Source organism: Streptomyces sp. bgisy159, assembly GCF_965341775.1.
Lineage (GTDB): Bacteria > Actinomycetota > Actinomycetes > Streptomycetales > Streptomycetaceae > Streptomyces.
Map to the genome: position 1 here is coordinate 1 of NZ_CBDQZH010000051.1, position 46,413 is coordinate 46,413.

Sequence of the window (46,413 nt, forward strand, 5' to 3'; positions counted from 1 at the left end):
GGCAGCCGTCACCCTCGCCTCGCTCCTGATGTGGGCGTGACATTTGAAGACAACTCCTAGACGCCGCCGAGGCTCCGCAGCCGACGGGAGCGGGTGGCGTCTGTGACAGGCCTGTGACCGGAACTGTGGCTTCCGTCACGGCTGTCCGGCCGGACCCCTGATGGGCTGGCCGGATGCGCAGAGCCACCCCCCTCGTCCCCGTCGTCGCCGCCCTGCTCGTGCTGACGGCCTGCGGTTCCGAACAGTCCGGCACCCGGCAGGGTGGCGCGGGCGAGGCCGCGGGTCCGGCCTCCGGCGCCCCGGTGACCGACCCGCCCGTGGACGGGGTCCGGATCACCTCCGTGACCATCCCGTCCCCCAGCCCCTCCCCGAAGCGCTCGTACAGCGTGCAGGCCGAGCGACTGCCCGGCGACTCCGGCATCTCCGCCGCCTACGAGGTCACCAACGACGGCACCGAGGCACTGACGTACGAGATCCTGTTCCACTTCACCACCGACTCCGGCGCGTCCATGGCCAACCGCGAGGTGACCGTGCGCGACGTCCGGCCCGGCGCCACGGCGCGCGGCACCGTGGAGCTGGGTGTCCTTCAGCGGGGCGCGTCCGCGGTGACCCGGGTGAAGGTCGGCCGGGTCACCAAGGTCCCCGCCGCCGAGGCCCCGCCCGCACCCGGCGACTGCCCCGAGGGCGGCGTCCGGGTCACCGTCGACGACGGCGACGCGGCGATGGGCCTGCGCGTGGTCGGCCTGCACCTGGAGAACTGCGGCACCTCCCCCTACAGCCTGGACGGCTACCCGGAGCTGACCCTCCTCGACGACGGTCTGAAGCCGGTCGACGGCGTCACCGTGGTGCACGGCAGCGGCGGCATCAGCACCGGCACCCGCTTCGACGAACCGCCCCGGCCGCTGACCCTGAAGCCGGGCGAGAAGGCCGTCTCCGGACTGATGTGGCGCAACACGACCCAGTTCGGCGAGCCCGTGAACGTGCCGTACGTCCGGGTCCGCGCCAAGGCCGGTGCCGCCCCCGTGACCGTGACCCCGCACCTCGACCTCGGCACCACCGGCAAGCTGGCCGTACGCGCCTGGGCCCCCGCCCCCGAGGAGACGGACCGGAAAATGCCGCGTACCTGACCGGCGACCTTCCGTAGGCTGGGCCCTCGGCGCGGACAACCAGCGCGTTCCCTGCTCACACGCCATACGAGGCAATCACCGTGTTCCTGACGATCAGCACCACCGGCACCCCGGAGCGACCCGCGACCGACCTCGGGTTCCTGCTGCACAAGCATCCCGACAAGGCGCAGGCGTTCTCCACCTCCTACGGCAGGGCGCACGTCCTGTACCCGGAGGCGGGCGAGCTGCGGTGCACGGCGGCTCTGCTGCTGGAGGTGGACGCGGTGACACTGGTCCGGCGGGGCAAGGGCAAGGGCCGCGGTGGAGCGCCCGACGCGGCGCTCGCGCAGTACGTCAACGACCGCCCGTACGCCGCCTCCTCCCTGCTCGCGGTGGCGCTGAGCAGCGTCTTCTCCAGCGCCATGCGGGGCGTGTGCACGGCCCGCCCCGAACGCGCCGCCGAGCCGCTGCCGCTGCGCGTGGAGGTCCCCGCGCTGCCCGCCCGGGGCGGACCCGAACTCGTACGCCGCCTCTTCGAGCCGCTCGGCTGGCAGGCCGGCGTCGAACCGGTCGCCCTGGACGCCGAGTTCCCGGAGTGGGGCGACTCGCGCTACGTCCGGCTGGTGCTGGAGTCCGAGACGCTGACCCTGGCCGAGGCGCTGCGCCACCTCTACGTCCTGCTGCCGGTCCTCGACGACGCCAAGCACTACTGGGTCGCCGCCGACGAGGTCGACAAGCTGCTGCGGGCCGGCGAGGGCTGGCTGCCCGGCCACCCCGAGCAGAAGCTCATCACCAGCCGCTACCTGTCGCGCCGCTGGTCGCTGACCCGGCAGGCGATGGAGCGCCTGGAGCTGGTGCGGTTGGCCGAGAGCGACGACAGCGAGGTCGAGGAGCTGGACAACGCGGTCGAGGCGGATGCCGAGACCGAGGAGAAGCCGACCCCGCTCGCCGTCCACCGCCGGCAGGCGATCCTCACCGAACTGCACGCCGCCGGCGCCGCCCGGGTCCTCGACCTGGGCTGCGGTCAGGGGCAGTTGGTGCAGGAACTGCTCAAGGACACCCGGTTCACGGAGATCGTGGGCCTGGACGTCTCCGTGCGCGCCCTCACCATCGCGTCCCGCCGGCTGAAGCTGGACCGGCTCGGCGAGCGGCAGGCGTCGCGGGTGAAGCTCTGGCAGGGCTCGCTGGCGTACACCGACCGCCGGCTCAAGGGCTACGACGCGGCCGTGCTCAGCGAGGTGATCGAGCACCTCGACCTGCCCCGGCTGCCGGCCCTGGAGTACGCGGTGTTCGGGTCCGCCCGGCCCCGCACGGTCCTCGTGACCACCCCGAACGTGGAGTACAACGTCCGCTGGGAGTCGCTGCCGGCCGGACACGTCCGGCACGGCGACCACCGCTTCGAGTGGACCCGCGAGGAGTTCCGCACCTGGGCGGCGGCCGTGGCCGAACGGCACGGCTACCAGGTCGGGTTCCGGCCGGTCGGGCCGGACGACCCCGAGGTGGGACCGCCCACCCAGATGGCCGTGTTCAGCAGGACCGTGACCGAGAAGGAGGCGAAGGCGGCATGACCGGAACGACCACCACCCAGGGGCGGGTGCTGCCCGTCACCGACCTCTCGCTCGTCGTCCTCGTCGGCGCGTCCGGCTCGGGCAAGTCCACGTTCGCCCGACGGCACTTCAAGCCGACCGAGGTGATCTCCTCCGACTTCTGCCGGGGCCTGGTCTCCGACGACGAGAACGACCAGAGCGCCACCGGGGACGCCTTCGACGTCCTGCACTACATCGCGGGCAAGCGGCTCGCGGCCGGCCGCCGCACCGTCGTCGACGCGACCAGCGTGCAGAAGGAGGCCCGGCGGCAGCTGGTCGACCTGGCGCGCCGGCACGACGTGCTGCCCATCGCCATCGTGCTGGACGTGCCGGAGGAGGTGTGCGCCGAGCGCAACGCGGCGCGCACCGACCGCGCCGACATGCCCCGCCGGGTCATCCGCCGCCATACCCGCGACCTGCGCTCCTCCCTGCGTCACCTGGAGCGCGAGGGCTTCCGCAAGGTGCACGTCCTGCGCGGCGTGGACGAGATCGAGCACGCCACCGTCCGCACCGAGAAGCGCTTCAACGACCTGACCCACCTCGCCGGCCCCTTCGACATCATCGGCGACGTCCACGGCTGCGCCTTTGAACTGGAGTCCCTGCTCGGCAAGCTCGGCTACGTCGACGGGGTGCACCCCGAGGGCCGTACGGCCGTCTTCGTCGGCGACCTGGTCGACCGAGGGCCGGACAGCCCGGGCGTGCTGCGCCGCGTGATGGGCATGGTCGAGTCGGGCCACGCGCTGTGCGTGCCCGGCAACCACGAGAACAAGTACGGGCGGTACCTGCACGGCCGCAACGTGCGGCACACCCACGGCCTCGCCGAGACCATCGCGCAGATGGAGGGCGAGAGCGAGGAGTTCCGGCAGCAGGTCAGGGCGTTCCTGGACGGGTTGGTCAGCCACTACGTCCTCGACGGCGGCCGGCTGGTGGTCTGCCACGCCGGCCTGCCGGAGAAGTACCACGGCCGCACCTCCGGCCGGGTCCGCTCGCACGCGCTGTACGGCGAGACCACCGGCGAGACCGACGAGTTCGGGCTGCCGGTGCGCTACCCGTGGGCGGAGGACTACCGGGGGCGGGCGGCCGTGGTCTACGGGCACACCCCGGTGCCGGAGGCCACCTGGCTGAACAACACCATCTGCCTGGACACCGGGGCCGTCTTCGGCGGCAGGCTCACCGCGCTGCGCTGGCCGGAGCGGGAACTGGTCGACGTGCCGGCGGAGCGGACGTGGTACGAGCCGACCAGGCCGCTGGCCACCGAGGCGCCCGGCGGGCACGAGGGCCGGCCGCTGGACCTGGCGGACGTGCACGGCAAGCGGATCATCGAGACCCGGTACCAGCCCAGGATCACGATCCGCGAGGAGAACGCGGCGGCGGCCCTGGAGGTCGTCAGCCGGTTCGCGGTCGACCCGCGCCTGCTGCCGTACCTCCCGCCGACCATGGCCCCGACCGCCACGTCCCGGGTGGACGGCTACCTGGAGCACCCGGTGGAGGCGTTCGCGCAGTACGCGGCGGACGGCGTGGAGCGTGTCGTGTGCGAGGAGAAGCACATGGGGTCCCGGGCGGTGGCCCTGGTCTGCCGGGACGCGGACGCGGCGCGCAAGAGGTTCGGCGTCGACGGCCCGACCGGGTCCCTGTACACCCGTACCGGCCGGCCCTTCTTCGACGACCGGGCGATGACGGAGGCGGTCCTCGGGCGCCTGCGCACGGCCGTCGACGAGGCAGGGCTGTGGACGGAACTCGCCGCGTCCGGCAGCGCCTCCGGCACGGTGGACTGGCTGCTGCTGGACGCCGAGCTGATGCCGTGGTCGCTGAAGGCGTCCGGACTGCTGCGCTCGCAGTACGCGGCGGTCGGCGCGGCCTCCGGTGCGGTGTTCCCGGGCGTGCTCGCCGCGCTGGAGGGCGCGGCGGCGCGCGGCGTGGACGTGGCGGAGCTGCTGGGCCGCCAGCGCGAGCGGGCCTCGGACGCGGCCGCCTTCACGGCGGCGTACCGGCGCTACTGCTGGCCGACTGACGGCCTGGACGGCGTGCGGCTGGCCCCGTTCCAGATCCTCGCCGTCCAGGGCCGCAGCCTCGCGGCCCTGCCGCACGACGCACAACTGGCGTTGCTGGACCGGCTGGTGGAGCACGACCCCACCGGCCTGCTGCAGACCACCCGACGGCTCCACGTCGACACCGGCGACCCGGAGTCGGTGCGGGCGGGCGTCGACTGGTGGCTGGAGATGACCGGCCGGGGCGGCGAGGGCATGGTGGTCAAGCCGGTCGGCGCGCTGGTCCGCGACGGCGAGGGCCGACTGGTCCAGCCCGGTATCAAGTGCCGGGGCCGCGAGTACCTGCGGATCATCTACGGCCCGGAGTACACCCGCCCCGACCACCTGGCCCGGTTGCGGAACCGCTTCCTCAACCACAAGCGGTCCCTCGCGCTCCGCGAGTACGCCCTCGGCCTGGAGGCCCTGGACCGGCTGGCCGAGGGGGAGCCGCTGTGGCGGGTGCACGAGGCGGTGTTCGGGGTGCTGGCCCTGGAGTCGGAGCCGGTGGACCCACGGCTGTGACACCGGCTGTGACACCGGCGGTGAAAGCGGCCGTGGCACCGGCCGTGCGACGAGAACGGACGGAAACGGGGTGAACACGCGTCCGCCCGGTCAGGATGGAGACATGGCATTCCATGTCGACTCCGAGGCCGGGCGGCTGCGCCGCGTCATCCTGCACCGGCCGGATCTGGAGCTCAAAAGGCTCACCCCCAGCAACAAGGACGCCCTGCTCTTCGACGACGTGCTGTGGGTGCGCCGGGCGCGCGCCGAGCACGACGGGTTCGCGGACGTGCTGCGCGACCGGGGCGTCGAGGTGCACCTCTTCGGCGACCTGCTCACCGAGGCCCTGGAGATCCCGGCGGCCCGAGCGCTCGTCCTGGATCGGGTCTTCGACGAGAAGGCGTACGGCGTCCTCGCCACCGATCACCTCAGGGCCGCCTTCGAGACCCTGCCCGCGCCCAAGCTGGCCGAGGCCCTCGTCGGCGGCATGACCAAGCGGGAGTTCCTGGAGGCGTACCCCGAGCCGGTCTCGGTGCGCTTCCACGTCATGGAGCTGGACGACTTCCTGCTCGACCCGCTGCCCAACCACCTGTTCACCCGGGACACCTCCGCCTGGATCTACGACGGTGTGTCGATCAACGCGATGCGCTGGCCGGCCAGGCAGCGCGAGACCGTCCACTTCGAGGCGATCTACCGGCACCACCCGCTCTTCCGGGACGAGGCGTTCCACCTGTGGTCCGAGGGGCAGGCCGACTACCCGTCGACCATCGAGGGCGGGGACGTCCTGGTGATCGGCAACGGTGCCGTCCTGATCGGCATGAGCGAGCGCACGACGCCGCAGGCGGTCGAGATGCTCGCCCACAAGCTGTTCGCGGCCGGCTCGGCGCGGACCATCGTGGCCCTGGACATGCCGAAGCGGCGGGCCCTCATGCATCTCGACACCGTGATGACGATGGTCGACGGGGACACCTTCACCCAGTACGCGGGACTCGGCATGCTGCGCTCGTACACCGTCGAGCCGGGGGCCGGCGACAAGGAGCTCAAGGTCACCGACCATCCGCCGGAGCACATGCACCGCGCCGTCGCCGCCGCCCTCGGCCTGAGCGAGATCCGGGTGCTCACCGCCACGCAGGACGTGCACGCCGCCGAGCGCGAGCAGTGGGACGACGGCTGCAACGTGCTGTGCGTCGAGCCGGGCGTGGTGGTCGCCTACGAGCGCAACTCCACCACCAACACCCATCTGCGCAAGCAGGGCATCGAGGTGATCGAGATCCCGGGCAGCGAGCTGGGGCGGGGCCGGGGCGGCCCGCGGTGCATGAGCTGTCCCGTGGAGCGAGACGCCGTATAGAAATTCTGCCTTTCGTATAGACTTCCACGGTCCCTGTCCCTGGTACCACCGCACCACTGGAGCGTCCCCATGGCGACTGCCCCGACCGCCCTCGCCGGCCGCCACTTCCTCAAGGAGCTCGACCTCACCGCGCAGGAGTTCCGCGGCCTGGTGGAGCTGGCCGCCGAGCTGAAGGCGGCCAAACGGGCCGGGACCGAGGAGCGCCGCCTGACCGGGAAGAACATCGCGCTGATCTTCGAGAAGACCTCGACGCGCACCCGCTGCGCGTTCGAGGTCGCGGCCGCCGACCAGGGCGCCTGCACCACGTACCTCGACCCGGCGGGCTCCCAGATCGGCCACAAGGAGTCCGTGAAGGACACCGCGCGCGTCCTGGGCCGGATGTTCGACGGGATCGAGTACCGCGGCGACAGCCAGCGGAAGGTCGAGGAACTGGCCGCGCACGCCGGCGTTCCCGTCTACAACGGTCTCACCGACGACTGGCACCCCACCCAGATGCTCGCCGACGTGCTCACGATGACCGAGCACTGCGCCCGGCCCCTGCCGGAGATCTCCTACGCCTACCTCGGCGACGCCCGCTTCAACATGGGCAACTCCTACCTGGTCACCGGCGCCCTGCTGGGCATGGACGTGCGGATCGTCGCCCCGAAGTCCTACTGGCCCGCGCAGGAGGTCGTCGACCGCGCCCGGGAGCTGGCCGCGGACAGCGGGGCCAGGATCACCCTCACCGAGTCCGTCGAGGAGGGTGCCGCGGGCGCCGACTTCGTCGCCACCGACGTCTGGGTCTCCATGGGGGAGCCGAAGCAGGTCTGGGACGAGCGGATCGCGGCCCTCGGCCCGTACGCCGTGACCATGGACGTCCTGCGCGCCACCGGCAACCCGGACGTGAAGTTCCTGCACTGCCTGCCGGCCTTCCACGACCTCGGCACACAGGTCGGCCGCGAGATCCACGAGAGCCACGGCCTGGACTCGCTGGAGGTGACCGACGAGGTGTTCGAGTCGGCGCACTCCGTCGTCTTCGACGAGGCCGAGAACCGCATGCACACCATCAAGGCCGTCCTGGTCGCCACTCTCGCCTGACGGCGGCCCGTACGGGGTGTACGGGTGCCGTCGGCGTCACAGCGGGCGCCGGCCGCGCTGCGGGGGTACCGCCGCGAGCCGGAACCACACCGCCTTGCCGTTCTCGGTGGGGCGGTGCCCGCACGACGAGCTGAGCGCGCGGATCAGCAGCAGACCCCGCCCGTGTTCCTGCCAGGGGTCGACCTCGCCGCCCGCCCCCCGGGTCAGATCGCCGGGCGGCGCCGGGTCCGGGTCGTGCACCTCCACCCGGCAGCCGCCCGGCAGCAGCTCCACCACCAGCTCTATCGGACCGCGGCCCGCCGTGTGCTCCACCGCGTTCGCCACCAGCTCGGCGGTGAGCAGCTCCGCGGTGTCGCTGTCCGCGCCGTGCTCCAGCTCCGCCAGTGCCGTGCGGACCAGGGCGCGCGCCACCGGCACCGCCGCGGTGGTGTGCGGCAGCGCGATGTGCCAGGAGGCTGAGGCGGGAGGGCGTTCGGGCAAGGCGAGTCCGTTCATGGCGCAGGTCCCCGCGATGGACGTCGTCATATCGGGTCGTCCTGCTTTCAACGTGAGATGGTACGGCGGCCTCCGGCGGAGGCGCACGGCGGGCGCCGCGCGGGACCTCTCGTCCCGCTACCGGCGCCTTACCCCGGTCAACGGCCCGGCCCTCCGGTCCGGTCCCGCTGTTGCCGCCTTGTGGACGACCGGTGACACGGCCCGGGACATGTCCGCGGCACCCTTGCGCCACCCGGCTTATATCGCCCTCATGACGACAGTCACATTGCGGTGATAACTTCGGGGGGTGAGTCCCTTCACCGGATCAGCCGCCCGCACCGACGACTGGGAACACCTGCGCGTCGAGCGCGCCGACGGCGTCGCCACCGTCACCCTCGCCCGCCCCGATCGGCTCAACGCCCTCACCTTCGGCGCCTACGCCGACCTGCGCGACCTGCTCGCCGAACTGTCCCGCGAGCGCTCCGTGAGCGCCCTCGTCCTGGCCGGCGAGGGACGCGGCTTCTGCTCCGGCGGCGACGTCGACGAGATCATCGGTGCCACCCTGTCCATGGACACCGCCCGGCTCCTCGACTTCAACCGGATGACCGGCCAGGTGGTACGGGCGATCCGCGAGTGCCCATTCCCCGTGATCGCCGCCGTGCACGGAGTCGCGGCGGGCGCGGGCGCCGTCCTCGCCCTGGCCGCCGACTTCCGCGTGGCCGACCCCACCGCCCGGTTCGCCTTCCTCTTCACGAAGGTCGGCCTCTCCGGCGGCGACATGGGCGCCGCCTACCTGCTCCCGAGGGTCGTCGGCCTCGGCCACGCCACCCGCCTGCTGATGCTCGGCGACCCGGTCCCCGCCCCCGAGGCCGAGCGCATCGGCCTGATCAGCGAACTCGTCCCCGAGGGCGACACCGACCGCGCCGCCCTGACCCTGGCCCGGCGTCTGGCCGAGGGCCCCGCTCTGGCGTACGCCCAGACCAAGGCCCTCCTGACCGCGGAACTGGACATGCCGCTGGGAGCGGCGGTGGAGATGGACGCGGCGACGCAGGCGCTGCTGATGAACGGCGAGGACTACGCCGAGTTCCACCGGGCGTTCACGGAGAAGCGGCCCCCCAAGTGGAAGGGGCGGTGACCGTGCCCACGGACGAGGCGCGGGACGCCGCGCCGCACCCGCACCCGCAACCGCACCCGCGACGCATCGCGGTCATCGGCGGCGGCCCGGGCGGCCTCTACGCCGCGGCCCTGCTCAAACGCCTCGACCCGGCCCGGGAGATCACCGTCTGGGAACGCAACGCCCCCGACGACACCTTCGGCTTCGGGGTGGTCCTCTCCGACGAGACGCTCGGCGGCATCGAACACGCCGACCCCCAGGTCTACGCGGAACTGCAGAGGCGTTTCACCCGCTGGGACGAGATAGACATCGTCCGCGGAGACACCCGCCACACCTCGGGAGGACACGGCTTCGCCGCCCTGGGCAGGAAACACCTCCTGCAGATCCTGCACGAGCGCTGCCGCGCCCTCGGCGTGGAGCTCCGCTTCCGCACCGAGGCCCCCCACCCGTCCCGGCTCGCCGAGGAGTACGACCTGGTCGTCGCCGCCGACGGCGTGCACAGCTCCACCCGGGAGACCTACGCCGACGCGTTCCGCCCCAGCGTCACGACGCACCGCTGCCGCTACATCTGGCTCGCCGCCGACTTCGCCCTCGGCGCCTTCCGCTTCGAGATCGCGCGGACCGAGCACGGCGTCATGCAGCTGCACGGCTACCCGTTCTCCGCCGACGCCTCCACCGTGATCGTCGAGATGCGCGAGGAGGTGTGGCGCGCGGCCGGCTTCGACGCGATGGACGAGCACGAGTCCGTCGAGCGGTGCGCGAAGATCTTCTCCGACGCGCTCGGCGGCCGGCCCCTGCGGTCCAACAAGTCGGCCTGGACGACGTTCCGCACGGTCGTCAACGAGCGCTGGTCGCACGGCAACGTGGTCCTCCTCGGCGACGCCGCCCACACCGCCCACTTCTCCATCGGCTCCGGCACCAAGCTCGCCGTCGAGGACGCCCTCGCCCTCGCCGCCTGCCTGACCGAACAGCCCACCCTGGAAAGGGCGTTGGTTGCCTACGAGGAGGAGCGCAAGCCGGTCGTCGCCTCGACCCAGCGAGCCGCGCGGGCCAGCCTGGAGTGGTTCGAGCACCTGGCCTCCTACCTCGGCCAGCCCGCCCGGCAGTTCGCCTTCAACCTGCTCACCCGCAGCCGCCGGGTCACCCACGACAACCTGCGGCTGCGCGACGCGCGCTTCACCTCGGCCGTGGAGCGGGAGTTCGGCTGCCCGCCCGGCACACCCCCGATGTTCACCCCGTTCCGGCTGCGCGGACTCACCCTGCGCAACCGCGTCGTCGTCTCCCCGATGGACATGTACTCCGCGGTCGACGGCGTCCCCGGCGACTTCCACCTGGTGCACCTGGGGGCCCGAGCGCTGGGCGGGGCCGGGCTGGTGATGACCGAGATGGTCTGCGTCAGCGCGGAGGGCCGGATCACCCCCGGCTGCGCCGGCCTGTACACCGGCCGCCAGGCCGAGGCGTGGCGGCGGATCGCCGACTTCGTGCACGCCCGGGCGCCCGGTACCGCCCTCGGCGTGCAGCTCGGGCACAGCGGCCGCAAGGGTTCCACGCGGGTGATGTGGGAGGGCATGGACGAGCCGCTGCCCGACGGCAACTGGCCGCTGGTCGCCGCCTCGCCGCTGCCCTACAAGCCGGGCGGCCAGGTCCCTCGCGAGCTGTCCCGGGCGCAGCTCACCGACATCCGCGAACAGTTCGCGACCGCCGCCGCGCGGGCCGCGCGCGCCGGGTTCGACCTGCTGGAACTGCACTGCGCCCACGGCTATCTGCTGTCCGGTTTCCTGTCCCCGCTGACCAACCGCCGCACCGACGCCTACGGCGGCTCGGCCGAACGGCGGCTGCGCTTCCCCCTGGAGGTCTTCGACGCGGTGCGGGCGGTGTGGCCGCCGGAACGGCCGATGACCGTACGGATCTCCGCCACCGACTGGGCCGAGGGCGGCACCACCGCCGAGGGCGCGGTGGAGATCGCGCGGGCCTTCGCGGCGCACGGGGCCGACGCCATCGACGTGTCCACGGGGCAGGTGGTGGCCGAGGAGCGGCCGGAGTTCGGGCGGTCGTACCAGACGCCGTTCGCGGACCGGATCCGGCACGAGGTGGGGGTGCCGGTGATCGCGGTCGGGGCGATCTCCTCCTGGGACGACGTCAACTCACTGATCCTGGCGGGCCGCACCGACCTGTGCGCGCTGGCCCGGCCCCATCTGTACGACCCGCACTGGACCCTGCACGCCGCGGCCGAGCAGGGCTACGAGGGGCCGGGGGCCGGCTGGCCGGCGCCCTACCGGGCGGGCAGCCGGCCGCCCCGGACGGGGCGCACGGACGCGCCGAAGCCCCGGCTCCGGCTGTGATCCGGGCACCGGCCCGTCACGCGTACCCCCACGCCTCGCACATCGGCAGCAGCCGTCCGTGGATCTCGTCCCGCTCCGGCAGGGCCCGCCCGGGCTGCACGGTGCCGGTGCGGATCGTGGGCCGCCAGTCGCCGAGCCCGCGCGGCACCTCCGTACCGCCGGCACGCCCGTAGTCGACCATGCCGGGTTCGTACTCCACGTCGAGGAACGCGCACAGCCGGTGCAGCTGCCGCTCCGGGTCCTCGGTGATGTCCTCGTAGCGCACGGTGCACCCGCCGGGGAGGGCCTTGCGGGCGTCGTCGACGGCCGCCACGTACCGCAGGGCGTCCGCGACCGCCTTCTCGTAGGGCCGTTTCTCCGGGTCGCTCTCGTGCCAGGAGCGGGCGACGGACTCCGGGTGGCGCAGCAGGAACACGAACCGGGCGTCCGGCCAGCAGTCCCGGACGCGGCGGATGTCGAAGACGTTGCCGGGCGTCTTCTCCACCAGGTGATCCTTGCCCGAGCGCACCAGTTCCCAGTGCATGAGCCGGTCCCACAGCAGGTGCTCCAGGTCGCCGCGCTCCAGCCCGAGGCGGGTCATGGAGTACTGGGAGACGGAGCTGCCGAAGCCGACCTCCAGGCGGGTGATGTGCAGTTCGTGGGGGGAGTGCAGCCGGGAGTGGGCGTTCAGCATCAGGCGCAGCAGCGTCGAGCCGGAGCGGATCGAGGAGACGATGAACGCGGGCCGGCGCAGCAGTCTGTCCGTCGCCGGCTCCTCGGCCGACGGGCGACGGTAGGCGGGGGCGGGCCGCTGCGGGGCGGCCGCGGGCCGCGGGGTGCCGGGCCGGGGCGCCCGGCGCACCTGGAGGCCGGTGGTGGCGGTCAGTGCCCGGTTCAGGCTGCGCTTCAGAGTCATGGACCGGAAGCTAGGCGGCGATGCTGGGAAGAGGCTCGGAACGACCTGAGCGTTCCCCCAGGGGCCTGGTGCGGCACTCCTCAGCCGGGAAGGGGGATCCCCGCGAACGCCGCACCCGCGTCGCGCAGCCGCTCGTGCAGGCCCCGGAAGACGGCCGCCGAACGGGCCCCCGGCCAGTCGGCGGGCAGCAGCCGGACGGGCAGCCCGGGGTCGGTGTAGGGCAGGTGGCGCCAGGAGTCCAGGGCGAGGAGGTAGTCCCGGTAGGCCTCCTGCGGCGGGGTGTCCGCGCGCCGCTCCCAGGCGTGCAGCACGGGCGCGTGCCGGTCGAGGAACGCCTCGTGCTCCTTGGCGATGGCCGCCAGGTCCCACCAGCGGGCCACCGCCTGCGCGGTCGGCGTGAACCCGAGGTGGTCTCCGCGGAAGAAGTCCACGTAGGGGGCGAGGCCGAGGCGCCGCAGCGTGTGCCGGGTCTCCTCGAACAGCCGGGCCGGCGCGATCCACACGCCGGGCGCCGCGGTGCCGAAGCCCAGGCCCGCCAGGCGGGAGCGCAGCACGTGCCGCTTCTGCCGCTCCGACTCCGGCACCGAGAACACCGCCAGGACCCAGCTCTCGTCCTCCGGCGGCGCGTCGGCGTAGATCCGCCGGTCGCCGTCGTCGAGCAGCTGCCGTGCTTCGGCAGACAGTTCGTAGCCCGCCGCGCCCCCGGCGGTGCGCGCCGGCAGCAGCAGGCCGCGCCGTTTGAGCCGGGACACCGAGGAACGCACGGAGGGCGCGTCGACGCCGACCGCGGCGAGCAGGCGGATCAGCTCGGCCACGGGCACGGGGCCCGGCGCGAACCGGCCGTAGGCGCCGTAGAGCGTGACGATCAGAGACCGGGGAGCATGCTGGTCTGACACGTTGATCATCTTAGGTCGTCGGCATCACTGCTGGTCACCCTCGGTGCGCAGACGGAACCGCTGAAGTTTGCCGGTCGCGGTGCGCGGCAGCGCGTCAAGGAACACGATCTCGCGTGGGCACTTGTACGGTGCCAGCTCCCGCTTGACGAAGGCGCGCAGCGCCGCCGCGTCCCGCCGGGCGCCCCCGCGCAGGACCACGAAACCGGCCACGACCTGCCCGCGCTCCTCGTCGGGCCGCCCCACCACGGCCGCCTCCACCACGTCCGGGTGGCGCAGCAGCGCCTCCTCCACCTCCGGCCCGGCGATGTTGTACCCGGCCGAGATGATCATGTCGTCGGCGCGCGCCACGTACCGGAAGTAGCCGTCGGCATCGCGGACGTAGGTGTCCCCGGTGACGTTCCAGCCGTCGCGCACGTAGTCGCGCTGGCGCGGGTCGTCGAGATAGCGGCAGCCCACCGGGCCGCGCACGGCGAGCAGCCCGGGTTCCCCGTCGGGCACGGGCACGCCGTTCGCGTCCTGCACACGCGCGTGCCAGCCCGGGACCGGCAGCCCGGTCGTACCCGGCCGGATGTCTTCGTCGGCGGCCGAGATGAAGATGTGCAGCAGCTCGGTGGCGCCGATGCCGTTGATGACGCGCACCCCGGTGCGCTCGTGCCAGGCCCGCCAGGTGGCCTCGGGCAGGTTCTCGCCGGCCGACACGCAGCGCCGCAGACAGGACACGTCGTGCCCGTCCAGCTCGGCCAGCATCGCCCGGTAGGCGGTCGGCGCGGTGAACAGCACCGACACCCGGTGCTCGGCGACCGCGGGCAACAGCTGCCGGGGGCCGGCCTGTTCGAGCAGCAGGGCGCTCGCACCGACCCGCAGCGGGAAGACGACCAGCCCGCCCAGCCCGAAGGTGAACCCGAGCGGGGGACTGCCGGCGAAGACGTCGTCGGCGCACGGCCGCAGCACGTGCCGGGCGAAGGTGTCCGCGACGGCGAGGACGTCCCGGTGGAAGTGCGCGCAGCCCTTCGGGCGGCCCGTGGTGCCGGAGGTGAAGGCGATCAGCGCCACGTCGTCGGAGGCGGTGTCCACGGCGCGGTACGGCGTGTCCGGCGCGGGCCGCCGCAGCAGGTCGTCGGGGCCGCCCCCGCCGTACGTCACGACGCGCAGGCCGGGCACGTCCGCCTTGACGAGGTCGTCGACGCAGCGCGCGTCGCACAGCGCGTGCTCCACCCGGGCGATCTCGCAGACCGTGCGCAGCTCGTGCGACCGCTGCTGGGCCAGGACGGTGACGGCGACCGCGCCCGCCTTGAGCACCGCGAGCCAGCAGGCGGCCAGCCAGGGCGCGGTCGGGCCGCGCAGCAGCACCCGCTGCCCGGGTACGACACCCAGCTCCCCGGTGAGCAGATGTGCCAGCCGGTCGACCCGGGCGCGCAGCTCGCCGTACGTCCACACGCTGTCCGGGGTGCGGAAGGCCGGCCGGCCGGGGTCGGTGCCGGCGAGCAGCTCGGCGGCGCAGTTGAGCCGTTCCGGGTAGTGCAGCTCGGGCAGGTCGAAGGTCAGGTCGGGCCACTGGCCGGGCGGCGGGAGGTGGTCGCGCGCGAAGGTGTCGACGTGGGCCGAGACGTTCATGGCGGATCGCCCCCTCAGGGCCTGGGTGGGCTCGCCCTCGGAGCGTATCGCCTTGGTGACGACAGTCAACAGCACGCGATATGGTCGGAGCGGTGTCCGGGAGCAGCGCCTCGGAGAGGGGACCGGCAATGCCCGCATTCTCGCTCGAACCGGCACAGACCGCATGGTGCGCCGAGCTGCGCGCCCTGGCCGCCGACCGGCTGCGCCCGCTCGCCGAGAAGGGCGACCCCGGCCACGTCAACCGCCCCCTGGTCGCCGAACTCGGCCGGCTGGGGCTGCTCGAACGCCTCTTCCGCGCCGGCGCCGTGGACCTCTGCCTGATGCGCGAGTCCCTGGCCCGCGCCTGCACCGAGGCGGAGACCGCCCTCGCCCTCCAGGGGCTCGGCGCCCACCCCGTGCACGCCCACGGCGGCGCCGCCCAGCGGGAGCGCTGGCTGCCCGCCGTGAGCCGGGGCGACGCCGTGGCCGCCTTCGCGCTGAGCGAGCCGGGCGCGGGCTCCGACGCCGCCGCGCTGTCCCTGGCCGCCGAACCGGACGGCACCTCCCGCTGGCGGCTGTCCGGCGAGAAGAGCTGGATCTCCAACGCCCCCGAGGCCGACCTGTACACCGTCTTCGCCCGCACCACGGCCGGCGCCGGCGCCCGCGGGGTCACCGCCTTCCTGGTCCCCGCCGACCGCCCCGGCCTCACCGGCAGCGGCCTGGACATGCTCTCCCCGCACCCGCTGGGCACCCTCCGCTTCGACGCCGTACCCGTCACCGCCGACGACGTCCTCGGCACGGTCGACGGCGGCTTCCGCGTCGCGATGGCCACCCTCGACCTGTTCCGGCCCAGCGTCGGCGCCTTCGCGGTCGGCATGGCCCAGGCCGCCCTCGACGCCACGCTGGACCACACCGCCCGGCGGGACGCCTTCGGCGGCAAGCTGCGCGACCTGCAGGCCGTCTCCCACCAGGTCGCCGAGATGGCCCTGCGCACCGAGGCCGCCCGGCTGATGGTGTACGCGGCGGCCACCGCCCACGACGCCGGCGCGCCCGACGTCTCCCGGCGCGCCGCGATGGCGAAGCTGCTCGCCACCGAGACCGCCCAGTACGTCGTCGACACGGCCGTCCAACTGCACGGCGCACGGGCGCTGCGCCGCGGTCACCTGCTCGAACACCTCTACCGCGAGGTGCGGGCGCCGCGCATCTACGAAGGGGCGAGCGAGGTGCAACGGTCCATCATCGCCCGGGAGTCGTACCGCGACCGGGAGGTGGCCGAATGAGCCTGCACCGCGTCGACCCGCCGGAGCTGTCCCCGCCGACCGGCTTCTCGCACGCCGTGGTCGCCACCGGCTCCCGGCTGGTCTTCCTGGCCGGCCAGACCGCGCTCGACGGCGAGGGAAAGGTCGTCGGGGCCACCCTGCCCGAGCAGTTCGAGCGGGCGCTCGGCAACCTGCTCACCGCGCTCGCCGCGGCCGGCGGCACCCCGGCCGACCTGGCCCGGGTCACCGTGTACGTCACCGACGTCGCGGCCTACCGGGAACACGCCCGCGAACTCGGCCGCGTCTGGCGCGAGTCGGCCGGCCGGGAGTACCCGGCCATGGCGGTCGTCGGGATCGTGCGGCTCTGGGACGAACAGGCGCTCGTCGAGCTGGACGGGTTCGCGGTGCTCCCCGACTGACCGCTCAGGCGGCCACGGGCACCCGGTGCGGCGCGACGACCTGGCCGTCCGGGAGCAGTTCGCCCGAGTCGTCGAAGACGATCGTGCCGTCGCACAGCAGGCTCCAGCCCTGCTCGGGGTGGGCGGCGACCACGTGCGGGGCGGTGAGGCCGGTCGGGGACTGGTGGGAACACATGGCGCACCTCCACGTCGAGGGACCGGCCGTGCGGGCCGGCCCGCCTGTGCACGACCATGCGCCCGCCGGGCTGCCGCCGCCAGGGGGAACCGGCCGGGTGTGACAACACCGGGACGAGCCGACGACCGGACCGCGACGACCGGACCGCGACGACCGGAGCGCGACGACCGGCGACCGCCCGTCGGCCTCCCGGCCGTGTCCGGTCCCCGCGTCGACGTGGCTCCCGGACTCGCCACCGAAGGAGTGACGGTCACGGACTCCGGCGCGACCGGCCGGTACCAGTGGAATCCCCCCACATCAGGAGGATTCCGTCATGCCTCTGCGCACCCCGCGCATCCTGCGCACCGCTCTCGGCACCGCCGCCGGCGCCGCCGTGCTGCTGCTCGCCGGCCCGGTCCACCCGGCCGCCGCCGACCCGTACGAGACCGTCTCCGTAGACCCGGTCGGCCGGATCGCCGCCGACGGCACCGTGACCCTGTCCGGCACCTACCGCTGCCTCGGCAACACCGGGCCGGTCTTCGTCAGTTCCTCCGTCGGGCGGGACGACTCCTCCGGGATGCGGCACGGCATCGGCGGCACCCGTGCGGTGTGCGACGGCGCCGAGCACGTCTGGCGCAACACCGGACGCCCCACCACGGACGCCCTGGAGCCGGGCGCCGCGCACGTCGAGGCCACCCTCATGGAACTCCGTCCCCAGGGCGGCCTGCCCCTGCCGCACTTCCACGCGGCCGAGCAGCGCGACATCACCCTGATGGAGGGCTGACCGCGGGAGCCGCCGCACCGGGCGGGCCCCGGCCGCCCGGCCGCGGCCCGCCCGGTCAGACGTCCTTGGCCGGCCAGTCCAGCAGCCGGGCGCCGATCACCGCCGTCTGCAGCATGTAACGGTGGGCCGGGTCGGCCGGGTTGGCGCCGGTGAGCTTGTGGATGCGTTCCAGCCGGTAGGTCAGGGCCCGCACGCTCAGCGACAGCCGACGGGCCGCCTCGGCGGCCACACAGCCCGAGTCGAAGTACGCGGTGAGCGTGTCCAGCAGCGGCTCGGCGCCGCCCCGGGCGGTCACCAGCGGCCCCAGGGTGTTCAGCACCAGGTCGGCCATCGCCTGGCGGTCACGGGTCAGCACCGGGTAGACCAGCAGGTCCGCCGCGTGCAGCACCGGGTCGTCCAGACCGAGCCGCTCCGCCATCTCCAGGGTGTTCAAAGCCTCCTCGTACGACTGGACGACCCCTCCGGCGCCGGGCTGCGGGCGGCCGACCGCGACCTGCCCGCCGTCGGTGGCGGCGTGCGCCTGCTTGGCGAAGTGGGTCAGCACCTCCTGCTGGTGGCCGGGCGCGATGCACAGCAGCCGGCCGTCCTTGGTGGTCAGCAGGATGCTGCGGTCCCCGAAACGCGAGATCAGCGCCCGCTCCACGCGCCGCGCCACCGGATCGCCCTCGTCGTACGCCGCCGGCCCCCGGGCCACCGCCACCGCGTGCGCGTGCGCCAGCCGCAGCCCGAACCGCTCGGCGCGCTCCGCCAGCCGGCCCAGGTCGCTGCGGCCGTAGAGCAGGTCGTCGATGAACTCCCGCCGCGCCGCCTCCTCCTGACGCACCGCCAGCCGTTGCGCGTGCTCGTAGCCCTCCGCGAACGCGTCCACCGCCTGCTGCACGGCCGCCAGCGCGCCGTCCGCCGAACCGGGTGCCTGCGGCCAGGCCGAGCGAGCCGCCGTCAGATGCGCGCTCACCAGGGTCCGCAGGCCGTAGCCGGCGTCCGCGGCCAGCTCACCCAGCGCCCGCCGGGAAGCCAGCTCCTCCCGGGTCAGCCGCCGCCCCGTCGCCGCCACCTCGGCCAGGATCCCGGCATAGCCGTCCAGATACTCCTCGGGAATGTCCCGGTCCGTCACATCGCCCCCTGCGTGCTCGTCGCGCCGGCGACGGCCCGTTGGCGGTCACCGGCACGCAGACCTTAATGAACACTGCCGGAAACCGGCAATGCGGGTCACGCCGCGAACGGGGCACCATGACGTCCGGGCCGCACGGCACAGGGCCGCGATGCCGGACACCGGCAGATGTCCGCGTCACAGCCAGGAGGGGAGCCGTGCACCCACCGAAGGGCGCCGCACCCGGGAAAGGAGGCCAGGACGTGCGCAACCCCACGACCACGGCCACCGGCCCGGCCGGCCTCTTCGTGCGCCGGCCGCGCCGCCGCGTCCCGCACGAACCCGGCCCCGCCCGGCGGACGCCGCCGCCCGGCCGAGCACCCTTCTGAGCCGCGCCGACCGACCGTACCGCACCGCTCGCCCGGCCCTCGGGCCGCCGCACACCACAGTCTTCCGGAGCCTCGCCCCTGCCCCCTGGGCGGCGCGGGACTCCGGCCTTCCCGCCCGCCAAGGACGTACCCATGAATCCCATCACCCTGGGCATCGCCGCCCTCGTCGGCGCCGTGCTCGTCGTCGCCGTCGTCGTGCTGCTCATGGCCCGGCTGTTCCGCAAGGTCGAGCAGGGCAAGGCGCTCATCGTCTCCAAGATGCGCAAGGTCGACGTGACCTTCACCGGACAGGTCGTCCTGCCCGTGCTGCACAAGGCCGAGGTCATGGACATCTCGGTGAAGACCATCGAGATCACCCGGGCCGGCCGGGAGGGCCTGATCTGCCGGGACAACATCCGCGCCGACATCCGCATCTCGTTCTTCGTCAAGGTCAACAAGACCGTCGAGGACGTCATCAAGGTCGCCCAGGCCGTCGGCACCGCCCGCGCCAGCGACCGCAACACCCTGCAGGAGCTGTTCCACGCGAAGTTCTCCGAGGCGCTGAAGACCGTCGGCAAGCAGATGGACTTCACCGACCTCTACACCAAGCGCGAGGAGCTGCGGTACCGGATCATCGAGGTCATCGGCGTCGACCTCAGCGGCTACCACCTGGAGGACGCGGCGATCGACTACCTGGAGCAGACCCCGGTCGGCCAGCTCGACCCGGCCAACGTCCTCGACGCCCAGGGCATCCGCAAGATCACCGAGCTGACCGCGGTGGAGCACGTGCGCACCAACGAGGCCCAGCGCACCGAGGAGAAGGAGATCACCCGGCAGAACGTCGACGCCCGCGAGGCCATCCTGGAACTGGAGCGCCGCCAGACCGACGCCGAGATCAAGCAGAAGCGCGAGATCGAGACCGTACGCGCCCGCGAGGAGGCCGAGACCGCGCGCGTCGTGGAGGAGGAGCGGCTGCGCGCGCAGAGCGCCTTCCTGAAGACCGAGGAACAGCTCGGCGTGCAGCGCGAGAACCAGGCCCGCGAGGTCGCCGTCGCCGCGAAGAACCGCGAACGGGTCATCGCCATCGAGAGCGAGCGCATCGAGAAGGACCGGCTCCTCGAAGTCATCGCCCGGGACCGGGAGACCGAGCTGACGAGGATCTCCGCGTCCAAGGAAGTCGAGGCCGAGAAGCGGGAGATCGCCGAGGTCGTCCGCGAGCGGGTCGCGGTGGACCGCACGGTCGCCGAGCAGGAGGAGTCCATCAAGAAGCTGCGCGCCGTCGAGGAGGCGGAGCGGCAGCGCCAGGCCGTGGTCATCGCCGCCGAGGCCGAGGCGCAGGAGCGGCTCGTCAAGGACATCAAGGCCGCCGAGGCCGCCGAGCAGGCAGCCGTGCACCGCGCCGCCGAGGAACTCACCCTCGCCGAGGCCCGGCTCAAGAGCGCCGACCTGGACGCCCGGGCCAAGCTGCGGCTCGCCGAGGGCGTCCAGGCGGAGGCCGCCGCCGAGGGCCTGGCCGCCGTCCAGGTCCGCGACAAGGAGGCCGAGGTCATCGAGAAGGCCGGCCGCGCGGAGGCCGAGGCCGCCGAGGCGCGGCTGCGCGCGGAGGCCGAGGGCGCCCGGGCCAAGGCGCTCGCCGAGGCGGAGGGCGCCAAGGCGCAGGCCGCCGCCCTGGCCGAGAAGCTGCGCGCCGAGGCCGACGGTGCCAAGGCACAGGCCGCCGCCCTGGCCGAGAAGCTGCGTGCCGAGGCCGACGGCGCCCGCGCGCTGGCGCTCGCGGAGGCCGAGGGCGCCCGGGCACAGGCCGACGCGGACGCCGCCGCGATCGGCGAGAAGCTGAAGGCCGAGGCCGCCGGACTCACCGAGAAGGCCGCCGCGATGGCCGCGCTCGACGAGGCGTCCCGGGCCCACGAGGAGTACCGGCTGCGCCTGGAAGCGGAGAAGGACATCCGGCTCGCCGGGCTGGACGTGCAGCGGCAGGTCGCCGAGGCGCAGGCGAGCGTGCTCGCCACCGGCCTGGAGCACGCCGACATCGACATCGTCGGCGGGGACAGCGTCTTCTTCGACCGGCTGATGTCCTCCATCGCGCTCGGCAAGGGCGTCGACGGGTTCGTCCAGCACTCCGAGACCGCCCAGGCGCTGGCCAAGCCCTGGCTGGACGGGACGTCGAGCTTCACCGACGACCTCAGCCGCGTCCTCGGCTCCTTCTCCACGGCCGACGTGCAGAACCTGACCGTGTCCGCGCTGCTGATGCGGCTGATGAACAGCGGCGGCGGCAACGCCCGCCAGTTCCAGCAACTCCTCGACAAGGCCGGCGAGCTGGGCATCGCCGACCACACGCTGGCCGCTCTCGACGGCCACGTCAGGGCCTGAGCCAGGGCCCCGCACAGCCCGCGCTCCGGAGCCGCCGCACAGGGGACGGCGGCTCCGGGGCGCGAACTCCCGCGACTTCCTGAGAGGGACCCATGACCACCGGCCTCGACACCGGCACCTACGAGGTGCTGCGCGACCGCCTCACCGCGCAGGCCGCCGAGCTCGCCCGCCGCGCCGAGGCGCTCAACGCCCGCCGGGTCGAGGAGTTCGGCTCGACCCGGCTGGAACTCACCGGCACCGAGCGGCTGCGCACCGAACACCACTGCGTGCCCCGCGACATCGTCGCCGTCGGCGGCACCCTGCTCTTCGGCTACAACGTCTTCCTCGGCCTCAAGCCCGAGACCACCGTCTCCGACGTCCTCGCGCTGCACGACCGCGACCTGAACCGGCTGCCCGAGGACGCCGTGCCCGGCCTGCTCGACGACCCCGCCTTCCACCGCGAGTTCGCCGCCCTCTACCGCTACTACCGCCAGGCCCACCTGCTGCAACTGCGCCGCGTCGACGGCAAGCTGCTCGCCGTCTTCCAGACCGGTGAGAAGGCCGGCGACATCCGCGTCCTGCGCTGGGCCGTCACCGACGACGGGCGGGCCACCTTCCTCGACGCGCGCGGCGACCGCGACCACGTCTTCCCCGCCTCCCACGACTTCGAGTGGACCGCCACCACCCGCGAGGACCACGTCCTCGGCCGCCACCCCCACGTCTCCATCGAGGGCGAGATCTTCGTCGAGACCGTCGGCGGCACCCTCACAGTCAAGGTCGAGAACAACACGGAGACCGGCGAGGGCGTCCACCGCGAGCCCGTCGACGAGCCGCTGCAGTCCCTCGCCGACGCCGACATCCGCTACGCGCGCGTGGGCGCCCTGATCCTCCTCGACATCCTGCCCTACAAGGAGCACACCCACCGCTACCTGGTCTTCAACACCCTCACCAGGACGGTCGTACGGCTCGACGGCATCGGCCGGGCCTGCCGCCGGCTCCCCGAGGACCAGGGCATCGTCTTCCCCGGCGGCTACTGCCTGGCCGGCGGCGCCCACAAGACGTTCGACGGCCCGGCCGCCCCCTCGGACACCGCCGACCTGGAGTTCGAGCGCATGGTGCGCTCCCCGAACGGCGAGGACGTCCTGTTCGCCTTCCACGCGCGCGTGGAAGGCCGCAGCCTGCTGCTGCCGTACAACATGATCCGCAAGGAGATCGCCACCCCGCTGTCCTGCCACGGCTGGGCGCTCTTCGACGACGGCACCCTCGTCGTCCTGCGCGCCGACGGCGACGAGCCGCAGCGGGTCCACCCCGTCCAGCTGTGGAACTCCCCGTACGTCTCCGACACCCACGCCGCCGCCCGCCCCGTCGGCACCGGCCCGCTCGCCCGCGTCGGCAACGCCGATCTGGTGCGCGGCATCTCCGACTGCCTCTCGCTCACCGGCGCCGTCGCCGAGACCGCCCCCACCGGCGAGGTGTACGAGGCGCTGGCCGCCGCCTGCGTCCGGGCCGCCGACTCCTACCACTGGCTGGGCGACCCCGAACTCGGCGACCTCCTGGACCCGTTGCGGCAGCTGAGGGCCACCGCCGAACAGGTGCTCGCCGAGTTCGAGACCGTCCGGACGCTCACCCGGCAGGCCGCCGACGCACTGACCGAGGCCGCCGCCCGCATCACGGGCGTCGTACGGCGGCTGCGCGGCGAGGCCCCCCGGGAAGCCGCCGCCTGGGTCACCGGGCTGTCCGAACTCCGCCGGGCCCAGGGCCATCTGCTCACCCTCAAGGACGTGCGGTACGCGGACACCGCCCGCATCGACGAACTCGCCGCCGAAGCCGACGCCGACCTCGCCGCCTTCGGCCGGCGGGCCGTCGAACACCTCGCCCGCGAGGACGCCTTCGCCGGCCACCGGGCGGCCGTGGACGGCCTCCTCGCGGACGCGGAGGCCGTCGCCACCGTCGCGGAGGCGGCGCCGGTCGCAGCCCGCGTCGACGAACTCGCCGACGGGCTCACCACGGTGACGGAGGTCGTCGCCGGCCTCGACGTCGGCGACGCCACCGTGCGCACCGCCGTCCTGGAGCGCGTCGCCGAGGTCCTCGGCGGCGTCAACCGCGCCCGCGCCACCCTCGACGCCCGGCGCCGCGCCCTCCTCGACGCCGAGGGGCGCGCCGCGTTCACCGCCGAGTACGCCCTGCTCGCCCAGGCCGTCACCGGCGCCCTCGCCGCCGCCGACACCCCCGACGCCTGCGACGAACAGCTCGCCCGCACGCTCGTACGGATCGAGAACCTGGAGGCGCGCTTCTCGGCGTTCGCCGAGTTCGACGACTTCCTCGGTGAGCTGGCCGACAAGCGCGACGAGGTGCACGAGGCGTTCTCCGCCCGCAAGCAGACACTCGCCGACGCCCGTGCCCGCCGCGCGCAACGCCTCGCGGAGTCGGCCGACCGCGTCCTCGGCACCATCGCCCGGCGCGCCGCCGGCCTCGCCGACGAGGACGCCGTCGCCACCTACTTCAGCTCCGACCCGATGCCCGCCAAGGTCCGCGCCCTCGCCGGCGAACTGCGTGACCTCGGCGACCAGGTGCGGGCCGAGGAACTCGACGGCCGGCTCAAGTCGGCCCGCCAGGAGGCCCGGCGCGCCCTGCGCGACCGCGCCGACCTGTACACCGACGACGGCCGCACCCTGCGCCTGGGCGGCCACCGCTTCGCCGTCAACACCCAGCCCCTCGACCTCACCCTCGTCCCGCACGGCGAGGGACTGGCCTTCGCTCTGACCGGCACGGACTACCGGGCACCGGTCGTCGACCCCGGCTTCGCCGCCACCCGCGCCCACTGGGACCGGCCGCTTCCCTCGGAGTCCCCCGAGGTCTACCGCGCCGAACACCTCGCCGCCCGGCTCCTTGAGGAACACGGCCCGGCGGCCCTCGCCGAGTGCGACGACCTGCCCGGCCTGGTGCGCCGGGCGGCGGAGGCGGCCTACGACGAGGGGTACGAGCGGGGCGTCCACGACCACGACGCGGTCCTGATCCTCACCGCGCTGCTACGGCTGGGAGAGGGGGCCGGGCCACTGCGCCACGAGCCCGCCGCCCGAGCCGCCGCGCAGCTGTTCTGGGCGCACGGGACGACGGAGGCGGAGCGGGCCGCGTGGGCGCGGCGCGCGGTGTCGATGGCCCGGGCGCGGGACACGTTCGGGCTCGCTCCCGCCATCGCCGACCTGCAGCGCGAGCTGGGGGAGGCGATGGGCGGCTGGTCGTCCGGTGCCGTCCGGACACCGGACGCGCCCCGCGGCGGAGCCACTGACGGACCCGGCCCCGCGCCCCTTCACGAAGCTGCCGCCGAATACCTCTTCGAGGAGCTGACGGGTGACCCCGACGGGTTCGTCATCAGCGTGGCGGCACGCACTTTCCTCGACAAGTTCCGCCGAACCGCCGGGACTTCGGCCTACGACGACGATCTGGCCGCCATCGACGACCTGGCCGCCCGCCACCAGCTCGTGGAGGCGTGGCTGACGGCGTACGCCGCCGCCTGCGGCACCGAACCGGCGCCCGGCGACCTCGCCGAAGCGGTCGCCGCCGAACTGTGCCCGCGGTTGACGCGCTACGAGTCGGACGCGCCGGTGACCGAGACCGTCGAGGGGCTGCTCGGCGCCCACCCGCGGCTCGACGGCCGTACGCTCACCGTCCGGATCGACGAACTCCTCGCCCGCACCCGGTGGTTCCGCGCCACCGACGTCCCCGCCCACCGCGCCTACCAGCGTCGCCGCACGGAACTGGTGGCCGCCGAGCGCGCGCGGCTCCGCCTGGACGAGTACCGGCCGCGCGTCATGTCGGCGTTCGTCCGCGGCCGGCTCATCGACGAGGTGTACCTGCCGCTGATCGGCGACAACCTCGCCAAGCAGCTCGGCACCACCGGCGACACCAAGCGCACCGACACCGGCGGTCTGCTGCTGCTCATCTCCCCGCCGGGCTACGGCAAGACGACGCTGATGGAGTACGTCGCCGACCGGCTCGGCCTGGTCCTGGTGAAGGTCAACGGCCCGGCGCTGGGCCACGCCGTCACCTCCCTCGACCCCGCCGAGGCCCCGAACGCGACCGCCCGCCAGGAGGTCGAGAAGATCAACTTCGCGCTGGAGGCCGGCAACAACACGCTCCTGTACCTGGACGACATCCAGCACACCTCGCCGGAGCTGCTGCAGCGGTTCATCCCGCTGTGCGACGCCACCCGCCGCATCGAGGGCGTCCGCGACGGGGAACCGCGCACCTACGACCTGCGCGGCAAGCGTTTCGCGGTGTGCATGGCCGGCAACCCCTACACCGAGTCCGGCGGCCTCTTCCGGGTTCCCGACATGCTCGCCAACCGCGCCGACGTGTGGAACCTCGGAGACGTGCTCACCGGCAAGGAGGAGGCCTTCGCGCTGAGCTTCCTGGAGAACGCGCTGACCGCCAACCCGGTCCTCGCCCCGCTCGCCGGCCGCGACCGCGCCGACCTGGACCTGCTGGTCCGGCTCGCGCAGGGCGACCCCGCGGCCCGCGCCGACCGGCTCTCCCACCCCTACGCCCCGGCCGAGCTGGAGCGGATCCTCGCCGTGCTGCGCCATCTGCTGACGGCCCGGGAGACGGTCCTGGCCGTCAACGCCGCCTACATCGCCTCCGCCGCCCGGTCCGACGACACCCGCACCGAACCCCCGTTCCAGCTGCAGGGCTCCTACCGCAACATGAACAAGATCGCGCAGCGGATCCAGCCGGTCATGAACGACGCCGAGCTGGCCGCGCTGATCGACGACCACTACGCCGCCGAGGCCCAGACCCTCACCACAGGCGCCGAGGCCAACCTGCTGAAACTCGCCGAGCTGCGCGGCACGCTCGACGCGGACCGGGCCGCGCGCTGGGCGGAGCTGAAGGCCGCCTACGTCCGCGCCCGCACCCTCGGCGGCTCCGCCGACGACCCCGCCGGCCGGGCGGTGGCGGCGTTGGCGCTGCTCGGCGACCGGATCGCGGCGGTCGAGTCGGCGATCCTGCGCGCCACCGACCCGGGCCTGACGGCCGCCAACCCGCACGCGCGGCACGCCGCCGCCCCGAAGGAGCGGTGATGGTCTCCTTCCTGCTCCCGCTCGGGGTCGCCTTCCTGGTCGTCGCCGTCAGCACCGCGGTGCTGGTCCGCCGGGACCGGCGCCGCCTGGCGGCCGACGGCGAGGTGCCCGCCGGCCCTACTCGGTCACCTCGGGGACGCCCGCCACGCCCGCCGCGTCGAGGAGCACGTGCAGCAGGTGAGAGGCCGTGATCACGCCCAGCAGATGGGCGCCGCCGCCGTGCTTGCGGCCGTCCGCGCCGGTGCGGGTGTGCTCCGCGACCGCCACCAGGGGGCTGCGGGCCCGCGCCATCAGGGTGGCCACCTCCAGCGCGGTGTCGTCCGCGTCGGCCATCGGCGGCGGCATCGCCGAACTGGGCAGGCAGTCGCCCACGGTGCGGTCGGCCAGGGCCTCGCAGAACCGGTCGGCGTGGTGCTCGTCGACGACCGACGCCAGCGTCGGATCGTCCAGCACATAGCGCGGCACCAGCACCTTCACCATCTGTGAGGCCGGCAGGATCGCCTTGGGCTCCCCGGCGGCGTCGAGGACCAGCAGGCCGGGCAGTCTGTGCTCGGCCATCAGCCGGGCCGCCGCCAGCGCCCCGCTGTCCATGTGCACCGCCTCATACCCGACCGCCAGCTCACGAGCACGCACGGGGACCTCCTCACCGACCCGACACCTTCAGCGTCGTACACGACTACCCCGAACACCAGCCCCAACCGCAACCTCACCCGCCCCGGGGGCGCGGTGGCTGCGCGCCCTGTGGCGCGCCGCCCGGAGCCGCGGGGGGCTGGATCCGCCGTCCGTGTTCCAGGGGCGCGGGGAACTGCGCGCCCAGCCACCGACCACCCGCAGCCGCCCGGACCACAAAACCGCCCCTCACCCCCTCCGAGAACCCGGCGGAGCCTGCCGCGGAGCCTGCCGTGGAGCCGTAGCCGCACGCCGCCCCAGCAGCTCCGCCAGCCCCTGCCGGGTCGCCGCCAGCACCACCCGGTCCTCGGACCGCAGCACGTGACCGGGATGCAGATCCCAGACCAGCCCGGCCGAGCGCCCCCCGCCGCCCCGGACCGGCGTCGCCGCGAGGTCGGGCAGCCGCTCCCCGGGCGCGGCGGTGTCGAGTGCGACGACCCGCCACGCGCCGGGCCGGAACGACTCGGCGATCGTGCGCCCGGCCAGCTGCGGATGCCCGGCGACGTCCAGCGCGGCGAAGAGCAGCACCCGCCGCTCGACCGGAACGGCACCGAGGATCTGCCGCCCCATCATCGCCCCGGCGAACGCGGGCGCGGCCAGCGTGGACACGCTGCGGCTGCGCGTGAGGGCCTGCGGGTGCGCGGCCCGCAGGGTCCGGTAGACGGCCGCCGCGAAGTCGTCGTCGTACAGCCGCAGTGCCACCCGCAGCTCCTGCTTGACGGAGCGCGCGTACAGCGCCGCCTCCAGATTGGTGGTGTCGCTGCTGGTCAGGGCGAGCAGCGCGTGGGCCCGGTGGACCTGGGCGGACTCCAGCACCCCCTCCTGGGTGACGTCACCGATCACCGTGGGGACGCGCAGCCGCCGCGCGACCGCGATGCCCCGCGCCTCCGGGTCCTCCTCGACGCACACCACCGGGATGTCCAGTTCCCGCAGCCGGGTCAGCACCCGGGTGCCGACCTTGCCGAGGCCCAGCAGCACCACATGGCCGGACAGGCCGCGGGGCGGGCGCCGCAGCGCGGAGGCGGAACGCAGGGTGCCCAGCGCCTCCAGGGCCGCCGCGAACAGCACCGGCAGGAGCAGCAGCCCGGCGAGCCCGGCCAGCAGTTGCAGCACCTGACGTGCGGCGGGCTTGCCGAGGGCGGGGTCGTTGATGGCGAACAGGTCGAGCAGGGTCACGTACGCGGCGTGCAGCGGATGACCGCCGCCGGTCCACCAGGTGGCCACGGCCAGCGCGCAGACGGAGATCACCAGCCCGGCCAGCGACCAGCGCAGCCGGCGTGAGAACAGCGACCCGAACGGCACGCCGCGCACCGACAGCGCCCGCGCCGGCGGCACCGCGGCGGTGTGCGTGACCGTCTCCAGGACCACCGTGCCGCGCCCGGTGGCCGCGGCGACCGTCGCGTCGTCCGGGAGCAGCGTCGGCCCGGACCGGCCGCTGGCGTCGGAGCCCTCCGCGCCCGCCGGGTCGTTCACCGTCGACGACAGCAGGGCGAGGGTGCACAGCCCCGGATCGGCCACCTCGCCCGGGCCGGGCGGGGTGCGTTCGGCGGCGCGCAGCAGCAGCCCGTCGGCCTGGACGACCTTGCTGGTGCCGGTGATCGCGGTGGCGGCGAGCGCGGGCGCGGCGGTGTCGGCGTCGGACAGCACCGTGGTGGAGGTGTCCAGCGCCTGGGGGTCCAGACCCGGCACGGCGAGCGCGGCGGCCTGGTCGAGGAGTTCCTCCAGGTGCTGGCCCAGCTTGCGGTTGTAGAGCCGGATGACCAGCCGCAGCCGCGGGTTGAGGCGCCGGGCGGCGAGCGCGGCGTGGATGTTGGCCTCGTCGTCGTCATGGACCAGCGCCAGCGCCGCGGCCTCCCGTACGCCGGCCTCGGCGAGGGTGGCCTCGTCGACGTCGGTGGCCTCGACCACCCGGGGCGCGGTGGGGTCGCCGTCCGCCCGGCCGATCACCGCCTGCATGCGGCTGAGCAGCGCGGAGGCGCGGGCCCGCTGGGAGGGGGCGGCGCCGCGGGCCGGCGGCACGACGAGGGTGACGCGTTCGCCGTACACCGTGGTGAGTTCGGCGGCCAGCCGTTCGGCGAGCGCGTCGTCACCGCACACGATCATGTGTCCCAGCGGGGGGACGCCGTGTGCGGGCTGTGGGATGACGGCCATGGAATCCGTGACCTCCGGATCGGGGCGGGTGCTGGGGACGACGGAGCCGGCCGGGGAGAGACGCTGGTCTCTCCCCGGCCGGCTGAGTGTCTCGCGGATCCCGCCCAAGATCACGTCCCGGACCCGGGTCCGGGAGCGCGGATCACGTCAGGCGAGGGCGAAGTACCGCAGCCACACGTACCCGAGCGAGATCAGCACGGTCACGGCCGTGACGATGAGCCCGTACTTGGTGAACTCCCAGAAGGAGATGGGCTGCCGGTTGCGCTCGGCGATGCCGAGGACCACGACGTTGGCGCTGGCGCCGATCGCGGTGGCGTTGCCGCCCAGGTCGGCGCCGAGGGCGAGCGCCCACCACATCACGTGGTCGCCCTCCCCGCCCATGCTCTGCACCAGGTCGCTGGTGATGGGTGCCATGGTGGCGACGTACGGGATGTTGTCGACGATGCCGGACAGCACGGCGGAGGCGCCCAGCATGATCACCGAACCGCCGAGTTCGTTGTCGCCGATGGCGTCGGCCAGCGCCTTGGAGACCTCGCTGATCACGCCGGTCTCGATCAGGCCGCCGATCATGATGAAGAGGCCGCCGAAGAACGCCAGGGTGGCCCACTCGACCTCCTGGAGGACCTCACGGGTCTCCGCCGTCGAGACGGCGATGAGCAGGCCGGCGCCGAGCAGGGCGACGACGCTGGGCTCGTAGTGCAGCACCGGGTGCAGCACGAAACCGGCCACCACCAGCGCCAGCACGATCAGGCCCTGCACCAGCAGCCGCGGGTCCTTGATGGCCTCGCGCTCCTCCAGCTCCATGATCTCGGCGGCGCGCTCCGGGTCGTAGACGAACGACTTGCGGAACATCACGCGGCACAGCGCGACCAGCACGATCACCAGGACCACGACGATCGGCGCCATGTGGACGATGAAGTCGTTGAAGGTGAGGTCGGCGCGGCTGGCGATGATGATGTTGGGCGGGTCGCCGACCAGGGTGGCGGCGCCACCGATGTTCGAGGCCAGGACCTCGGCGATCAGGAACGGCGCCACGGGCAGCGCGAGCCGCTCGCACACCAGGAAGGTGACCGGCGCGATCAGCAGCACCGTGGTCACGTTGTCCAGCAGCGCCGACGCCGCGGCCGTGATCACCACGAGCATGACCATGACCCGGAACGGCCTGGCCTTGGCCCGCTTCACGGACCAGATGGCCAGGTACTCGAACATGCCGGTCTTCTTCAGCACCCCGACGATCATCATCATGCCCATGAGCAGGAAGATGACGTTCCAGTCGATGCCGGAGTGCTCCGAGTAGAAGGCCGACTTGTCGTCCGTCGCCTGGATCGCCAGCATCAGGCCGGCGCCGCCGAGGGCCACGGCGACCCGGTGGATCTTCTCGCTGATGATCAGGGCGTAGGCGCCTACGAAGACGACAACCGCCGCCCAGCTGTGCCAGTCGTTCACGTTTCTCCGGGTTTCGCTCAGGGGGTGGGGGAGGCGGTGCGGGTGTTGTCGCCGCTGCTGTTGCCGTCCTTCTTGCCGTGGTTGTCCTTGGTACCGCTGTCCGTGTCGCCGCCGCCGTCCTTGTCGTCGTCCTCGTCGGGGATGCCGACGAGGTCCTCCACATCGAACATGCGGGCGATCGGAACGTCGGTGGAGCTGTGGGCGATGATCGAGAACGCGATGGTGATCGCGATCAGGGTGTAGGCCTCCTCAGCCTGCGGGATGCCCGACTGCAGGACCAGCAGGCCGTAGACCACCGAGGCGAAGCCCTTCGGGCCGAACCAGGCCGCGGTGAGCTTCTCCCGCCGGTCGAACTCGGTGCCGACCAGCGAGATCAACAGGGATGCCGGCCGGATCAGCACGATGGCCAGCACCACCGCGACGTAGCCGCCGACCGACAGGTGGCCGAAGAGCGCCGGGGTGAGCAGCGCGCCGAACACCAGCAGCGCCGCGAACTTCGCCAGCTCGGCCACCGCCTCGCCCAGCGGTTCGAACGCCTCCTTCGCCTCCGGGGAGACCGCCGCCAGCACCGCGCCGGCGGAGAACGCCGCCAGGTAGGGGTTGGCGTGCGTCAGGTGGCACGTCGCGTACAGGATGATGCCGGTGGCCAGCGGCAGCAGCGGCTGCAGCTTCGGCTCCGCGCCCAGCAGCCGGAACCGAACCAGCCCGTTGACCAGCAGCGGCAGTACGACACCGAAGGCCAGGCCGAGCCCCAGCTCCAGGGCGATCGTCCCGATCGACGCCTCGTCACCGTGCCCGGCGGCGGGCCCGGCGGCCGCGATCAGCACCAGCACCACCGGCAGCGCCAGGCCGTCGTTGATGCCGCTCTCCACGTTCAGCAGCTCGCGCAGCTTCGCGGGGACCTCTTTGCGGCCCACGATCGCGGAGGCGAACACCGGGTCGGTCGGCGCGAGCACCGCACCCACCAGGAACGACGTCGTCCAGTCCAGACCGACCAGGTAGTGCGTGATCAGCGCCATGAACACGAACGCCAGCGGCATGCCGAGACCCAGCGCGCGGGCCGGGTTGCGCCAGTTCGCGCGCAGCTTGGCGAACGACACGTGCTGGCCGTCGGTGAACAGCACCGCGAACAGCGCCAGGTCGGCCGTGACCGACACGATCTCGCTGTCCGGGGTGATGTGGATCAGCCCCAGGAAGCCGTCGCTGACCAGCGCGCCGCCCACCAGGAAGAGGAACGAGGTGGACAGGACCGTTCGAGCCGCCAGGCCTGACAGCAGCACCGCGACCATCAGCGCGACGCCGAACACCATCACCAGCACCATGAGGGGCCCCGATCGGAAAGAGAGAGATGTGTCCTCTTAATCGCCGACCAGACTTCCCGGCACACCGGGGGGAACCTTACCTGCTGCTGACGCGTCCTTGATAGATCACTCGTGCGAACCAGCGGGGCCCCGCCCATTGCCGGGTTCCGGCAATGGGCGGGGAGTCGGGTCGGCCATCGGGGGTCGAGTATGCCCGGTGACCCGGCGGGGAGGGGCCGCGGGGCGACACGACGGGCCGCCGCGGTGAGAGAAGCGCCCACGCCCGACGCGACGGACCGGCCGGGGCTGCCGAGGCGACGGTCCGGGCGGGCCGCCGACGTGACGGGCCGGGAGGGGGCCCCACGTGACGGACCGCGTGGGGCTGCCGACGAGGTGGGGTCGTGGGGCCGCCGATACGACGGGGCCGAGGACCCGGGGGCCGCGGGTCGCCCGGGCCCCCGGGCCCTCGGCCCCCGGAGGCAGTCGCCGGGGGCAGCCGTCGGGGGCAGTCGCCGGGGCAGCCGTCGGGCCGGGGAGCCGCGTAGGGCCCCGGGTGGTCACGACCCCCTCGCGTGGGTCACCGGGGGCGGTCGGCCCGGGCGGGGCGCCGCGGGGGAGCCCCGCCCCGGCCCCCGCCGCCGCTCAGCTCGACGTCCCCAGCAGCCGTTCCAGCAGATGGGCGGCGGTGATCACGCCCAGCAGCCGCAGCCCCGCCTTGTCCTTCTCCGCGACCGCCACCAGCGGGCTGCGCACCTGCGCCATCAGCGCGGCGACCTCCAGCGCGGTCGCGTCCGGCTCGGCGACCGGCGGGACGGGCATGGACCGCGACAGGCAGTCCCGCACCTTCCGGCCCACCAGGGCCTGGCCCAGCCGGTCGGCGTGGCGCTCGTCGACGACCGCGGCCAGCGTCGGGTCGTCGATGACATAGGGCGGCACCAGCACCTTGATCATCTGTGAGGCGGGAAGTATCGCCTTCGGTTCCCCCATCTCGTCCAGCACCAGCAGGGCCGGCAGCCGCTGCTCGGCCATCAGCCGCGCCGCTTCCAGGGCATCGGTGTCCACACCGACCGTCTCGTACTCCACCGCCAGGTCACGTGCCCGCACGCTGGGCTCCCGTCTCTCGTTCCGTCCCGACGCGGGGCAGCGTCACGCGCTCGCGCGGCGCCGACCAACGGTCACGCCCCGGTCGCACCGCCATTCTGACGTACCCGCCGGCGAGGTCCAGGCTCCAGGCCCCGTGCCACGGCAGGGCGCGGCCCGGTGTCCCCGGCGGACGCTCAGGCCGTGGCCCGCCGGACCAGCCGGGTCGGGATGATGACGGAGGAGAGCGAGCGGCCGACGCCGTCTCCTCCCGCGGGGCGCTCCAGGGAGCGCAGCAGCAGGCGGACCATCAGCCGGCCCATCTCCTCGATCTCCTGCCGGACCGTGGTCAGCGGCGGATCGGTCAGCTCGGCCACGGTGGCCATGTCGTCGAAGCCGATGACCGCCACGTCCTCCGGCACCCGCCGTCCATGTTCCCGCAGCACCCGCAGGGCGCCCGCGGCCATCAGGTCGGAGGCGACGAAGACGGCGTCCAGATCGGCGACCCGGTCCAGCAGAGCGGTCATCGCCCGCGCTCCGCCCGCCTCGGTGAAGTCGCCCTCGGCGACGAGCCGGGCGTCGGCGTCCATGAGTATGTCGTGGTAGCCGTCGAGGCGGTCCACCGACGCCGTCTGGTCCAGCGGCCCCGTGATCGTCCCGACGCGCTCGCGGCCCAGGGAGATCAGGTGCCGTACCGCCTCGCGGGCACCGCCGCGGTTGTCCGAGTCGACGTACAGCACGCCGCGGTCCGCTTCCGCCCCCGGCCACCCGGGACGGCCACCGAAGACGGTCGGGACGCCCGCCCGCCGGACGATGTCCGGCAACGGGTCCTCGTTGTGCAGGGAGAACAGCAGGGCACCGTCCACATGGCCGCCGGCGAGGTAACGCCCCACGCGGTCGTAGTCGGCCGCTCCCTCCGTCAGCAGCAGCACCAACTGCTGGTCGTGACGGGCCAGTTCCCGGCTGATCCCGAGCAGCTGCGCGGCGAAGAAGGGATTGGCGAAGACCTCGGTCTCCGGCTCCGCGGCGATGACGGCTATCGCTCCGGTACGCCGCGTGACCAGGGTGCGGGCCGCCTGATTGGGTACGTACCCCAGCTCCTCGACGGCTCGACGGACCTTCTCGACCAGCGCCTCGCGCACCCCGCTGCCCCCGTTGACCACGCGGGAGACGGTGGCCCGGGAGACACCGGCCCGCTCGGCGACGGCTTCCAGGGTGGGGCGGCGCGCGAAGGTCTGGTCGGACAAGGGACACTCCTTCTCAGGGACGGGGACAGCCTAGCTCCCCGTCACCTGCGCAGCGCATCCGATTCTGAGAGCGCTCTCTTCAGTCGGCGGCCCGCTCCCCGCTCAGGCGCGCGGCAGACCGCCGGCGGCCACCACCCGCGCGTACCACAGAGCGCTGTCCTTCGGGGTGCGGCGCTGGCTGGCGTAGTCCACGTGCACCATGCCGAACCGCTTGCCGTACCCGTAGGCCCACTCGAAGTTGTCCAGCAGTGACCACAGGAAGTAGCCGCGGACGTCCGCCCCGGCCTCCATCGCCCGGTGGACGGCCTCAAGGTGCTCGCGCAGGTAGGTGATCCGCTCGGGGTCGTGCACGGCTCCGCTCGGATCGGCGTAGTCGTCGTAGGCGGCGCCGTTCTCGGTGACGAGCACCGGCGTGTGCGGCAGGTCGTCCCGCAGCCGGGTCAGCAGTTCGTACAGGCCGTCGGCGTCCACCGGCCAGTCCATGGCGGTGCGGGGACCCGGCGCCGGCACGAACCGGACGTGGTCCTGTGCGGCCGGCCAGGGGGAGGGCAGCGGGTGGGAACCGGCGGCCACCACGGTGGGGGAGTAGTAGTTGATGCCGAGGCTGTCGAGGGGGCGGGAGATCACTCGCAGGTCGCCGTCCCGGACGAAGGCCCAGTCGGTGAGTTCCGCGGTGTCGGCGAGCAGGTCCTCGGGGTAGCGGCCGTGGAAGACCGGATCCAGGAAGACGCGGTTGGCCAGCGCGTCGACGCGGCGTGCCGCGTCGGTGTCGGCGGCGCTGTCGCTCAGGGGACGGACGGCCGCGAGGTTCAGCGTCAGCGACACCTCGGCCGACGCGGGCAGCTGCCCGCGCAGCACACCGACGGCCAGGCCGTGGCCCAGGTTCAGGTGGTGCGCCGCCCGCAGCGCCGCCGCCGGCTCGGTGCGGCCCGGTGCGTGGACGCCGTCCGCGTAGCCCAGGAAGGCCGCGCACCACGGCTCGTTGAGCGTCGTCCAGGTCGGTACGCGGTCGCCGAGTGCTGCGGCGACCAGTTCGGCGTAGTCGGCGAACCGGTGGGCGGTGTCGCGCTCGGGCCAGCCGCCCACGTCCTCCAGTTCCTGCGGCAGGTCCCAGTGGTAGAGGGTCAGCACCGGGCGGATGCCGTGCGAGAGCAGCTCGTCGGCCAGGGCGCGGTAGAAGTCCAGGCCCTTCTGGGACGCCGGGCCGCGCCCGGTCGGCTGCACGCGGGGCCAGGAGACGGAGAAGCGGTAGTCGGTCAGCCCGAAGGAGGCCATGAGCGCCACGTCGTCGCGCATGCGGTGGTAGTGGTCGGCCGCGATGTCCCCGGTGTCGCCGTTGCGGACCTTGCCCGGCGTCCGGCTGAACGTGTCCCAGATGGACGGTGTCCGGCCGTCCTCGTTCGCGGCTCCCTCGATCTGGTACGCGGCGGTGGCGGCGCCCCAGCGGAACGCCGGCGGAAAGGCCACCCCGGCCGTGGGCGCGGTGTGGGGGGCGGTGGTGGTCATCTGGGCTCCGTGGTGGTCGTGGCGAAGGAAGGAGGGGCCGGAAGCCGTGGTCCGGCCGTGTCGATGAGGGGGAGGGGGCGGCCGGGTGGGGGGCGGCCCCCGGTCTGTCCGGCCGGGACCCGGGGCGGCGTGGCGGGGCGGAGGGGCCGCACCCGGGTGAGAGGCCGTGGACCGGGGGCCGCAGTGAGGGGCGGACGCGGGCCGCCCGCGCCCGGCGGGCCGGGGGATCCGCGGTTACCCCTTGACGGCGCCCTGCATGATGCCGCCCACGATCTGCCGGCCCAGCAGGCCGAAGACGAGCAGCACGGGCAGGGTGCCGAGCAGGGTGCCGGCCATGACGACCGACTGGTCGTGGACGTAGCCGCCGCCCAGCTGGCGCAGGGCGACCTGCACCGTCGGCTCCTGCGAGGTCAGGGCGATGATCGGCCAGAAGAAGTCGTTCCAGGACGCCATGAAGGTCAGGATGCCGAGCACGGCCATACCGGGCCGGGCGACGGGGACGACGATGCTCCAGAAGATCCGTGCCGTCGAGGCGCCGTCGACCCGGGCCGCCTCGATCAGCTCGTCGGGCAGCGCCTGCACCAGGAACTGGCGCATGAAGAAGACCCCGAAGGCGGACACCAGGCCCGGCAGGATGACCGCCTGGAGCTGGTTCACCCAGTGCAGCTCGGCGATCACCATGAACAGCGGGATGACGCCGAGCTGGGGCGGGATCATCATCGTGCCGACGGTGAGGGCGAGCAGCGCGTTGCGTCCCCGGAAGCGCAGCTTGGCGAAGGCGAAGCCGGCCAGGGTGGAGCACAGGACGGTGCCCGCCGTCACCGACCCCGAGACGATGAGGGAGTTGAGCAGGGCCTTGCCGATGTCGGCCTGCTCCAGCACCTGCTCGAAGTTGTGCATCAGGCTGCCCCCGGGCAGCAGCGCCGGCGGGGTCGTGGCCAGATCGGCGTTGGAGCGGGTGGCCGCCACGATCGTCCAGTAGAAGGGGAACGCGGAGAACAGGGCCGACGCGATGAGGATCGCGTACGCCAGGCGGCCGCCGTGCCGGTGGCCTCCCGCCCGCCCCCCGCGCGGACGGCGGGCCGGGCGGGCGGGAGGAGCGGTGCTCCCGCCGGTGTTCCGCGGCGCGGTGAGAGTGGTCATCGCTGGTGCTCCTTGCCGCTGCGGCGACGGGCGATCGCGGTGTTGACCAGTACCAGCACGACGATGAGCAGGAACATCACCCAGGCGATGGCGGCGGCGCGGCCGAGGTGGAAGAAGCCCCAGCCCTGCTCGTACATGTAGAGGCCGAGGGTCTGGTACTGGTGGGAGATGCCGCCGGAGATGCTGCCCTCGAACAGCAGCGGTTCGCCGAACAGTTGGGTGGCGCCGATGGTGGACACCACGACGGTGAACAGGATCGTGGGGCGCAGACCGGGCAGCGTGACGTGCAGGAACTGCCGCCAGCGGGAGGCCCCGTCCAGCTCGGCGGCCTCGTACAGGTCCGCCGGGATGGACTGCATGCCGGCCAGGTAGATCAGCGCGTTGTAGCCGGTCCAGCGCCAGGTGACGATGGTGGACACGGCGATCTGCGAGGCGACCGTGCCGGACTGCCAGTCGACCGGATCGACGCCGGCCAGGCCGAGCAGGTAGTTGATGAGTCCGAAGTCGCGGCCGAACAGCTGGGCGAAGACCAGGGTGGCCGCGGCCACGGAAGTCGCGTACGGCAGCAGCATGGTGACCCGGAAGAAGGTGCGGCCGCGCAGCTTGTAGTTGAGCAGATGGGCCAGGCCGAGGGCCATCAGCAGCTGCGGGACCGTGGAGATGACGCCGATGGTGAAGGTGTTCCGCAGCGCCGTCCAGAAGTTCTCGTCGCCGAACAGCGCGGTGTAGTTGTCCAGGCCCCGCCACTCCAGCTGGTCCGGTGTCTGCAGTTCGACCCGGTAGAGCGAGACGTACGCCGTGTAGATCAGCGGGAAGAGCCCGAAGGCGGCGAACAGCGCGAAGAACGGGGTGACGTAGGCGTACGGCGACAGCCGGGCCAGGCGCCGCCGGAGCGTGGCCGACGGCCGCGCGGTCCGCCCGGGGGCGGAGGCGGTCAGGGTCATGGTGAGACCTTTGGGTCGGAGAGGTCCGATGGACGTCGGGGGGAGGGGCGCGAAGGACCGGCGCCGGGGAGGCGGCCTGCCGGGGAGGCCGTCCTTCGCGCCCCGCGATCAGCGAGGGCCGGTCAGCCGACCGCGTTCTTGATGCCCTTCTCGGCGTGGCTCCAGGCGGTGTCGGAGCCGGTGCCCTTGCGCTCCACCTCACCGAGCGCGTTGGTGATCTGGACGTTCACGTCGTTGTCGTGCACGCCGAGCACCTGGACGGGCGCGGTCTCGGCGGCCTTGCCGAAGATCTCACCGACCGGGGCGTTGCTGAAGTACGGGTCCGTGACGGAGCTGACCGCCTTGATGGCGGCGGTGTTGGACGGGAAGCTGCCCTGCTTCTTGAACAGCTTCTCCTGCTGCGGTCCCGCCGTCAGCCACTTGATCAGTTCGTAGGCCTCCTCGGCGTGCGCCGCGCCCTTGGGGATGGCGAGGTACGAGCCGCCCCAGTTGCCCGCGACCCCGCCGGGCAGCGGTGCGACGTCCCACTTGCCGCTGCCGGCCTCGCCGGCCTGGCCCTTGATGTAGCCGAGCATCCAGGCGGGGCAGCCGATGGTGGCGAAGGAGCCGCTGCTGAAGGCCTGGTTCCAGGCGGGGGTCCACTGGGCGAGCTTGGCGCTGAGCCCGTCCTGGGCGGCCTTGACGGAGGTGTCCCACGCTGTCTTGACGGCCGGGTTGTCCTGGTAGACCAGCTTTCCGGAGGCGTCGTAGTAGCGCTCCTCGTGCTGCCCGACGATCAGGGAGTAGAGGCTGCCGACGCTGTCCATCCAGTGGCTGGAGGATCCCGCCTTCGCCTGGTACTGCCTGCCCAGCGCCAGGTAGTCGTCCCAGGTGGCCCACTTCTCGGCCAGCTGCTTGCGGTCGGTGGGCAGTCCGGCCTTCTCGAACAGGTCGGCCCGGTAGCAGATCGCCTCGGGCCCGACGTCGGTGCCGAGGCCCAGGGTGCGGCCGTCGGAGGTGGTGGCCGCGTCCCACTTGGCCGCCGAGTAGTCACCCTTGAGGCTCTTGGCGCCGTAGGCGTTGAGGTCCTCGAACTTGTCGGCCTGCTGCTGGGTGACCGAGGCGACGCGGCCCACCTCGATGCCCTGGATGTCGGCGAGGCCGCCGCCGCCGGCCAGCCGGGTCTGCAGCGCCTTCCAGTAGTCGGCCTCGTTCTCGGTGCTCGACTCCTTGATCGTGACGTTCGGGTGGAGCTTCTCGTACTCCGCGTACAGGCCGGCTTCCTTGAAGCCGAACGTACCGAACAGGTCGACGGTGAGCGTGATCTTGCCGCCGCTCTTGGCGGACGAATCCGACGAACCGGATCCACAGGCGGCGAGCAGGGCGCCGGCGAGTGCGACCGCCCCAAGCCTGAGGGTGGCTTGTCTGGCGGCTCGGGAGATGGACATGGAAGCCTCCCATGGCTTCGGGCGGAGTGCGAGGTGCTAGTGCGAAGCACGGAGTACGGAGCGGGTGGAGCTGGGACGTCGAGGACTCCCACCGTCTGAGAGCGCTCTCAAGCGGTGTTCAGAGTGTCCGGAGCGGTGCGGCTCCCGTCAAGAGTCGAACGCGTAACGGTGATGCTCGGTGTGGATCCGTTCGGCATGCGGAGGCTCCCGGGAATGACGCATCACGGTCCCGGCCGCCTCCGGTCCGCGTGGCTTCCGGGTGGCGGCCGGGACGGCGGTCGCCGCGGCGCGCCGGCAGGCGGGCTGAGCTGTGTGAACGCGCAGATCCCCAGGCCCGTCGGGTGGGCGGCGCCGGATCTCGGGCGCGAGGTGAGAACGCTCCCGAAGCCTCGGCGGCGCAGCCCCTCGTGAGGAACGGTCAGGGCGTATGGGTGAAGCGGCTCGCGCACGAGCGTCCTCTTATCTGGGGTTTCACCGGCGTCACAGGCGGGTGAACATCTGTTGCGCGAAGTGTTGACAGTGTCGGGAGACCATCCCTAGCCTCCCGGTCTGAGAACGCTCTCACGGCGAGCCGCCCGGAGGTGCGTTCACGGCGCCGCGCAGCCGGCCGTCCCTGCGGTGCACTCCCCTCCCCGCAGATCGTCCACCGCCTCCGCAGACGACTCGGCGGACCGGCCGCCTCCCGGGGCGTCACACGCCACACGCACGAGCACGTCCATCCGTCACCGTCGCGTGCGGCCCGCGACGCCCTGAGCAGGAGTTCTGACATGCTCCCAGCAAGTCGCCCGCCATCCGCGGCTGCGGGCCACCCCACTCCCACCCCACCGGGGGCCGCGTCAGGCGGTCCCCGGTACGCCCGGCGATCCTCCCGCCTTCCTCGCGCCGCGGTGCTCGGCGTGGTGATCGCCCTGCTCGGTGCCGCACTGACCGTACTCGTCTCGCACGACGCACGCGCCGACGCGGTCGGCCAGGGCAGCTACACCACGACGCCACCCGGCCCGCTGCCGTCGGGGTGCGGGAACCTCTCGACCGACCCGAGGCGCTGGGTGACGGCCAACGCCCCGTCAGGAGCCGTGCCCACCAACGACTGGTGGTCGTCCATCCTGTGGAAGCGGACCAACTGCGCCTACGGCGAGCCGCTGTTCGCGCAGCCGCTGGGCTTCCAGGCCGGCTCCGGCGGACTGGGAGTCTCCTACAGCACCACGCCGGCGATCTCCGGCAGCGCCACGGGTGTCGGCGAGTACCACTTCAACTACGGCGAGGACTTCGTCGTCGGCGTCGAGGGTCTCGCGGCCGGCGAGGTGAAGGTGGACGACTGGAGCGACTGGACCGTCAGCCCCCTGCTCACGGACGGCGCGCACACGCTGCGGGCCACGATCGGCTCCGGTCTGCCCTTCTCCTACTACCGTGCCACCGGAGGCAGGGCGCAGATCAAGGGCTCCTCCGCGGCGCCCCTGAAGGTGTGGTCCAACTCCGGTGGAACCATCGGCTACCAGATCAACGGTCACGACTACGTCGCCTTCGCCCCGGCCGGCTCCGCCTGGTCCGTGACCGGCAGGACCCTCACCTCCTCGCTGGGCGGCAAGGACTACTTCTCCGTCGCGGTGCTCCCGACCACGCCGTCGACCTCGGCGGCCGACCGGTCCGCGCTCGTGGAGGAGTACGCCGCGTACGCCCACCACCACGTCACCGGCACCGCGGTCTCGTACAACTACGACGAGGCCACGAGCACCGTCACGACGACGTACGAGTACACCACCGAGGCGATGGAGGGAACGGGCTCCGGCACGGTCGCCGCCCTGCTGCCGCACCAGTGGCGCCACCTGACCGGCGGCACCCCGCTGACCCAGAAGTACGTCTCCTCCCGCGGCCCCCTGAAGATCCTCACCGGCATCGACTCCTTCACGACGTCGATGCTCTTCCACGGTGTGCTGCCCGAGGTCCCGGCCGTCGCCGACAGCTCCGGCCCCGACGCCGCCACGCTGCAGAACTACCTCGACGCGGAGAAGGCCGACCCGACCCGTCAGCAGAGCGACGACACCTACTGGACGGGCAAGGGCCTCGGCCGCGCCGCCCGCCTGGCGGAGATCGCCGACCAGACCGGCAACACCGCGGTGCGGGACGCCGCCCTGTCCGCGATCAGGTCCAAACTGAACGACTGGTTCACCGCCTCGCAGAACGAGACGGGCCACCTGTTCTACTACGACGACAACTGGGGCACGCTGATCGGCTACCCGGCCTCCTACGGGTCCGACCAGGAGCTCAACGACCACCACTTCCACTACGGCTACTACATCGCGGCTGCCGCGACGCTCGCCAAGTTCGACCCGGCCTGGGCCACTTCGAGCCAGTACGGCGGCATGGTCGACCTGCTCATCCGGGACGCCAACAACTACGACCGCACGGACAAGCGCTTCCCCTTCCTGCGTGACTTCGACATCTACAGCGGTCACGACTGGGCCTCCGGCCACGGCTCCTTCGCCGCGGGCAACAACCAGGAGTCCTCGTCCGAGGGGATGAACTTCGACAACGCCCTCATCCAGTGGGGCATCGCGACCGGCGACAAGGCCGTCCGCGACGCCGGCATCTACATGTACACCACGCAGGCCGCCGCCATTCAGGACTACTGGTTCGACACCGAGGGTGACATCTACCCCGGCGACTTCCAGCACGAGGAAGTCGGCATGGTGTGGGGCAACGGCGGTGCCTACTCGACCTGGTTCTCCAGCGCGCCCGAGCAGATCCAGGGCATCAACCTGCTGCCGGTGACCGGCGGCCACCTGTACCTGGGCTACGACCCGGCGTACGTCAGGGCCAACTACCAGGAGATGCTCACCCAGAGCGGTAAGACCCAGCCGGTCATCTGGACCGACATCTGGTACGAGTACCGGGCCCTCGGCGACCCCGCCGCGGCCCTGGCCGACTTCAGGGCGAACAACTCCTTCACCTCGGAGGAGGGCGAGAGCAAGGCGCACACCTTCCACTGGATCCGCAACCTCGCCGCCCTGGGTACCGTGGACACCACGGTGACCTCGGACAACCCGCTGAGCTCGGTCTTCGTGAAGAACGGCGCACGCACCTACGTCGCCGCCGATGCCACCGGCGCGGGGTCGACGGTCCACTTCTCCGACGGAACCACCGTCGAGGTCGGCGCCGGGCGGACCGTCGCCACAGGAGCGCAGAACTGGGAGGGCGGCAACGGCGCTCCGCCGGTCACGGACTCCCCGTCGCCGAGCCCGGACCCCTCCACGTCGCCCAGCACGTCCCCGCCGCCCGGCGGCGGGAACTCCGCCACCCTGTACGCGCAGAGCGACGGTTCGCTGAGCGCCGACCCGGGCGCCTCGGGCAGTGTCCAGGTGACCTCCGGTGACGGTGCCAACCACGACGGCAGCCCCTACCGGCCGGTGACGCTGACCGCCACCGGACTGACCGGTACGTTCGACGGCGGCACCCCGACGTTCGACCTCGCGGTCGACGCGGGCGGCGCGGTCGGCAACGCCGTCCAGCTGCGACTGTCCTACGACTGCACCGGCGACGGCACCTGGAACCGGGTGGAGACCTACCACTACTTCGCCACCGACCCGGTTCCCGGCTGGGAGCACTACACCCAGACCTCCGCCCTGCTCTCGGCCACCGGTACGGCCTGCGACCTGGACAACGGCACGGTCCGAGCCGAGGTCTGGAACGCCCTCGGCGGCAATCCCGGCACGCTGGGCACCGGCGACCTGTCCGTGTTCGACCTGCCCTACACGATGACCGACGGCGGCGGCTCGACCCCGACCCCGACCGCGTCACCGACGCCGACCGGGACGTCCGGTACGGGCACGGGTATCACCGCGCCGACGCTGTACCTGCAGGGCGACGGTTCGCTGACCCCCGACACGAGTGCTGCCGCAAGCGCCCCGGTGGCCTCCGGTGACGGCGCCAACCACGACGGCAGCCCGCACCGGCCGGTGACGCTGACCGCCGACGGCGTGAACCTCACCCACAACGGCGGCACCCCGACGTTCGACCTCGCCGTCGACGCGGGCAGCGCGGTGGGCAACGCCGTCCAGTTGCGACTGTCCTACGACTGCACCGGCGACGGCTCGTGGGACCGCGTGGAGACCTACCACTACTTCGCCACCGACCCGGTGGCGGGATGGGAGCACTACACGCAGTCCCAGGGCCTGGCCTCCTCCAGCGGCGCAGCCTGCGACCTGAACGGCGGAAAGGTCCGGGCCGAGGTCTGGAACGCCCTCGGCTCCGATGCCGGTGCCCTGGGCACCGGCGACCTCTCGGTCCTGCACCTGCCGTACGACTGACGGACCCCGATGACCGGCCTGGCCCTGCCCGCCCGGCAGGGCCAGGCCCTCCGAGTCCTTGCGCCGCGCACCGCCGACCGGGCGCACCGGGGCGAGGCGGGGCGGCATCCGCTCGTCAGATGTCCCGGAACTCATAGACAAAGCTTCTGACCTGTGCAAATGACCCCTCTCGAAGATCATCTTGCACGGTTGTTGCACAAGCCGAACGGAGCAGGACTCACGCGGCCCCGGTGTAGGCGCTCCGGACCGCGATGCGGACCTTGGAACCGGCTCCCACGACCCGGTGCACGTATTTACGCAGGGTAAACGCGGGATCGGCGTGTCCGAGTCGGTCCGCGAGCGTGTACACGTCTACCCCACCGTTGATCATCATCGACGCGTACAGGTGTCGGAGCGCGTGCATCATCACGTCGCGGGACTTCTCCCACCGTCGTCCCTTCGCGTCGGGCTCAAGGGGCTTGATGAGGCCGGCCGACGCCAGGGCGGGCTTCCAGCGGTAGGAGTTGAACCAATTCGACTGAATGGCGGTCTTCTCCCGGGTGTAGAAGATCAGCCGCGCCGTGACCGGGGAGCCGCCTTTGCTGCCCCACGGTCGGGTCACCTCGACCGGCGGGTACTTCTCCATGTGCTCGCGCAGGGGGATGGCCACGTCGTCGGTCAGCTCGACCCACCGGTCCTTCGGGTCCTCGTCGTCTCCGCCCTTGGGGAGGGCGTATGCGAGGAACGAGCCGTCGTGGACTACTTGCCGTTGCACGTGCACCATGGCGCCGTCTGGATGTGCCCAGTCGATATCTTCTGGTGACAGGCCGAATATCTCACCTTGCCGCAGACCCAGGCCGCGACCACAGTCAACAAGTGCTTTATAGCGGTCGGGAAGTTCGGCGCGGATCTTCTCGGTGTCCTCCCACGTTAGGGTCAGATTTGCCCGGCCGCCACCTCCTCGCTTCGGCTTGGCGTCCTGCACCGACTTGGCGAGGCACGGATTTTTGTGTATCAGGCTGTCGTCCACGGCCAGGTCAAAGACAGCCCGAAGATTGTCGAAGACCAGGCGCAGCGTGGAACTTTCGAGCAGCCTGCGACGGTCGTGCAGCCAGTCCAGCAAAGATGAGGCGTTCACGTCCTTTACGCGCATCTTCCCAACTGCGGTAGGAACGACATGCAGGAGAATCCGCTCCTTGTGGCGTCGGTAAGTCCGTGGATTCTTGTGTTCGTGCCCCTTGAGCCACGTAAGGGCGAGTTCACTGACCCTGATCTCCCCGGCGCGAGGGTTGATGTACGAACCGTCGTCCACTCCGGACCGCATCTTGGTCTCATGCCTGCGGGCTTCGACCTCGGTGCGGAACAGCTCTGTCTGCTGTACATCTTCCCTGTTGCGCCATCGGGCCTGCCACCGCTTCCCCGTCCCGTGATCCCGCGTCGGAACTTTGCCGTGTTCCTTGCAGGTCGACTCCCCGTCTTTCGGGCGCGACTTGTGCCAGCGATCGTACGGCATCGACTCAACTCCTAGTTTTCAACGGCCCTTTGAGTCTATTTGTGGACTCTTTTCAATCAGGGTCATCGTCGACGGCGAGATTGTCTGCCCGTTCATCGCGCCCTGAGTGAATTGGATGTTGATCCAGGCGAGCTGAAGATGTCAAATGCATTCTTGGGGTCTTCGCGACAAAGGGCGCAGAGTGGTAGAGAAGATTTCACCTAGACGAATGCTCGCTGAGGGTTTGACGAGGGCTCGGCGAACCCTCGTCGAAGATTCGCCTGTGTCCTTCGAGAGTTCGCAAGAGTCGTAGGTATTTCGCCGAAAGGCCCTCTGTTTGGTCCGGCCGGAATTCAATGCAAACGTTCGCCCACCACCACAGCGGAGTACCGCTCACGTGGTTCTTTCCTGCCCGCTTCGAACCGTTTTGGAGTGCCCATGCGTCGAACCACTGCCCGTGCGGAAGAAGCCGCCAGTGGCGCGGGGAACCGTTGTCCCTTGATGAGCGCGGAGGAGCTGGCCGACTTCCTGGGCGTACCTCTGAATACGGTCTACATATGGAATCACCGACACCAGGGGCCGCGAGCCCACAAGGTCGGCCGCTATTTGCGCTACCGCTGGCCGGAGGTAGAGGCATGGCTGGAAGCTCAAGCGGTGAATCGCGCGACCTGATCGGCCAAGATTGGCTAGTGCCCTTGTCCTTGGTCGGGCGACAGAACCCGGCGTACAGCCCGCCTCGCCCGACGCCACCAGCGGCTTTGCCTTGGAGAGGGCCTCCGACGTAGGTCGGAGGCCCCTTCTAGTGACGCGCCATCCTGAAACGGCACGGCCCCCTACGCCCGGTCGCGCCTGAGAGCCGTCTCGCCGAGCCCGAGGGCCATGCTGCCCATGAGCTGACGAGCGAAGTCCTCCAGGATCGAGGGGTTGGTAGCGAGAAACTCCATGACCCGCTCGGTTCGCTGCTCAGGCGAAAGCTCTTTCAGTTCCTGCTGCCATGCCAGGGTGGCAACACCGCCGTCCTCGACGTCGGCATTCACGATGAGGTTCCAGAGCGCCTGCTGGGCGTCCTCACGAGCGAGCCAAGTCATGAACATCTGCTGGAACTGCTCGCTCGTAACAGTGACCTTCGGGCCGCTGGGCGCGGTGGCCAGATCTTGGGAAGGCGCGTCAGCTTCTACCCCCGGGACGGCAACAGGAGGTGTCGTCGTGGCCCCGGCCCGCAAGGCCTTCTTCTGGGCTCTGCGGGCCTGCTGCTTCAGCACTA

The 46,413-nt window shown here is 72.4% G+C and carries 33 protein-coding genes; 15 read left to right on the top strand and 18 right to left on the bottom strand.

Going from position 1 to position 46,413, the window contains the following annotated elements; translation table 11 throughout:
* Nucleotides 1-173 precede the first annotated feature (173 nt).
* From ACSLTV_RS31645 to argF, 5 genes are all read left to right on the top strand, one after another.
* Nucleotides 174-1,127 (top strand): DUF4232 domain-containing protein, encoded by a 954-nt coding sequence (locus tag ACSLTV_RS31645; RefSeq protein WP_435613344.1) that lies wholly within the window; start codon nt 174-176, stop codon nt 1,125-1,127.
* Between the two features lie 80 nt (nt 1,128-1,207).
* The gene (locus tag ACSLTV_RS31650) at nt 1,208-2,674 is read left to right on the top strand and encodes a 3' terminal RNA ribose 2'-O-methyltransferase Hen1 (protein ID WP_432137770.1); all 1,467 of its coding nucleotides are present in this window, start codon (nt 1,208-1,210) and stop codon (nt 2,672-2,674) included.
* A complete protein-coding gene (locus tag ACSLTV_RS31655) occupies nt 2,671-5,241 on the top strand; it encodes a polynucleotide kinase-phosphatase (RefSeq protein WP_432137769.1) in 2,571 nt (856 codons plus the stop codon). Before ACSLTV_RS31650 ends, ACSLTV_RS31655 begins: the two co-directional genes overlap by 4 nt.
* A 103-nt stretch (nt 5,242-5,344) precedes the next feature.
* Complete coding sequence (locus ACSLTV_RS31660) at nt 5,345-6,568, top strand: arginine deiminase (RefSeq protein WP_435613345.1); 1,224 nt, start codon at nt 5,345-5,347, stop codon at nt 6,566-6,568.
* A 69-nt stretch (nt 6,569-6,637) separates the two neighbouring features.
* On the top strand, nt 6,638-7,645 hold the full coding sequence (gene argF / locus ACSLTV_RS31665) for an ornithine carbamoyltransferase (RefSeq protein ID WP_432157830.1): 1,008 nt from the start codon (nt 6,638-6,640) through the stop codon (nt 7,643-7,645).
* Nucleotides 7,646-7,681: 36 nt separating this feature from the next.
* On the opposite strand, the gene ACSLTV_RS31670 is transcribed toward argF, so the two are convergent.
* Nucleotides 7,682-8,140 (bottom strand): ATP-binding protein, encoded by a 459-nt coding sequence (locus ACSLTV_RS31670; protein WP_432137819.1) that lies wholly within the window; start codon nt 8,138-8,140, stop codon nt 7,682-7,684.
* 286 nt (nt 8,141-8,426) lie between these two features.
* On the opposite strand from ACSLTV_RS31670, the gene ACSLTV_RS31675 reads away from it, so the two are divergent.
* The gene (locus tag ACSLTV_RS31675) at nt 8,427-9,254 is read left to right on the top strand and encodes an enoyl-CoA hydratase family protein (RefSeq protein WP_432137766.1); all 828 of its coding nucleotides are present in this window, start codon (nt 8,427-8,429) and stop codon (nt 9,252-9,254) included.
* A 2-nt stretch (nt 9,255-9,256) separates the two neighbouring features.
* Nucleotides 9,257-11,575, top strand: coding sequence for a bifunctional salicylyl-CoA 5-hydroxylase/oxidoreductase (locus tag ACSLTV_RS31680; protein WP_435613355.1), 2,319 nt, complete (start codon nt 9,257-9,259; stop codon nt 11,573-11,575).
* A 16-nt stretch (nt 11,576-11,591) separates the two neighbouring features.
* Here ACSLTV_RS31680 and ACSLTV_RS31685 read toward each other — a convergent pair whose 3' ends face one another.
* The 3 genes from ACSLTV_RS31685 to ACSLTV_RS31695 all read right to left on the bottom strand — a co-directional run bounded on the left by ACSLTV_RS31685 (nt 11,592) and on the right by ACSLTV_RS31695 (nt 14,980).
* Entirely contained in the window at nt 11,592-12,470 is an 879-nt protein-coding gene (locus ACSLTV_RS31685; RefSeq protein WP_435613346.1) for a sulfotransferase family protein, read from the bottom strand.
* A gap of 80 nt (nt 12,471-12,550) precedes the next feature.
* Entirely contained in the window at nt 12,551-13,375 is an 825-nt protein-coding gene (locus tag ACSLTV_RS31690; RefSeq protein ID WP_432137763.1) for a PaaX family transcriptional regulator, read from the bottom strand.
* Between the two features lie 15 nt (nt 13,376-13,390).
* Nucleotides 13,391-14,980: an AMP-binding protein gene (locus ACSLTV_RS31695; protein WP_432137818.1), complete on the bottom strand. Its 1,590-nt coding sequence runs from the start codon at nt 14,978-14,980 to the stop codon at nt 13,391-13,393.
* Nucleotides 14,981-15,108: 128 nt separating this feature from the next.
* On the opposite strand from ACSLTV_RS31695, the gene ACSLTV_RS31700 reads away from it, so the two are divergent.
* Nucleotides 15,109-16,239: an acyl-CoA dehydrogenase family protein gene (locus ACSLTV_RS31700; protein WP_435613347.1), complete on the top strand. Its 1,131-nt coding sequence runs from the start codon at nt 15,109-15,111 to the stop codon at nt 16,237-16,239.
* Complete coding sequence (locus ACSLTV_RS31705; protein ID WP_435613348.1) at nt 16,236-16,637, top strand: RidA family protein; 402 nt, start codon at nt 16,236-16,238, stop codon at nt 16,635-16,637. Before ACSLTV_RS31700 ends, ACSLTV_RS31705 begins: the two co-directional genes overlap by 4 nt.
* Before the next feature lie 4 nt (nt 16,638-16,641).
* On the opposite strand, the gene ACSLTV_RS31710 is transcribed toward ACSLTV_RS31705, so the two are convergent.
* Nucleotides 16,642-16,812 (bottom strand): DUF5999 family protein, encoded by a 171-nt coding sequence (locus ACSLTV_RS31710; RefSeq protein WP_432137760.1) that lies wholly within the window; start codon nt 16,810-16,812, stop codon nt 16,642-16,644.
* A gap of 313 nt (nt 16,813-17,125) precedes the next feature.
* On the opposite strand from ACSLTV_RS31710, the gene ACSLTV_RS31715 reads away from it, so the two are divergent.
* The gene (locus ACSLTV_RS31715; RefSeq protein ID WP_432137759.1) at nt 17,126-17,575 is read left to right on the top strand and encodes a DUF6299 family protein; all 450 of its coding nucleotides are present in this window, start codon (nt 17,126-17,128) and stop codon (nt 17,573-17,575) included.
* A gap of 55 nt (nt 17,576-17,630) precedes the next feature.
* On the opposite strand, the gene ACSLTV_RS31720 is transcribed toward ACSLTV_RS31715, so the two are convergent.
* Nucleotides 17,631-18,689, bottom strand: a complete 1,059-nt coding sequence (locus ACSLTV_RS31720; protein ID WP_432137758.1) for a PucR family transcriptional regulator — start codon at nt 18,687-18,689, stop codon at nt 17,631-17,633.
* Between the two features lie 239 nt (nt 18,690-18,928).
* Between ACSLTV_RS31720 and ACSLTV_RS31725 the strand changes: the two genes are divergently transcribed.
* From ACSLTV_RS31725 to ACSLTV_RS31735, 3 genes are all read left to right on the top strand, one after another.
* Nucleotides 18,929-19,054 carry a hypothetical protein gene (locus tag ACSLTV_RS31725; protein ID WP_432137757.1) on the top strand — a complete coding sequence of 42 codons (126 nt, stop codon included), beginning with the start codon at nt 18,929-18,931 and terminating at the stop codon, nt 19,052-19,054.
* A gap of 132 nt (nt 19,055-19,186) precedes the next feature.
* Complete coding sequence (locus ACSLTV_RS31730) at nt 19,187-21,403, top strand: flotillin family protein (protein WP_432137756.1); 2,217 nt, start codon at nt 19,187-19,189, stop codon at nt 21,401-21,403.
* A gap of 92 nt (nt 21,404-21,495) precedes the next feature.
* Nucleotides 21,496-26,460 (top strand): DNA repair ATPase, encoded by a 4,965-nt coding sequence (locus tag ACSLTV_RS31735; protein WP_435613349.1) that lies wholly within the window; start codon nt 21,496-21,498, stop codon nt 26,458-26,460.
* 117 nt (nt 26,461-26,577) lie between these two features.
* Here ACSLTV_RS31735 and ACSLTV_RS31740 read toward each other — a convergent pair whose 3' ends face one another.
* From ACSLTV_RS31740 to ACSLTV_RS31785, 10 genes are all read right to left on the bottom strand, one after another.
* Nucleotides 26,578-27,093 (bottom strand): CBS domain-containing protein, encoded by a 516-nt coding sequence (locus tag ACSLTV_RS31740; RefSeq protein ID WP_432137754.1) that lies wholly within the window; start codon nt 27,091-27,093, stop codon nt 26,578-26,580.
* 225 nt (nt 27,094-27,318) lie between these two features.
* Nucleotides 27,319-29,232 (bottom strand): NAD-binding protein, encoded by a 1,914-nt coding sequence (locus ACSLTV_RS31745; RefSeq protein WP_435613356.1) that lies wholly within the window; start codon nt 29,230-29,232, stop codon nt 27,319-27,321.
* Nucleotides 29,233-29,427: 195 nt separating this feature from the next.
* The gene (locus ACSLTV_RS31750; RefSeq protein ID WP_432137753.1) at nt 29,428-30,726 is read right to left on the bottom strand and encodes an SLC13 family permease; all 1,299 of its coding nucleotides are present in this window, start codon (nt 30,724-30,726) and stop codon (nt 29,428-29,430) included.
* Between the two features lie 17 nt (nt 30,727-30,743).
* Nucleotides 30,744-32,048 carry a cation:proton antiporter gene (locus tag ACSLTV_RS31755; RefSeq protein WP_435613350.1) on the bottom strand — a complete coding sequence of 435 codons (1,305 nt, stop codon included), beginning with the start codon at nt 32,046-32,048 and terminating at the stop codon, nt 30,744-30,746.
* 621 nt (nt 32,049-32,669) lie between these two features.
* Nucleotides 32,670-33,131: a CBS domain-containing protein gene (locus ACSLTV_RS31760; RefSeq protein WP_432137751.1), complete on the bottom strand. Its 462-nt coding sequence runs from the start codon at nt 33,129-33,131 to the stop codon at nt 32,670-32,672.
* A gap of 173 nt (nt 33,132-33,304) precedes the next feature.
* Nucleotides 33,305-34,354 carry a LacI family DNA-binding transcriptional regulator gene (locus ACSLTV_RS31765; protein ID WP_432137750.1) on the bottom strand — a complete coding sequence of 350 codons (1,050 nt, stop codon included), beginning with the start codon at nt 34,352-34,354 and terminating at the stop codon, nt 33,305-33,307.
* A 102-nt stretch (nt 34,355-34,456) separates the two neighbouring features.
* Complete coding sequence (locus ACSLTV_RS31770; RefSeq protein ID WP_432137749.1) at nt 34,457-35,860, bottom strand: GH1 family beta-glucosidase; 1,404 nt, start codon at nt 35,858-35,860, stop codon at nt 34,457-34,459.
* A 234-nt stretch (nt 35,861-36,094) separates the two neighbouring features.
* Nucleotides 36,095-37,003, bottom strand: a complete 909-nt coding sequence (locus tag ACSLTV_RS31775; RefSeq protein WP_435613351.1) for a carbohydrate ABC transporter permease — start codon at nt 37,001-37,003, stop codon at nt 36,095-36,097.
* Nucleotides 37,000-37,947, bottom strand: coding sequence for a carbohydrate ABC transporter permease (locus ACSLTV_RS31780; protein WP_435613352.1), 948 nt, complete (start codon nt 37,945-37,947; stop codon nt 37,000-37,002). Before ACSLTV_RS31780 ends, ACSLTV_RS31775 begins: the two co-directional genes overlap by 4 nt.
* Before the next feature lie 122 nt (nt 37,948-38,069).
* A complete protein-coding gene (locus ACSLTV_RS31785) occupies nt 38,070-39,374 on the bottom strand; it encodes an ABC transporter substrate-binding protein (RefSeq protein WP_432157838.1) in 1,305 nt (434 codons plus the stop codon).
* Nucleotides 39,375-40,270: 896 nt separating this feature from the next.
* Here ACSLTV_RS31785 and ACSLTV_RS31790 point away from each other — a divergent pair.
* On the top strand, nt 40,271-43,678 hold the full coding sequence (locus tag ACSLTV_RS31790; RefSeq protein WP_435613353.1) for a glycosyl hydrolase: 3,408 nt from the start codon (nt 40,271-40,273) through the stop codon (nt 43,676-43,678).
* Nucleotides 43,679-43,895: 217 nt separating this feature from the next.
* Here ACSLTV_RS31790 and ACSLTV_RS31795 read toward each other — a convergent pair whose 3' ends face one another.
* Entirely contained in the window at nt 43,896-45,170 is a 1,275-nt protein-coding gene (locus ACSLTV_RS31795; RefSeq protein ID WP_432137744.1) for a tyrosine-type recombinase/integrase, read from the bottom strand.
* A 480-nt stretch (nt 45,171-45,650) separates the two neighbouring features.
* Between ACSLTV_RS31795 and ACSLTV_RS31800 the strand changes: the two genes are divergently transcribed.
* Nucleotides 45,651-45,821, top strand: a complete 171-nt coding sequence (locus tag ACSLTV_RS31800; RefSeq protein WP_346174884.1) for a helix-turn-helix transcriptional regulator — start codon at nt 45,651-45,653, stop codon at nt 45,819-45,821.
* Between the two features lie 161 nt (nt 45,822-45,982).
* Here ACSLTV_RS31800 and ACSLTV_RS31805 read toward each other — a convergent pair.
* Nucleotides 45,983-46,413 (bottom strand): hypothetical protein (locus tag ACSLTV_RS31805; RefSeq protein WP_435613354.1); only part of this gene is annotated, 431 nt, incomplete at its 5' end.

What these genes read in the sequence shown, in the direction of transcription:
- ACSLTV_RS31685 (WP_435613346.1), bottom strand. Translation starts at nt 12,470, where the DNA reads ATGACTCTGAAGCGCAGCCTGAACCGGGCACTGACCGCCACCACCGGC.
- ACSLTV_RS31730 (WP_432137756.1), top strand. Translation starts at nt 19,187, where the DNA reads ATGAATCCCATCACCCTGGGCATCGCCGCCCTCGTCGGCGCCGTGCTC.
- ACSLTV_RS31735 (WP_435613349.1), top strand. Translation starts at nt 21,496, where the DNA reads ATGACCACCGGCCTCGACACCGGCACCTACGAGGTGCTGCGCGACCGC.
- argF (WP_432157830.1), top strand. Translation starts at nt 6,638, where the DNA reads ATGGCGACTGCCCCGACCGCCCTCGCCGGCCGCCACTTCCTCAAGGAG.
- ACSLTV_RS31715 (WP_432137759.1), top strand. Translation starts at nt 17,126, where the DNA reads ATGCCTCTGCGCACCCCGCGCATCCTGCGCACCGCTCTCGGCACCGCC.
- ACSLTV_RS31770 (WP_432137749.1), bottom strand. Translation starts at nt 35,860, where the DNA reads ATGACCACCACCGCCCCCCACACCGCGCCCACGGCCGGGGTGGCCTTT.
- ACSLTV_RS31655 (WP_432137769.1), top strand. Translation starts at nt 2,671, where the DNA reads ATGACCGGAACGACCACCACCCAGGGGCGGGTGCTGCCCGTCACCGAC.
- ACSLTV_RS31800 (WP_346174884.1), top strand. Translation starts at nt 45,651, where the DNA reads ATGAGCGCGGAGGAGCTGGCCGACTTCCTGGGCGTACCTCTGAATACG.
- ACSLTV_RS31645 (WP_435613344.1), top strand. Translation starts at nt 174, where the DNA reads ATGCGCAGAGCCACCCCCCTCGTCCCCGTCGTCGCCGCCCTGCTCGTG.
- ACSLTV_RS31705 (WP_435613348.1), top strand. Translation starts at nt 16,236, where the DNA reads ATGAGCCTGCACCGCGTCGACCCGCCGGAGCTGTCCCCGCCGACCGGC.
- ACSLTV_RS31775 (WP_435613351.1), bottom strand. Translation starts at nt 37,003, where the DNA reads ATGACCACTCTCACCGCGCCGCGGAACACCGGCGGGAGCACCGCTCCT.
- ACSLTV_RS31690 (WP_432137763.1), bottom strand. Translation starts at nt 13,375, where the DNA reads ATGATCAACGTGTCAGACCAGCATGCTCCCCGGTCTCTGATCGTCACG.
- ACSLTV_RS31755 (WP_435613350.1), bottom strand. Translation starts at nt 32,048, where the DNA reads ATGGTGCTGGTGATGGTGTTCGGCGTCGCGCTGATGGTCGCGGTGCTG.
- ACSLTV_RS31780 (WP_435613352.1), bottom strand. Translation starts at nt 37,947, where the DNA reads ATGACCCTGACCGCCTCCGCCCCCGGGCGGACCGCGCGGCCGTCGGCC.
- ACSLTV_RS31700 (WP_435613347.1), top strand. Translation starts at nt 15,109, where the DNA reads ATGCCCGCATTCTCGCTCGAACCGGCACAGACCGCATGGTGCGCCGAG.
- ACSLTV_RS31710 (WP_432137760.1), bottom strand. Translation starts at nt 16,812, where the DNA reads ATGTGTTCCCACCAGTCCCCGACCGGCCTCACCGCCCCGCACGTGGTC.
- ACSLTV_RS31795 (WP_432137744.1), bottom strand. Translation starts at nt 45,170, where the DNA reads ATGCCGTACGATCGCTGGCACAAGTCGCGCCCGAAAGACGGGGAGTCG.
- ACSLTV_RS31695 (WP_432137818.1), bottom strand. Translation starts at nt 14,980, where the DNA reads ATGAACGTCTCGGCCCACGTCGACACCTTCGCGCGCGACCACCTCCCG.
- ACSLTV_RS31785 (WP_432157838.1), bottom strand. Translation starts at nt 39,374, where the DNA reads ATGTCCATCTCCCGAGCCGCCAGACAAGCCACCCTCAGGCTTGGGGCG.
- ACSLTV_RS31660 (WP_435613345.1), top strand. Translation starts at nt 5,345, where the DNA reads ATGGCATTCCATGTCGACTCCGAGGCCGGGCGGCTGCGCCGCGTCATC.
- ACSLTV_RS31670 (WP_432137819.1), bottom strand. Translation starts at nt 8,140, where the DNA reads ATGAACGGACTCGCCTTGCCCGAACGCCCTCCCGCCTCAGCCTCCTGG.
- ACSLTV_RS31745 (WP_435613356.1), bottom strand. Translation starts at nt 29,232, where the DNA reads ATGATCGTGTGCGGTGACGACGCGCTCGCCGAACGGCTGGCCGCCGAA.